Origin of the sequence: Variovorax sp. OV700, from assembly GCF_900099805.1 — a bacterium.
Taxonomy (GTDB): Bacteria; Pseudomonadota; Gammaproteobacteria; order Burkholderiales; family Burkholderiaceae_C; genus Variovorax.
The window spans coordinates 279823-336212 of sequence record NZ_FNDR01000007.1 but is presented as its reverse complement, the minus strand read 5'-3'; the positions used below and the strand labels follow the sequence as shown (position 1 = coordinate 336212).

The following is a 56390-nucleotide window of genomic DNA, read 5'->3' as shown; positions in this document are numbered from 1 at the left end:
GCCTCGAGCGCGCATGGCTGCACATCGAGCGCGCCACCAAGGATGGCAGCGACCGCGAGGCGCGCCTCAACCTCATGAGCGCCTCGATGCAGGGCGCCATGGCCTTCCAAAAGGGCCTGGGTTGCGTGCACTCGCTGAGCCACAGCCTGGGCGGGGTCGATCCGCGCCTGCACCACGGCACGCTCAACGCCCTCTTCCTGCCCGCGGTGATCCACTTCAATGCCGGTGCCGAGTCGGTGCAGAAGGAGCAGCGGCTGCAGCGCATGGCGCAGGCCATGCACCTCGATTCGGCTGGCGATCTTGGCGATGCGATCCGCGACATGAACGCGCGCCTTGGCCTGCCCAAGGGCCTGGCCGAAGTGGGCGTGACGCCCGGCATGTTCGAGCAGATCATCGACGGCGCAATGGCCGACCACTGCCACAAGACCAATCCGCAGCTGGCTTCGCGCGATGACTACAAGGCGATGCTCGAAGCATCGATGTAGGCTGTTCGCTTTCCTGGGTGCCAGGGACGCTGTTGTTCAGGGCGGCGCTCCCGCCGACGGGGTACCTTTCTCCGCGAATGTCCCCCGGCTTCGCCTCCTCCTTTATTTCGCTGCGCAAGGCACCCCATCGACGGGATCGTTGTCTAGATCGGTTATTGATCGAGCGGAACAAGCGCAGCGCCCAGTGGGCGCAGGGCGCCGGGTGCTCCGCGCAGCGAAATAAAGGAGGAGCCGAAGGCGGGGGACATTCGCGGAGGGGAGTACCCGGTGGCCTGTGCACGCGCCCTGAACAACAGCGCCCTGAAAACAGCAGCGCCTCCTCGGCACGTCATGCATATGACATAAGGAATTCCTAGACTGCCATCTGAAGGCTTCGCATCCGAAGAAGCCCCAAGGGCGAGGGAAATTCCGAATGACGCGTACCGTCCAGGTTCACACCGTACTGAACGCCGAGCAGCTCAAGTTCCGCGCGATGCGGGGGCTCGAAGGACTGTCGCAGTTGTTCGAGTTCGAGGTCGACATGGTCAGCACCAGCTTCAACCTCGACCTCAAGAAGCTGCTCGGAACGTCGCTCACACTCGAACTCACAGACGGCGGCGCGCCGCGCTTTCTCAACGGAACCGTGGTGCGCTTCGAACTCGTCGGCCGCGCCAACGAAACCGGCCGCCACTACGTGTACCGCGCCCTGGTCCAGCCCTGGCTTTGGTACCTTACGCGCACCACCGATTGCCGCATCTTCCAGAACAAGAGCGTTCCCGAGGTGCTCGACGAAGTGCTGGGCAAATACGGCTTCGAGTTTGAAAAGCGCCTGACGGGCAATTACCGCCCCTGGGAATACTGCGTGCAATACCAGGAAAGCGACTTCGCTTTCGTGAGCCGCCTCATGGAGCACGAAGGCATCGCCTACCACTTCGAGCACACGAACAATTCGCACCTGCTGGTGCTGGCCGACGACACCGGCGGCTACGGCAAGCTGCCGGGCTTTGCCACCATTGCGTATCGCCCGCGCGATCGCGTGCTCCATGCCATGGAGCCCTGCATCGACCAGTGGCGCATCTCGGAGCAGATCACCTCGGGCCGCGTGATGCTCGACGACTTCGACTTCAAGAAGTCTCGCGCCTCGCTGCAAAGCGTGCGGCAAGACCCCAAGGGCCACGATCATTCGAGTTACGAAGTCTACGAATGGCTGGGCGGCTACAGCGAGCACCAGCAGGGCGACACCTACGCGACGATCCGGCTGCAGGAGCTGCAGTGCGCCCACGAGCTTGCCGCGGGCCACACCAACGTCGTGGGCATGGCGCCGGGCTACCTGTTCGAGATGACGCATTGCCCGCGCGAATCGGACAACCGCGAGTACCTGGTCACCGAAACCCGCTACGACCTGCAGGAGCCCGAATACTCCACCGGCGGCAGCACGGAATCGGTCTGCCAGTTCGACTTCACGGTGTTGCCTTCGAACGTGCCCTACCGGCCCGCCCGCAAGACGCCAAAGCCGCGCACCAATGGCCCGCAAACCGCGACCGTCGTCGGCCCGGAAGAAATCTGGACCGACCGCTTCGGCCGCGTGAAGCTGCAGTTCCGCTGGGACCGCTATGGCCAGTCGGACGAGAACAGCTCGTGCTGGGTGCGCGTGTCCAGCAACTGGGCCGGCGCCAACTACGGCACCATGCACATGCCGCGCGTGGGTCAGGAAGTGATCGTCGATTTCATCGGCGGCGAGCCCGACCGCCCCATCATCACCGGCCGCGTCTACAACAACGACCAGATGCCGCCGTGGGAGCTGCCCGCCAATGCCACGGCGAGCGGTATCCTCACGCGCTCGAGCACGGGCGGCGCGGCCAATCAGGCCAACATGTTGCGCTTCGAGGACCGCACCGGCGCCGAGCAGATCCTGCTGCACGCCGAACGCAACCTCGACGTCGAGGTGGAAGCCGACGAAACGCACACCACCGATGGCACACGCACCACGGTCATCGGCGGGCATGAATCGTCGACCTACAAGAGCGGCGAAACGCGCGACATTACCGCGGGCGCGAAAGAAACCATCAACGGTGGCGACACGCGCGACGTCACCGGCGGCTTCAGCGAAACCGTGGCGGGCGGCGTCACGCAGACCATTTCGGGCGGCAAGACGCGCACGCTCAGCGGCGGGTTGAACGACACGATCACGGGCGGCGTGAAACTGGCGATCACCGGCGGCTTCCACGGCACCATCGACGGGCAGGAGATCCGCTTCGTGAGTGGCGGGCGCAACGACACCATCAACACCTCGAACACCGTGCTGGTCGACGGACCGTCGAACACCACCGTGACGGGCCCGACGGTTCATACCTCGCCGGACGTGACGTTCAACACGACGAACCACATCCACAACACCACGCAGCACGTCATCAATACCAACGTCTACAACACGACGTCCAACACCTACAACAACATCACGAACGACTACACGAACAACTCGAAGACCTACACCAACAACTACGCCAAGAGCAGCGACTGGCGCCTGCACCGCGCCGGCGGCGTGGGATTCCGCTTCTCCGTGGTCGGGATGGCCATGGACCTCTGGGGGCTGCGCCAGCAGAACTACATCCTCAACTCGCAGTTCTCCGGCGTCCGCCTCGATGTCGCAGTGTTCCGGGCGCAAAACGAGGCGACCGAAATCAAGGGAACGGCGCTCAAGGTCGCGAACATCGGCATGAAGATCGCAAGCGGCGGCCTGGCGTTCGCCGCGAAAGCCATGACCGTCAAGGTCTGAACCACTGAAACTCAATGGACATCTGGGAGCAGATTCTGTGGATCGTCTTCGCGGTGATGATGGGCGGCGCGCTGGTGGCCTGCATCTCGGTGGCGGTGGTCGCCACCGGCGAACAGCGCAAGTACACCAAAGAGCAGCGCGTGGGCAAGGCCATGGGCAGCACCGGCGTGCCCGCGCAGGGGACCGTGGTCGAAGTGCGGCGCTCGGAACATCAGCTCACCAGTCCCGGAACCCATGGGCAACGCATGGTGGCGCTCGAACTGGACCTGCAGATGGGGCCCGCGGCCCAGATGCCGACTGTGGTGCTCAGGACGCTGGTTGACGAACTGCTCCTGCCCCGAATCGCCGTGCCCGGCGCAACCATCCATCTCTTGCAAGACCCCGCCAATCCCGCCCTGGTGTCGGTGGACAGGCAGCGGACGCCCCTTGAAGTACCGCCCGCACAGGGTTAGGGCCTACGGACAATGAAAACCGTCAAGCCGCTCAGGCTGAGCGTCATCACGCGCCCCTTTCTGCGCAGCGGGCATCAGCGGCTGGGCGTGACCGTCATCGGCATGGTGTCGATGGGCGAAGCCCCTGTGCTGCTGCCCGAACCGGAGTTCTGGAAGATCGCGGCCGAAGAGCTCGGGCCCACGGGCACCATCGATCTGGGCATACCCAAGGTGTGCGCCGAGTTTCTCGCGACCGGCCATGCCTACACCCATCACCAGAAGGAAAAGACCGCTTGCGCCGTTGCCTTGCGGGTGGGCGGGATCGAGCGGCAGCTGCTCGCCTTCGGCGACCGGTTCTGGCTGGATGGCCGTACCACGGCGCCGCTGGCCTTCGAATCGATGCGCCTGGACTGGACGCGCGCGTATGGTGGCCCCGGCTTTGCCGACAACCCGCTGGGCATCGGCCATGCGCCCGAGATCGTCAACGGCCTCGCGGTCCAGCGCCTGCCGAACATCGAGCACCCGCTGCGTCGGCTCGATCGCCCCGACCGCGAGGCGGAGCCGGCCTCCTTCGGCGCAATCGACCTGAGCTGGCCGCGCCGCATGTGCCTGATCGGCCGGCATTACGACACGCACTGGCGCGAGAACCTGTTCCCCGGCTTTTCCGAGGACATGGACTGGCGCTTCTTCAATGCCGCGCCGCCGGAACAGCGCTGGGCCGACCGCGACAGCATCCCCGGCGGCACGCCCTATGAAGTCTGGAACATGCACCCCACCCTCCCGGTGCAGCGCGGCCGGCTGCCGGATTGGCGCGCGCGCGCCTTCATCGCCCGAAAGACGGCACCGGGCCAGCGCGAACCGGAGCACTTCGACGAAGTGCCCATGCGCCACACCACGGCGTGGTTCTTTCCACACCTTGCGCAGGTGGCACTGATTTACCACGGCGAGATCGGCATCACCGAAGACGATGCCGACGACGTCACCCACGTGATGCCGGCCATCGAGGCCGCGGGCGACCCGCCCCGCCCGCTCGCGCACTACTTCGCGATTCTGCAGCGCCGCTGCCATCCCGAGACGGGTGCGCTGTACGCGGCCCGCGACGACGAACTGCTGCCCGCCGAGGCCATCGGCTCCTGGCTCGACACGCTGGACGACGACGAAGAATCGGCGCTCGTGCGCAACATGCGCGAGCGCGGCGACCGGCTGCGCCAGGACATGATGCAGAAGGCGCGCGAAGCCGGCCACGACCCGCGCCTCTTGCGCGAGCGGCCGCCGCCCGAGCCCTTTCGCAAGGCGCCGACGCTCGCCGAATTGCCCGAATTCATCGAGCGCACGCGGGTCTTCACGCAGGACCAGCGACGCAGGCTCGAGGATGGGCGGCAAGAGCTTGAGCGGCTGGGCCGGCTCAACGCGGTGGAGTCGCGCAAGGTTGGGTTCGACACCGGTGAGCTGGTGGCCGGCGTCGATCGCACCACGGCGAAGGGTCCACCCGCCTTCGACGCGAAGGCCGCGCTGAAAGGCATGCTCGGCATCGCCGAGGCGACGGGTACGCCCGCGCTCCCGGCCGCCCAGCAACGGGAGTTCAAGCAGGTGCTGGAAAAAGGGCAACGCGGCTTGCTCGACATGTACCGCATGGGCGCGCAGCATCAATCCGCGGCCGATGCCATGGCCGGCGTACGCGCGGCCGAGGTGCGCCAGCGCGTGCATGAGGCGATGGCCACCACCCGCGATCTCTCGGCCATGGATCTCACGGGCGCCGACCTGTCGGGCATGGACCTGCGCGGCGCGCGCCTGCACCGCACGCTGCTCGAAAGCGCAAACCTCGAGGGCGCCCGGCTCGACGGCGCCGACGCCACCGAGGCCGTGCTGGTGCGCGCGCGACTGTCGCGCGCTTCCCTGGCCGGCTGCGTGCTGCAACGCGCCAACCTGAGCATGGCGCAATGCGTGCAAACCGCATTCACCGGCGCACATCTGCACGAAACCACGCTCGAAAAAACACGCTTTGACAGGTGCGACTTCTCGCATGCCGTGCTCGAACACCTGACCTTGCTGGGCATGCACTTTGCGCACTGCAGCTTCGACGAGGCCCGCTTTGCCTACGTGACCTTCATCGAACAAAGCTGCCTGCAGGATTGCAGCTTTCGCCGCGCCGTGCTCCACAAGGTGGGACTGATCTCGTGCGTCGTGGCGCGGCTGGACTTCACGCGGGCGCAGCTCGAGGCCTGCGCCTGGGCCCACACGCCGGGAGACGATGGCATCGTGTTTCGCGAGGCAACGCTGCGCACCACCTGCTTCGTCGGTACCAGCAGCCTCCGCAACATGGACTTCGAAGGCGCGACGCTGGTGCAGTGCGGCCTGCGCGACATGCCGCTGGACGGCGCCCGCTTCATGCGCGCGACGCTCGACACCTGCGACTTCTCCGCCTGCAGCTTCACCGGCGCCGACCTGGGCGCGATCGATGCGCCAGAAAGCCTGTTCATCCGGGCGAATTTCACGCATGCCTCGCTGCGCGGCGCCAACCTCATGCATGCCAGCCTGCAGAAGGCACGACTGGTCGGCACCGACCTGCGCGAAGCCAACCTGTTCCGCGCCGATGTGTCGCAGACCCTGATGGACAGCGTGACCGAAACACGCGGCGCCTACATCGAGCAGGCCAAGACCCTCCCGCGCCGCGCCGCGGACCCCGCGCAATGACGCGGGACGAACTGGCAACCAAGATCCGCGGCGGCGAGCACATTCAGGACCAGGACTTCAAGGGCATGAACTTCGACGGACTGGACCTGCGCGGCGGCACCTTCGGCGCCTGCGATTTCTCCGCCGCGAGCCTGCACCGGGCGCAACTGGCCGAATCGGTGTTCGATGCCTGCCGCTTCGACGACGCGGTGCTCGACGCCGCCGACCTGCACCACTGCGCCTTCACCCGCTGCGGCCTGCCGCGCGCGAGCCTGCGCTCGGCCGCGATGATGCATGCGGTCTTCACCGAGACGGACCTGCGGGGCGCTGACTTTGTCGAAGCCCGCCTGGGCCAGGCCACCTTTCACCAGAGCACACTCGACGATGCAAGCTTCGAACGCGCCGACCTCACGAAGTCGGTGTTCGGCGAAAGCAGCCTCGCCGGCACACGCTTCGACAAGGTTGCGCTCAACACCACCGTGTATTACCGCGCCGGGCTGCGCGGCGCGAGCTTCAGCGGCGCAAGCTTTCACAACGTCATCTTCAGCGAGGCTGCGCTCGCGGGCCAGGATTTCTCGGCGCAGTCGTTTCATCTCTGCCAGTTCATCGACGCCGACCTGGCGGCCTGCAACTTTGCCGGTGCGCGGCTGAGCCAGTGCAACTTCAAGGGCGCGAAGCTCGAGCGGGCGGTGCTGACGGGCGTGCACGCGCCCCAATGTCTTTTTCCGGAAGCCGACCTGCGCCATGCCGACGCCCGCGGCGGACATTTCGACCAGAGCCTGTGGGTCGATGCATGGCTGGACGACGCCGACCTCTCCGGCGCAAGGCTCGAGCAGTGCGTATTCCACCGCGCGCACTGCCGGCGCACGTCGTTCGCGCGCAGCCAGCTGGTGTATGCGGATTTCTCGTACGCCGACCTCAGCGGCGCCGACCTGCGCGGCGCCACCTTCCTGCGAACCCAGACGCATCGATCGATACAGGCCGGCAGCCGCTGGAGCGACCGCATCGGCGTGCTCGACAGCGACCCCGCCCTGTTTGAGGCCGAGCACTTTTCGGCGGCGCGCTCGAGCCGGCCGCAACGCGCGGGCCGCGACACCTTCGGACGGCCGCTGCCTCCCGATGCACCGGACACCGCCCCATGAACCATCACCACCACGCCACCCGCGAAGCCACCCCGCCTCCGTCCCACGACGCCGGCATCGACCGCAGCGATCCGCATGCCGCCGAGATGCAAGCCCTGATGGGCAAGCCGCTGCCCTCCGCCGCGGCCGCCATGCCTTCCTGGACCGGCAGCGCCTTGGGCACCGTCGTGCAACAGATGCCGGATGGCGCATTCGCGGTCGAACCCCAGGGCGGCGGCGATCGTTGGCACTGCCCGCGCGCTGCGAGCTGCCTGCTCGAGCCCGGCACGGGCGACGCCGTGCTCGTGGCCGGGCCGCACCGCCAGCGCCTCTACCTGATTGCCGTCGTCACGCAGGCGGACGCCAGCCAGTCGCACATCGTGACCGAGGGCGACCTCACGATCCGCTCGCGCCGCGGCCGCATCGCGCTGAATGCGCCCGCGCTGGCGCTGCAGGCCGCGCGCGCGCAACTAGACATCGCGGACATGGAATACCGGGGTGCCGAAGTGCGCGTGACCACGCTCGTCGCGCGCATCGTGGGCCGCACGCTGGAGACCGTGCTCGACCGCCTGAGCGTGCTCACCCGGTCGAGCTTCCGTCTTACCGAAGAAGTCGAGCAGGTGCGGGCGGGCCAGATCGACATGCAGGCCGCCGAGACCCTGCGCCTGCATGCGAAAAACACCTTCGTCACCAGCAAGGCGCTGGTGAAGGTGGACGCCGAACAGATCCACATGGGTTGATGGAGAAGAGGAACCTTTGCCATGTTTGCAAACGCACAGATGATGGGTATGGACCTTGCCTTTCCGGATGTCTGCAAGACGCCGCCGGCGGTCCCCATTCCCTACCCCAACTTCGCGCTCGGGCCCACGGCCATTCCCAACGCCTGGAACATCCTCTACGGTGGCACGCCGGTCCACAACATGGCCACCACCACGCCCATCACCAACGGCGACAACTCGGGCGTGCTGATGGGCGTGGTGTCGCAGACGGTGATGGGGCCTTCGCGGCACATCACCGGCGCCTTCACCGTGCTGCTGAAGGGCACGCCCTGCACGCGCATGACCAGCCTGTCGGTGCAGAACCGCTGCAACATCGTGGGCATGCGCATCGTGCCCAGCCAGTTCAAGGTGCTGGTGCTCGCGGCCTGAGGCTTTTGTTTTATTCCACCTTCACGCCCGCAGTGCGGATCACCTTCGCCCACTTGGCGGTTTCGGCGGCAATGAAGGCGTCGAATTCTTCGGGCGTGCTGCCCGCGGGGAACGTGCCCATGGCATCGAGCTTGGCGCGCGTCTCGTCGCTCTTGATGATGCGCGCCACCTCTTCGGACATGCGCTTGACGATGTCGCGCGGCGTGCCGGCCGGCGCCAGCATGCCGGCCCAGGTGCTGCCGGTGAAGCCCGCGAAGCCCTGTTCGATGAAGGTAGGCACATCGGGAACGGCGGGCAGGCGCTTGTCGCCCGCCACGCCGATGAGCCGCACCTTGCCGGCCTTGGCCTGGTTGATGAGACCGGTGGGCGCGTCGAAGAACAGCTGGATCTGCCCGCCCATGAGATCGGTCAGCGCAGGCACTGCGCCACGGTAGGGGATGTGGATCATGTAGGTCTGCGTGAGCGACTTCCACAGCTCGGTCGTCAGGTGCGCCGCCGAGCCGTTGCCCGACGAGCCGAAGCTCACCTTGCCGGGGTTCGCGCGTGCGTAGGCGATGAGTTCGCGCGCGGTCTTGAACGGCGCATCGACGTTCACCGCGGCCAGCAGCGGCGACACGCCCATCAACGACACGCCCGTCAAATCCTTGCGTGGGTCGTAGGGCAGCTTGGGGTACAGCGTGGTATTGGCCGCATAAGCCGCAATGACGACGCCGAAGGTCGTGCCATCGGGCGCCGCCTTGGCGATGGCATCGACGCCGATCAAGCTGTTGGCGCCGGGCTTGTTGTCGACGAGCACCGGCTGACCCAGCTTTGTCTGCAGGCCAACTTGCACCAGCCGCGCCATCTGGTCGGTGAACCCGCCCGGCGTATAGGGCACGATGATGCGGATCGGCTTGCTGGGCCAGGCGCTTTGCGCCAGCGTCGGCAGTGGAAGGCTTGCAGCCGCAGCGGCGGCAAGGGTGAATCGGCGGCGTGAAATTCGGGCCTGCGGCATGGGGACGGCTTTCTGGAGAGCAAGAATGACCCGGCCATTCTCGAAGCCGCTGTGCGCGCGCACCCTTGGGGTTTGCCCCGGCGGGGGGTTCAGAGCGGCAGGATGTCCCGCGTGCGACCGGTCCCGAGCCAGCCCTCGAACTCATCCGAAAGCCGCTCCGCCTCGCGCACGGCCTTGCTCCATGCGCCGATGCGCGCCTGCGGATCGTTCGCAAAATGGATGAAGTCCTTGCGGTCGGGCAGCTTGCCGTTGGGCAGCGAGCGCACCCAGTCAAGGTCGGGCGCGAGCACCACCATGCGGTCGAGAAAGCCGGTGGACTTGTGGCGCCAGCGCAAGCCCTTGTCGAGCCAACCCGGCACCACGGCGCGCTGGAAATGCGGGTACAGCACGATGCCCTCGTCGGGCGGCTGGTAGTCGAGGTGCAGGTGGTAGTCCGTAATGCCGCCGTCCCAATACGCACCGCGCGGCGCGCCCGGAATGTCGTGCACCGCGGCAAGCAGGAACGGTATCGAGCACGATGCCTGCAGCACCAGGTTGAAGTTCTCTTCGCTCAGCGCATGCTGGCGCGTGCGGAAGTCTTTCGTGCCGAACGGCAGGGCCGCGCCGGGTGTGGAAAACACGCAGCGTTCGAGCCATGCGCCCAAGCCCTTGCGGTACAGGCTGTTGGTGGCAAAGGCGCCCAGGTAGCCGAAAGGGGTGCGCGCCCTGCCTTCGCGACCGAGGATGTGGCGCCCGCGCGAAGTCACTACATGGAGCTTGTAACGCGCGTGGTTCAGCACCTCGCTGATGCGTCCGCCGTAGAAGTCGTGCAGGCTCTCGGCAAAGCGTGCGCTCAACTGCTTCGGGCTGAGCCGCTTCTGCCCGGGCGGCACATCGAACTGCTGGCGCACATAGTCGTATTCGAAGCGCTCAAAAGCCTTCTGCGGATCGGACAAGCAGGCCGTCGAAAGCCGCCACGCGCCGATCGAGGCGCCCACCAGGTGCACCGGCTGGCTCGACTGCGTGAGCCAGCGTCCGAAGATGAAGCGGTCGAGCGGCCCGAGCACAAGGCCCTTGGGCCCGCCTGCCGCTCCGGGAATGGTGCGCACGTCCTGCGGGCGCAGTCCGTTCGCTTCGATGTGCTTGCGGGCTACGGGGCCGGCGTAGATGCGCAGGGCTTTCATTTATTCATGCCGCACTTGACTCGAACGGGTTGAAGACGTCGATACCGAAACCGGCGAAGTCGCTGACGTTGCGGGTCACGACGGTCAATGCATGCTGCTTTGCCGTGGCGGCAATCATTGCGTCTTCGTACAGCGTGTTGGAACTGCGGTGCATCAGCCTGGCCCACAGCCTGAACGTTTCTGCGTCCATGGGCAGTACGTTGTACGAGGCGGCGACCAGAGCTGCCCATTGCTCGATCTCATCGGCCTTGGCGGCATCCTGCTCGCGCGTGATTTCGATGCCGGCCTGGATTTCGCCGATCGTGACCGCGGAAAGATGCAGGTTGCTGTCGGCGATGGGCGCGAGCCATGCGACGACCGCGCCGTGCGGTCGAGGCCGACGCAGTTCCGAGATGACGTTCGTATCCAGCAGGTACATACCGCCCGCCCCTCAGCGGATTGGCGTGATGCGCCGCCGGCGTGCCGCGCCGCGCTGCGGAACGAGAAACTCGGTGCGTGCCTCGGCCGAGAGCAGCAACTCCTTGAGGGACGGCTTGGCCGTGGCATGCAATCGCCGCCACTCTGCCGCCGGTACCAGCACGGCGGCTTCGGCCCCCCGTTTGGTGACCATTTGCGGCCCGTCTGCGAGACAGGCGTCGAGAAACTCGCTGAAACGCGCCTTGGCGTCCTGCACAGGCCAGGTTTTCATTTGGAGCCGCCTTGTCAGACTAGTGTTCTGACTAGTTTAACAGGCCGACCGAAAATATGCCCGCGCCTATTTGCGCAACCCCTGCAGCTTGGCAAACGCACTCGCCATCTGCCCTGCAGGCTGCGGCGCGTTGTCGCGGCGCGCACCCTGCTGCTGCTGGCCGCGTCCCGCACCTTCGAAGCGGTTGTCGCGCGGGCCATCGCGTCGCGCGGGCGCCGCATCCAGCTTCATCGACAGGCCGATGCGCTTGCGCGCCACGTCCACTTCCATCACCTTGACCTTGACGATGTCGCCGGTCTTGACGACCTCGCGCGCGTCGTTCACGAATTTGTGGCTCAGCTGGCTCACGTGGACCAGGCCGTCCTGGTGCACGCCCAGGTCGATGAAGGCGCCGAACTGGGCCACGTTGCTGACCGTGCCCTCGAGGATCATGCCCTCGACCAGGTCCTTGATGTCGTCCACGCCGTCGTTGAAGCGCGCCACCTTGAAGTCGGGGCGCGGGTCGCGGCCCGGCTTCTCGAGTTCGCCGAGGATGTCCTTCACCGTGATGACGCCGAACTTCTCGTTGGCGAACAGCTCGGCCTTCAGCGTCTTGAGCATTTCGGCGCGGCCCATCAGCTCGGCGATCGGCTTGCCCGTCTTGACGATGATCTGCTCGACCAGCGGATAGGTTTCGGGGTGCACGCCGGTGATGTCCAGCGGGTCGGCGCCGCCGCGAATCCGCAAGAAGCCCGCGCTCTGCTCGAAAGCCTTGGGGCCGAAGCCGGTCACGTCGAGCAACTGCTTGCGGGTGGAGAACGCGCCGTTCGATTCGCGCCAGCGCACCACCGCCTTGGCCACGCTGGCCGACAGGCCCGAAACACGGCTCAAGAGCGGCACGCTCGCGGTGTTGAGGTCCACGCCCACCGAGTTCACGCAGTCTTCCACCACGGCCTGGAGCGTGCGCGCCAGTTCGCTCTGGTTCACGTCGTGCTGGTACTGGCCCACGCCGATGCTCTTGGGGTCGATCTTCACGAGCTCGGCCAGCGGGTCTTGAAGGCGGCGCGCAATGCTGGCGGCGCCGCGCAAGCTCACATCCACGTCGGGCATTTCCTGCGAGGCGAATTCGCTGGCGGAATACACCGAGGCGCCCGCCTCGCTGACCACCACCTTGTCGACCGTCATCTCGGGCGCGCCGGCCTGTGCGGCCATCTTGGCGAGCAGCTTGATGAGGTCGGCCGCCAGTTTGTCGGTCTCGCGGCTCGCGGTGCCGTTGCCGATGGCGATCAGGTTCACGCCGTGCTTGGCGCAGAGCTTTCCAAGCGTGTGCAGCGAACCTTCCCAGTCCTTGCGCGGCTCGTGCGGGAATACCGTGGCGGTTTCGACCAGCTTGCCGGTGGCATCGACCACGGCCACCTTCACGCCGGTGCGGATGCCGGGGTCCAGGCCCATCACGACGCGCGGGCCGGCCGGCGCAGCCAGCAGCAGGTCGCGCAGGTTGTCGGCAAACACCTTGATCGCGACCTTCTCTGCGTCTTCGCGCAGGCGGGTGAACAGGTCGCGCTCGGTGGAGAGCGCCAGCTTCACGCGCCAGGTCCAGGCCACGCACTTGCGGATCAGGTCGTCGCTCGGCCGCCCGGCGTGGCTCCAGCCCAGGTGCAGCGCGATCTTGCCTTCGGCGATGCTGGGCTTGCCAGGCTCGGGTTCGACCGGCAGCACCAGCTTGGCGTCCAGAATTTCGAGCGTGCGGCCGCGAAACACCGCCAGCGCGCGATGCGATGGCACGCGGCCGATCGGCTCGTCATAGTCGAAGTAGTCGCGAAACTTGGCGACATCGGCGTTGTTCTCGTCCTTGCCGGTCATCAGCGTGGACTTGAGCAGGCCTTCGGCCCACAGCCATTCGCGCAGGCGCTGCACCAGCGCCGCGTCTTCGGCCCAGCGCTCGGAAAGAATGTCGCGCACGCCGTCGAGCACGGCCGGCACGGTAGAAAAATCGGGACCCGGCTTGCCATCGTCGAGCGTGGTCGCGGGCTGCAGGAACGCCTTCGCTTCCACCGCAGGGTCGAGCGTCGGGTCGGCCAGCACTTTGTCGGCCAGCGGCTCGATGCCGAACTCGCGCGCAATCTGTCCCTTGGTGCGGCGCTTCTGCTTGAACGGCAGGTACAGGTCTTCGAGTTCCTGCTTGGTCGCCGCGAATTCGATTGCGGCGCGCAATTGAGGCGTGAGCTTGCCCTGCTCGTCGATGCTCTTGAGCACGGCGACGCGGCGGTCTTCGAGTTCGCGCAGGTAGGAAAGGCGTGCTTCCAGTTCGCGCAACTGGATGTCGTCGAGGCCGTCGGTCACCTCTTTGCGATAGCGGGCAATGAACGGAACCGTGGCACCGCCATCGAGCAGTTCGATGGCTGCCTTCACCTGGTGCTCGCCGACCTTGATCTCGGTGGCGAGCTGGCGAATGATTTTTTGCATGTCGGAGGGGATCCCTGGAACTGGCGACGCCGCTCGGACGCCTTGCGGATAAAGCCGGGAAGTTTGCCATAGGGTGCGGCCGCCTCGGCAGCCCATCCGCCGTCCGTAAAACTGCCTCGGCTTAGTGGTAAACCACTATGGGTTGAATTGGTATGCCACGCACAATGTGGTCCAACCACTTTGAAACCGCCATGGCACTCAAGCTCATCCATCCGTCTTCAACTGCGATGTCGAAAATCGGCCAATCTGCTGTGGAAAAGCCGTACCAACGGCTGGCGGCCAATATTTTTGAATTGGTCAAACAGGGTGAGTTTTTGGTTGGCCAGAGGCTTCCGTCCGAAAGAGCATTGGCAGAGCGCTTCGACGTCAGCCGCACCTCGGTACGCGAGGCCATCATTGCGCTGGAGCTCCAGGGCGTGGTCGAGGTGCGCGGCGGCTCGGGCATCTACATCTGCCAGGCGCCGGACTCGGCGACACGGCTGCCGGTGGTCCAGGAAACCGGCGCCGGCCCTTTCGAACTGCTGCGCGCGCGCTGCCTGATCGAGTCCGAGATCGCATCGCTGGCGGCCACCACGCGCAAGGACGCAGACCTGGACAAGATGTTCGGCGCGCTCGCCACCATGCGCGAGCAGATGCACGACAAGGAAGCCAACGAGGCGGCCGACCGCATGTACCACCTGCACATCGCCGAATCCACCGGCAACAGCGTGCTGCTGCAGACGGTGACGAACCTCTGGGATCAAGCCAAGGGCCCGATCTGGACCCAGATCGAGCAGCACTTTCATTCGCCCGACCTGCGCCTGAAGTCGCAGGACGACCACCAGCGCATCTTTGCCGCGATCGTCTCGGGCGACGCCGATGCCGCACGGCTGGCCATGCGGGCGCACCTGGAACGCGTCATCGGCGAATTCGCCCAGAGCTGGCGCTAGGCCCCTGCCCCGCCGCGGCTGCCGCGGCGCTGCACCCCCTGAAAGACGGAGACACAACCATGAAGCCCATCCTCGCCCGCGGCCTGACCGCACTGTTGCTTGCCGGCGCTTTCGGCAGCGTCCACGCGCAGGAGCCGCCCGCGGCCGGCGCAAGCCCGCGCATCGATGCAATCCGCAAGGCCGGCGAGTTGCGCGTCGGCGTGCTGCAGAACGCGCCCTGGCTGATCGAGAACACCACCGGCAACGGCGAGCCCTGGAGCGGCCCGGCGTGGCTGCTGGCCAAGGAGTACGCCCGCCTGCTCGGCGTCAAGCTCAGCACCGTGCCGGTATCGCACGAGACGAAGGTGCCGGTGCTGGCGTCGAACCAGGTGGACATGACCATCAGTCCGCTGGGCGAAACGCCCGAGCGGCTGAAGGTGGTCGACTTCGTCTCGTACTCCACCACCAGCGTGTGCATGTTCTGCCGTGCCGACAACGCCAAGCTGGCCAAGGCCACTTCGGTCGACGACCTCAACCGGCCCGAGGTGACCATCGCCTATTTCACCGGCGGCGCCGAGGAGGGCTGGGTCAAGGAACGCTTCCCCAAGGCCAAGCTGCGCGCGGTGGCCAGTTCCGGCGCCACCGCTCCGGTCGAAGAAATCATGGCGCGCCGCGCCGGCGCGGCACCGATCAACCGCGTGCCGTGGGTCGGGCTGCAGCAGAAGGTCAAGGGCCTGGCCGTTCTGCCCAAGGAAAACAACTGCCAAAGCAGCACCGAGAAGGCCTCGCCGGTCGGCCTGGCCGTCGACAAGAACCAGCCCGCCTACCTCGACTGGCTGCGGCAGGTCGCGAAGGCCCGGAAGGCGCAGCTCGATGCCGACGAGGCCCGCGTCATCGGCGCACTGAAATAAGCAAGTCACACATCGCCCAAAAAGCAGGAGACCCTCATGTCACACATCCCCAGCACCTTCTTCGGCCGCAAGCTGGCCAGCGCAGCAATCGCCGCCGCTTTGGCCGGCGCTTGCGTAGGCGCGTCAGCCCAGACCCCGCCGGCACCCGGCGCGAGTCCGCGCGTGGACGCCATCCGCAAGGCCGGCGTGCTACGCGTGGGCGTGGTCAACAACCCGCCCTGGCTGGCGCAGAACACTGCGGGCGATGGCGAGCCATGGTCCGGCCCGTCGTGGACGCTGGGCAAGGAGTTTGCCAAGCTGCTGGGCGTGAAGATGGAACCCGTGCCGGTGAGCCACGAAACCAAGGTGCCGGCGCTCACGGCCAACCAGATGGACATCATGATCGGGCCGCTGAACGAGACGGCCGAGCGCGCCAAGATCATCGACTTCGTCACCTTCTCCAGCACTGGCGTGTGCATGTTCGGCCGCGCCGACAACCCGAAGTTCACCGGCGCGCGCTCCCTCGAAGACTTCAACAAGCCCGAAATCACCATGGCGTATTTCTCGGGTGCGGGCGAGGAGCCGCTGGTGCGCCAGCAGTTCTCCAAGGCCAAGCTGCGCGGCGTTGCCAACTCCGGCTCGGTCGCCCCGATCGAAGAGGTGTTGGCCGGCCGCTCGGACGTGGCGCCGCTTAACCGCATGCTGTGGCCCAACATCAGCAAGAAGGTGAAGGGCCTGGCCGTGTTCCCCAAGGAAAACGACTGCCAGGACAGCAAGATCTTCCAGATCCAGACCGGCATGGGTGTGGCGAAGGACCAGCAGGTGTACCTCGACTGGCTGCGCGCCGTGGCCCAGCGCATGCAGCCCGCGCTCAGCGAAGAAGAGCGCCGCATGACGCAGAACCTGAAGTAACGCCATGCTGAACTGCGAAATCCACGGCGCGCTCGACCTGCGCCTCGCCGAACGCCCGCCTGAAGCGCTGTCGCCCACCCAGGTGCGCGTGGCCGTCAAGGCGGTGGGCATCTGCGGCTCCGACCTGCACTACTACCGCCACGGCCGCGTCGGCGACTTCGTCATCCGCGCGCCGCTGACGCCAGGGCACGAAGCGTCCGGACAAGTCATCGAAGTAGGCGCGCAGGTCAGCTCGGTGAAGCCGGGCGACCGCGTGGCCCTCAACCCGTCGCGCACCTGCGGCGTCTGCCGCTTCTGCCGCGCGGGCGCCTCCAACCATTGCGAGAACGTGCACTTCTTCGGCAGCGCCAGCCGCTGGCCCCACATGCAGGGCGCGATGCGCGAGCAGGTGGTGGTGGAGGCCACGCAGTGCCTCGCCGTGCCCGACACGCTGTCGTTCGAGCTGGCCGCGTTCGGGGAGCCCCTGGCCGTGGCGCTGCATGCGGTGCAGGAGGCGGGTTCCCTGCTTGGCAAGACGGTGATGGTGGTGGGCGCCGGCCCCATCGGCGCGCTGATCCTCATGGCCGCCAAGCTCGCGGGCGCAAGCCAGCTCATTGCGGCGGACATCGTCGACGAGACACTTGCGGCCTGTACCCGCGTGGGCGCAACGCGCACCATCAATGCGGCCAAGGAACCCGACGCGCTGCAAGCGCTGGCGGCGGGCAAGGGCCAGGTCGATGCGTGCTTCGAGGTCTCGGGCCATTACGACGGGCTGGCCAATTGCATCCTGTCGACGCGCCCGCGCGGCACCATCGTGCAAGTGGGCACGCTCGGCGGCAACAGCGAGAGCTGCCCCTTCAACCAGATCATGGTCAAGAGCCTGCACCTGGTCGGCAGCTTCCGCTTCGTCGACGAATACGCCTGGGCCGTGGACTACCTGAGCCGCGGCGTGCTGGACGTGTCGCCCCTGCTGACCGAAGCGGTGCCGGTGGCGCGCGTGCACGACGCCTTCGCGCTGGCGGCGGACCGGCACCGCGCGATGAAGGTGCTCGTCACGTTCTGACGCGATTGCTTGCCCTTCCCCGCCCTTCTCTCGCGGAGCTTCCATGGAATTCGATTTCTCGCCGATTGCCGACAACTGGCGCTTCTTCGCCAGCGGCCTGGGCGTCACGGTCGCGCTCAGCCTCATCAGTGCCGTCACCAGCATCCTGGCGGGCCTGGTGATTGCGCTGCTGCGGCTGTACGGCCCCGGCTGGCTGCGCCCGTTGCTCGTCTTCTACATCGACTCCATGCGCGCCATTCCGGTGCTGGTGGTGCTGGTGTGGATGTACTTTGCGTTCCCGCTGCTCGTAGGCTTCACTTTCGCGCCGTTCTGGGCCGCGGTGATCGCGCTGACGCTGCACATCGCGGCCTATGCCGCCGAGGTGATCCGCGCCGGCATCGAATCGGTCCGGCCAGGCCAGACGCGTGCCGCCCTGGCGCTGGGCATGTCGCGCGCGCAGCTGCTGCGCAAGGTGCTGCTGCCGCAGGCCACCATCCGCATGCTGCCGGCTTTCGGTTCGATTCTCACCATCGCCATCAAGGACACCGCCATTGCCACCGTGATTGCCGTGCCCGAGCTGATGCACCGCGCCGAGACCGTGGCGGGTCAGAGCTACCGGCCGGTGGAGGTGTTCACCGCGGTGATGGTGGCGTACTTCGTGATCCTGTTCCCGGTCACGCGCGGCATCGACAGGCTGTACCACCGCGTCGCGCATCTGGGGCGGTCATGATGAAAAGGACCACCCAATGACTTTCGACTGGTCCGTGATCTGGACGCACCGCCAGGCCTTGCTCGAAGGCGCGGCGCTCACCGTCGGGCTGACGGTGCTGACCATGCTGCTGGCCGTGCCGGGCGGCATCATGCTGGCGCTAATGCGGCTGTCGTCCAACAAGCTGCTGCAGTCGGCCTCGCTCGGCTTCGTGGAGTTCTTTCGCAACTTGCCGCTGATCCTGGTCATCTACTGGGTCTTCTACGTGATGCCGATGGCGGTCGAGTTGCAGCTCTCGCCGCTCGTCACCGCGCTGGTGGCCCTGGTGCTCAACGTCTCGGCCTACAACGCCGAGACCTTTCGCGCCGGCATCAACTCCATCCGCAAGGGGCAGCTGGAGGCGGCGCTCGCCATGGGCATGTCGCGCCGCCAGGCCATGTTCAAAGTGGTCATCCCGCAGGCGGGGCGCCGCATCCTGCCGGTGATCGCGAGCACATGGGTCTCGCTCTTCAAGGACACCTCGCTGGTGTCGGTCATCGCCGTGAGCGAGCTGGCCTATTCGGCGATGCAGATCCGCGCGCAGACCTTCCGCGTGCTGGAAATGCTCACCGCCATGGCCATCCTTTACTGGCTGATGGGCTATCCGCAAGCCAAGCTGGTGGACTGGATCCACCGCAAATATGGAGTCAAGGAATGATGAACGACATCGCCCGCGCGCCCGCGCGCAAGAACGCCGACCAGCCGCCGGTACTGGTCTACGAGGACGTGCGAAAGCTCTATGGCGACTTCGTGGCGCTCAACGGCGTCTCGCTGCAGGTCCACAAGGGCGAGGTGATGTGCCTGATCGGCCCTTCCGGCTCGGGCAAATCGACCCTGCTGCGTTGTACCAACGCGCTGGAGACGATCAACGGCGGGCGTGTGCTGATCGACGGCGTGCCGCTGCCCGTGCAGGAGTCGGCCGTGCGCAAGGTGCGCCAGCGCATGGGCATGGTGTTCCAGAGCTTCGAACTGTTCCCGCACAAGTCGGCGCTCGACAACGTGGCCATGGGCCCCATCACCGTGCTGGGCATGCGCGAGGCCGAGGCCAAGGCGCGCGCCATGGCGCTGCTGGAGAAGGTCGGCCTGTCCGCCAAGGCGGGCAACTTCCCCGCCAACCTCTCCGGCGGCCAGCAGCAGCGCGTGGCCATCGCCCGCGCGCTGGCCATGGAGCCCGAGGTGATGCTTTTCGACGAGCCCACCTCCGCGCTCGACCCCGAGACCGTGGGCGAAGTGCTCAGCGTGATGCAAAAGCTCGCCCAGGAAGGCATGACCATGATCGTGGTCACGCACGAAATGGGCTTTGCGCGGCGCGTGGCCGACTGGGTGGTGGTGTTCGAGTCCGGCGCCATCATCGAACAGGGCCCGCCGGCGCAGATCTTCGAGCACCCCACCGTGGAGCGCACGCGCGACTTCCTCGGCCATCTCGGCTGGAACGGCTGACGAACGACGAACAAACGCCGCCCGCCATCTCTTTTGCTTCAACCATGAAAATCACCAACGCCCGCGTCATCGTCTGCAGCCCCGGCCGCAACTTCGTCACCCTCAAGATCGAAACCGACGAAGGCCTGACCGGCATCGGCGACGCCACGCTCAACGGGCGCGAACTCTCCGTGGCCGCCTACCTCACCGAGCATGTCATTCCCTGCCTGATCGGCCGCGACGCGCATCAGATCGAGGACATCTGGCAGTACCTTTACAAGGGCGCCTACTGGCGCCGCGGCCCGGTCACCATGACCGCCATCGCCGCCGTGGACACGGCGCTGTGGGACATCAAGGCCAAGGCCGCGGGCCTGCCGCTGTATCAGCTTTTGGGCGGCAAGAGCCGCACCGGCGTGATGGTCTACGGCCATGCCAACGGCAGCGACATCGAGCACACGGTGGACGAGGTACTGCGCTATGCGGACGCCGGCTACAAGGCCATCCGCGCGCAGAGCGGCGTGCCGGGGCTGGAAAAAGTCTATGGCGTTGGCAAAGGCACGCTGTTCTACGAACCTGCCGATGCCGACCTGCCCTCCGAGCACGACTGGTCCACCGAGAAGTACCTGCGACACACGCCCAAGCTGTTCGAACGCATCCGCGAAAAGCTCGGCTTCGAGCACCACTTGCTGCACGACGTGCACCACCGCCTCACGCCCATCGAGGCGGGACGTTTGGGCAAGTCGCTGGAACCCTTCAACCTCTTCTGGATGGAGGACGCAACGCCGGCCGAGAACCAGGACGCTTTCCGCCTGATCCGCCAGCACACCACCACGCCGCTGGCGGTGGGCGAGATATTCAACTCCATCTGGGATTGCAAGGAGCTGATCGAGAACCAGCTGATCGATTACGTGCGCGCCACGGTGGTTCATGCCGGCGGCATCACGCACCTGCGCCGCATCGCCGACCTGGCCTCGCTCTACCAGGTGCGCACCGGCTGCCACGGCGCCACCGATCTGTCGCCGGTGTGCATGGGCGCGGCGCTGCATTTCGACCTGTGGGTGCCCAACTTCGGCATCCAGGAGTACATGCGCCACACCGAGGAGACCGATGCGGTGTTCCCGCATGCCTACACCTTCGACCAGGGCATGCTTTACCCCGGCGACGTGCCCGGCCATGGCGTGGAGATCGACGAAGCGCTGGCCGCCAAGTACCCCTACAAGCGCGCCTACCTGCCGGTGAACCGCCAGCAGCACGACGGCACGCTGTGGAACTGGTGAGCGCCATGCAGAGGCTACACCCCGACGCGCTCGCCGCACTGCCGCCCGCGGTGGCACGCCCCGCCTATGACCGCGCCGCGCTCGAGGCCGGCATCGTCCACCTGGGCGTCGGCGCGTTCCAGCGCGGGCACCTGGCCGCCGTCAATGAAGCGGCGCTGCATGCCAGCGGCGACCTCAGCTGGGGCATTGCCGGCGTGTCGCTGCGCAGCACCGAAACACGCGATGCGCTCGCGCCGCAGGACGGCCTCTACACGCTCGCGCTGCGCGACGTGGACGAGGCCGGTGCGCCGCGCGCGTCGCTGCAGGTCATCGGCTGCCTCATCGGCGTGCAGGTCGCACCCGAAGACCCGGCGGCGGTGCTTGCGCGCATCGCCCATCCCTCGACCCGCATTGTCAGCCTCACCGTCACGGAAAAAGGCTACTGCCACGATCCGGCCACGGGTGCGCTGCGCGCCGACCATCCCGACGTGCGGCACGATCTGGCGCGCCCCGATGCGCCGCGCGGCACGCTCGGCTTCCTGGTCTCGGGCCTGCGCCTGCGCCAGCTGCGCGGGCTGGCGCCGGTGACCTTGCTGTCGCTCGACAACCTGCCCTCCAACGGCCACCTGCTGCGCGGCCTGGTGCTGGACTTCGCGCAGCTCGTCGATCCTCAGCTTGCCCGCTGGATCGCCGAACACTGCAGCTTTCCCTGCTCGATGGTGGACCGCATCGTGCCGCGCACCACCGAGGACGACCGTGCACAGGTGAAAACCGCGATCGGGCTGGAAGATGCCTGGCCGGTGGTCGGCGAACGCTTTCTCGAATGGGTGGTGGAGGATGATTTCGCAGCCGGCCGTCCGGCCTGGGATGCGGGCGGCGCCCGCTTCGTGGCCGATGCACGCCCCTTCGAAACGCTGAAACTGCGCATGGTCAACGGGGCGCACTCGGCCCTCGCGTACCTGGGCGCGATGGCCGGTCTCGATACGGTCGACCGCGCTGTCGCGACGCCGGCCCTGCACCGCTACCTGGATCGGCTCATGCGCGAAGAGATTGGGCCCACGCTTCCGGCGCTGCACGGATTGGATGTCGATGCCTACCGCCGACGCCTGCTCGAGCGCTTCGCCAACCCGGCGCTCGCGCACCGCACGGCGCAGATCGCGATGGACGGCTCGCAGAAACTGCCGCAGCGCTTGCTCGGAACGGTGCGCGACCGGCTGGCCGCGGGCGCCCCGATCGACCGCCTGGCCCTCGCCGTCGCGGCTTGGCTGCACTACCTGCGCGGCGTGGACGAACTGGGCCGCCGCCACGAGATCCAGGACCCGCTGGCCGATGCATTGGCCGAACGTTGCGCGGCGGCCGAACGCGCCGCGGGAAAGGCCGAACCGGCGCAAGCCGACGAAGCGCGCGTGGCCGCGCTCGCGGCTTTCGCGCCGGTGTTCGGCAACGACCTCGGAAGCAACCCACGCTTCGTCAGTGCCGTGGCCACGCAACTGCGTGCGCTGCGCGAACTGGGCGTGGTCAAGACGCTGGCGACCCTGGCCTGAGCGAGCGGCCTGGGTAAGCGGGACGCGGCCCGCAGTCACAATGCCCTGGCCATGCGCATCTTCACCCGACTCCTGCGCGCCCTTGCCGCGACGCTGCTCGTGCCCATTCTTCTGTTCGAGGAATGGGGCTGGGAGCCGCTCGCCGCGCTGGTCCGCCGCCTGGCCCGCCTGCCGCTGTGGGCACGCGCCGAGGACTGGCTTCGCAAGCTGCCGCCCTGGGGCGCTCTGCTGGCTTTCCTGCTGCCGGTGCTCCTGCTGCTGCCTGTCAAGGTGCTGGCGCTTTTCCTCTTCGGCCGGGGCCACGCGGCCAGCGGCGTGACGGTATTGATCGTTGCCAAGCTGATCGGCACCGCCTTCGTGGCGCGCATCTTCCAGTTGGTCGAAGGCGCGCTCATGCGCATTCCCCTCTTTGCTCGCTGGTACCCGCGCTGGAAAGCCTGGAAGGACCGCATGTTGACGCTGGTTCGCGAGAGCCGCCCGTGGCGCGTGGTCCGCGCGTTCAATCGGCGGATATACCGCCTCTGGCGCCGGCTGCGCGGCCAGGCGCTTCAGTAGATAATTTTATCCGGGTAGATTGTGTTCTTCGTTTTACCCGGATAAAATAAGCCACATGAACACCTCCACGCTGGCACCAATAACGCCAACAGCCTCGGCCTCCTCTACCCTCACCGCTTTTTCCGGCTTCCAGCGCGTGGCCGGCGGCACGCGGACCGAAGTGCTCGCGCAGTTGCGCCAACGCGCCGATGCCGCCTCGGTGCTGCTGTTCGACGATGCGACCGGCGCGCAAGTCGATCTCGACATGCGCGAAGACGCAGCTCCCTCGGAGCCTGAGGCCCACGACGAAGTGCCGCGCGGCGTGGGGCGCCCCAAGCTCGGCGTAGTGGCGCGCGAAGTCACCCTTCTGCCCCGGCACTGGGACTGGCTCGGCCGCCAGCCCGGCGGTGCCTCGGTCGCGCTGCGACGCCTCGTCGACGAGGCGCGCCGCGTGAACGCGGACCGCGACACCGAGCGCGCAGCGCGCGAAGCCGCCTACCGATTCATGACGGCCATTGCGGGCAACCTGCCCGGTTTCGAGGAAGCCACGCGCGCGCTGTTCGCGGGCGAGCGTGAGCGCTTCAACGCGCTGGTCGCGCCCTGGCCTGAAGACATCGAGGCGCATCTGCAAAAGCTTTCCGCAGCCGGCTGGAGCGCCGCATGAGCGCGACGCCAGGCTCCGTGACCCAAGTCTCCGCCGACGACGCCGGCCTGCGCGGCACGCCGGTCGCACCCGTCGGCGCGCCGCGCGCGCTGTGGAAGACCTTCCTGTTCTTTCTCGCGCCGATGCTGCTCAGCAACATCCTGCAGTCGCTCTCCGGCACCATCAACAACATCTACATCGGGCAGATGATCGGCGTCGGCGCGCTGGCGGCCGTGTCGAGCTTCTTTCCGGTGATGTTCTTCTTCATCGCCTTCGTCATCGGACTGGGTGCCGGCGCCTCGGTGCTGATCGGCCAGGCGTGGGGCGCGCGCGATACTGCCAAGGCCAAGGCGATCGCCGGCACCACGCTGTCGGTCGGCATCCTGCTGGGGCTGGCGGTGGCCCTGTTCGGCGGCGCCTTCACCACGCCGCTGCTCGCCTTCCTGGGCACGCCGCCCGACGTGCTGGCCGACTCCACGCGCTATGCCCGCATCATGCTGATCGCGATGCCCGGGCTGTTCGTGTTCCTGCTGTCCACCGCCATGCTGCGCGGGGTCGGCGACACGGTCACGCCGCTGCTCACGCTGCTCTTTTCCACGGCGGCCGGCCTCATCGTCACGCCGGCGCTCATCCGCGGCTGGGGCGGCCTGCCGCAATTGGGCGTCGCGAGCGGCGCCTGGGCAACGGTGGTGGGCTTCGTGGCCTCGACGCTGTGGCTGGGATGGCGCCTGCGCCGCCGCGGCAGCCCGCTTGCGCCCGATGCGGAATTCATCCGCCACCTGCGCATCGATCCCAAGCTTTTGAAGGCGGTGCTCAAGGTGGGCGTGCCCACGGGTGTGCAGATGATCGTGGTCGCGCTGGCCGAGGTGGCACTGCTCTCGCTGGTCAACAGCTACGGCTCCAGCGCCACCGCGGCGTATGGCGCGGTGAACCAGGTGGTGGCCTATGTGCAGTTTCCGGCGATCTCGATCGCCATCACGGCATCGATCCTTGGCGCGCAGGCCATCGGCGCGGGCCGTGCGGACCGGCTGGGCGCCATCGCCAAGACGGCGCTGCTGATGAATCTGGTACTGACCGGCGGACTGGTGCTGCTGGGCTACCTGTTCTCGCGTCACCTGATGGGCTTTTTCATCACCAGCGCGCCGGTGATCGAGATCGCGCAGACGCTGCTGCACATCATGCTGTGGAGCCTGGTCATCTTCGGCATGGCCTCGGCCATCTCGGGGATCATGCGGGCCAGCGGATCGGTGCTGGTGCCCACGGCCATCTCTATTCTTTGCCTGATCGGCATCGAGGTGCCCGTGGCCTGGTTCATGAGCCACCGCATCGGGCTCAACGGCATCTGGTATGCCTACCCCGTGACCTTCGGGGCGATGCTGCTGCTGCAGACCGCCTACTACCGCCTGGTGTGGCGCAAGAAGGCGATCCGGCGGATGGTGTAGCGGCCGCGGCTGCGGGTCACTCGCCGTCGAAGGCTTTCTTCACCCCGGCGATGTCGAGCTTGACCATCTTCATCATCGCCTGCATGGCGCGGGCGGCCTTGGCCGGGTCCTTGTCCTGGAACATCCGGATCACGGGCATAGGCACGACCTGCCACGACACGCCGAAGCGATCGGTGAGCCAGCCGCATTGCACCGGCTGGCCGCCGCCTTCGAGCAGCTTGTCCCAGTAATTGTCGACCTCGGCCTGAGTCTCGCATTTCACGCACATCGAGATGGCCGGCGTGAACTTGTACTGCGGCCCACCGTTGAGCACCATGAACTCCTGCCCTTCGAGCTCGAAAGTCGCGGTGAGCAGCGAGCCCTTCAGGCTGGGATTCTCATCGCCCCAGAACTGCTTGGCGGTCACGCGCGAGTTAGGGAAGATGGCGGTGTAGAACTTCATCGCGTCTTCGCCGTTGCCGTCGAACCAGAGGCAAGAGTAGATCTTCTGCATGGGAATCTCCTGTGTCTTATCTATTCGATGATGAACCTCAGGGTTCAATATCCAGGCCGCGGGAGGTACTTGTCAACCCTCGGACACCACCGGCAGCACGACGCGGAAAGCCACCCCCTCGTTCGACAGGCCTTCGGTCATTTCGACCCTGCCTTCCATCCGGGCGACGGCCTGCCGGACGATCGAAAGGCCGAGGCCCGAGCCGCTCGCCTCATGGCCCGCCCCGCGATAGAAGCGTTCGAACACCTGCTCGCGCTCGGCGGCCGGTATTCCGGGGCCGTCGTCGGCCACCGTGAGCACCAATCCTTCGTCCTCCGCGCGCAGCGCCACGGCCACCTGGCCGCGGTCGTGCACGTAGCGGATCGCGTTGTTCAGCAGGTTCTCCAGGATCGACTGGAACGCCGGCACGTCGATGGACGCGTCCAGGCTGTCGGTCGCATCGAACGTCAGCTCGATGCCGCGCGCCATGGCCCGCGGCGCCGCCTGCGCGAGGATCTCCCGTGCCAGCCGCGCAACGTCGATGCGCCTTGGCGCGGCCGGCTGGGCATCGTCGAGCAGCGCGAGGTCGAGCAGTTGCTGCGTCAGGTGCGAGGCCCGCGCAATCGCCTGTTCCAGATGGGCCTGCGCGCGCGACCGGTCTTCGCCCGTGCCCGCGCCCGCCAGCGCATGCGCCTGGGCGGAAATGACGGCCATCGGCGTTCGCAGCTCGTGGGCCGCGTCGTGCACGAAGGCGCGCTCGCGCTGCACCTTGTCGCGCAGCTGCTGCAGCATGCGTTCGAGCGCCGAGGTCAACGGCCTGAGCTCGGCATAGGGCGGGTCCACGCCCAGGGGTGAAAGGTCGGTGGCCCTGCGATGGCCGATGCCGTCGGCCAACCGACGCAATGGCCGAAGCCCGTGCTTCACCGCGAGCCAGACCGGCAGCAGCACGATCGGAAACGCGAGCAGCAGATAGGGCAGCATGTTGCGCGTGTTGTTGTGCAGTACCCTGGCAAAAGTGCGCTCGGGCTCTGCGAGGCGCAGCGACCAGCGCGGCGTTTCATCCTGGTAGACCCAGTACGGTTCGCCGCCGATGTCTCGGGTGGTCACCTGCCGCAGCGGCCCCGCAAGAAGCTCGCCCCGCATCCCGGGTGACGAATAGATCAGCTTGCCGCCGCGGTCCCAGAGCTGGAATCTCAGCGTTCCCGCGGGGTTGCCGCTGATGCGCAGGGTCTTGTGGATCGTCTCGGTCGCCACGACGACCGCGCGCACGCTGGCCTCGTCGTCGAGTTGCGAAATTGCTTGCGTGAGCGACCGACCGAGCCTGCTCAAGCCCTGGTCGACGGCCAGCGACTGCCGGAAGTTGACGTACATGTACGCCTGCAGTGCCAGCAGCACGAAAACGAAGGCCAGCAGCACGGCCAGAAAGACACGCTGCACGAGCGTGGGGCGCCACAGCCTGCTGCTCATCATGAGGCGAGCATGTAGCCCACTCCGCGCACCGTGTGCACCAGCGCGCTGCCGATCTTGCGCCGCAAGTTCGACACATGCACTTCCACCGCGGCAAAGTCCAAGGGCTCGCCCAGCGGCTCCAGCTTTTGCGCGAGCGCACCCTTGGCCACCACGGCGCCCGGTTCGCGCGCCAGTTCGAGCAGAAGCCGAAATTCGCGCGGCGAAAGCTCCAGCGGCTCACCGTTCAGCGAGGCCATGTGGCGGCGCGGCTCGATGGTCAGCGCGCCCAGGGTCCACACCTCGCTGGCCTGCCGCGCCGAGCGGCGCAGCACGGCGCGGATGCGGGAAATGAGCTCGGCGGTGGCAAAGGGCTTGATGACGAAATCATCCGCACCGCCATCGAGTCCTGCCAGCCGGTCTTCCACCGCCGAACGCGCGGTGATCACGATGACCGGAAGGCTGCTGCCCTCGCGCCGCCAGCGCGCGAGCAGGTCCAGGCCGCTGCCGTCGGGCAGCGAGAGGTCGAGCAGCACGCAATCGAAAACGGTGGCGTCCAGCGCGCGTGGCGCGTCGGCCGCACGCCGGCGCCATTCGCTGCTGAGACCCTCGACCTTGAGCGCGGCCTGCAAGGCGCGGCCAAGGTCGAGGTCGTCTTCGATCAGCAGGATGTGCACCCGGCCATTGTGCGCGAGCCAACCTTTGGCAAAGCCAAAGGTTGCCACCGGCAGAATCCATGCGCGGACAAGACCGCGCATCAAGACATCCAAGAGGGACGAGGAACATGAGATACAGCAGAAACCCCAGCCGCTGGCGCATCGCTCTTGCGGCCGCCTGCGGCACGCTCGCGCTTCTTTCCGGCTGCGCCACCGGGCCCACGCACCCGTCGCTGGTTGCCGCGCGGCAGGACAACACGCTGCCGCCGCTCGTCCCCATGCGCCGCTTCGTCGCCAACGTCGACGCGGTCAACGGCCATGTGCTCTCGCCCGACGGGCTGCAGCTGGTGTGGGTGCAGACCGTCGGCACCGACGTGGGCCTGGGCGTGCGCAAGACCGCCGACGCTGCCACGGTCAGTAGCGCCAGCACCCGCACCTTCGCGACCGGCACGCTGGCGCGGCCTTTCGTGTCCGGGCCCACCTACTCGTGGCTGCCCGACAGCCGCCACCTGGCCTACCTCAAGGACTTCACTGGCGACGAGAACACGCAGATCTTCGTGCTCGACACCGAGGCGCCGGGTGCCAAGCCCTGGGCCGTGACGCCCTGGCCCGGCGTGCGCTCGGCCATGCTGGGATGGGGCGCGCCTGGCAGCGCCACCTTCTACTTCGCGAACAACCAGCGCGACCGCTCCAGCATGGACCTTTTCGAAGGCGATGCCCGCACGCGCACCGTGCGCGAGATTGCGCGCAGCGAACCCGACAGCCGCGTGATCTCGTGGTTCATCGACACCCGGCGCGAACTCGCGGGCCGCATGCGGCAGCTTGGTAGCGCCGACGGCTCCGACCGGCTGCTGGAACTGCGCCAGCCCGACGGCGGCTGGCGCGCCTTCAGAACGGTGAAGGCTTTCGATTCCTTCTGGCCCCAGCGCATCGACCTCGCCGCCGGGCGGCTCTGGACGTTGACGAATGTTGGCCGCGACAAGCTCGCCATGGTCGAAGTCGACCTGGCCACCGGCGCGGAGCGGCTGCTGGCGGAAGATGCGGCGGTCGATCTCGACTACGGCGTGTTCCCGCCGCAGCAGGGAGCGCCGCTCGCGTATGTCTCGGAACCCGGTCGCCCGCGCATCGCCTATCTCGATGCCGCGCTGGGCAACGAAGTGGCCGGTGCCGTGAAGACGGCCCGGGAGCGCGGCTGGCTGAACGCCGAACCCGTCATCACGCGCCCCGGGGGCATGGCCAACGACCAGCGCCGCATGGTGCTGCGTTCGACCACCGAGAACGAAACCGTGGAGCTGCTGCTCGACCGCGCAAGCGGGCAACTCACGCGGCTCACGCCGCCGCGCGAGCCGACCGCCGACCTCTTCTCGCCCATGGAGCCCTTCTCGTTCAAGGCGTCCGACGGTCTCGAGGTCCATGGCTATCTCGTGCGGCCGCGCGGCGTGCAAGGGCCCGCGCCGCTCGTGGTGAACATTCACGGCGGCCCCTGGACCCGCGACTCGTGGCAAGCCGCGAGCTTGACTCCCACGCAGATGCTGGCGAACCGGGGCTATGCGGTCCTCAACGTGAACTACCGCGGGTCCGCTGGCTACGGGCGCGCCTTCATGATGGCCGGCGCGCACGAGACCAGCGGCCGGCTTCAGCGCGACATTGCCGAAGCCGTGCAGTGGGCCATCGACCAGGGCGTGGCCGACCCGAAGCGCATGGCCGTGCTCGGCGCGAGCTTTGGCGGTTTCTCCGTGCTGACCCAGCTCATCCAGAAGCCACATGACTACCGCTGCGGCATCGACCTGGTGGGCGTTGCCAACTGGCCCCGCGTGATCGAGAACTGGCCGCCGTTCTGGCGCAACCGCCACTACTTCGCGGCTTTCTACGGCGACGTCGGCAAGCCGGAGGAACGCGAACGCATGCTGCAGGATTCGCCCATCTCGCAGATCGACCGCATCACGGCGCCACTGCTCGTGATCCACGGCGCCAACGACGTGCGCGTGCTGCGGCAGGATTCTGACGAGGTGGTGGCCACGCTCCAGAAGCTTGGCCGGCCGGTCGAGTACATGAGCTTTCCCGACGAGGGCCACAGCGTGCGCAAATGGCGCAACCGGCTGGCGCAATGGCGCAAGATCGAAGACACGCTGGCGGTGTGCCTCGGCGGCCGCAGCAACGGGTTCGACTTCTACGAGCTGATGCCGCGGCAGTAGCTACCGGGCTTTCTTCTCAGTCGCCGCCCTTGCGCTCGGTGGCAGGCCCGCTGCCGATCATCAGCCAGGCGCTCAGTGCACTGAGCACGGCCAGCCCGGCGCTCAGCAGCATCACCCAGCGAAAGCCGGCCACGAAGGATTCGGCCACGGCGCGCTTCAAGGCCGCGGCGGTGGCCGCATCCACGCCCGGCGGCAGCGCGGCGCCGGCCAGCTTGTTGCGCTCGCCTTCGAGAAACGACGACACCTGTGCGGAGGCCCCCATCCCGCGCAGGCTCTCCGTCAAGGCCCCGTCGAAGGCCCAGGCCATGACCGCGCCGAACACCGCGATGGCCAGTACCGCGGCCGCGCGAGACACCGCGTTGTTGACGCCCGAGGCCACGCCCGCCTGCTCGGGCCCCACCGCATTCATCACGGTGGTGGTGAGCGGTGCCACCGTCACGGTCATGCCGAAGCCCAGCACCACTACTGCGGGAAAGAAGCCGCTCCAGTAGCTCGCGCCGACACCGGGCACCGCGAACAGTGCAAAGCCCACCGCGGCAATCGCGGGGCCGATGACCAGCGGCAGACGCGGTCCGAAGCGGTCGACCAGCTGGCCGGCCCAGCGCGAGAGCGCGAACATGATGAGGATGAACGGCAGCAGCGCGGCGCCAGCCGCCGTGGCCGAGTAGCCTTGCACCTGGATCAGGTTGAGCGGGAAGAAGTACAACCCGCCACCCAGCGCCGCGTAGAGCAACAAGGTCAGCAGGTTGGCACCGCTGAAGTTGCCGATGCGCAGCAGGGCCAGCGGCAGCATCGGCGTGCGTGCCTTGCGTTCCGCGGCAATGAAGGCCGCGCTGCCCACGATGCCGATGGCCAGTGCCGCCAGCACCGCGGGCGAATTCCAGTGCTGCGTGGGCGCCTCGATGAACGCATAGACGATGCCGCCGAGCCCGGCGGTGGCCAGCAGCGCGCCGAAAAAGTCGAGCCCGCCGCTGGCCGAGGAGCCATGGCTTTCGGGCACGTGGCGCCACACGATCCACATCACGAGCAGCGCCATCGGCACGTTGATGAGAAAGGCCCAGGCCCACGAGAAATGATCGACCAGGAAGCCGCCAAGCACCGGCCCCGCGGCCGCCGTGATGCCGCTGAAGCCCGACCAGGTGCCGATGGCCTTGCCGCGCTCCTTCTCCGGAAATGCGGCGCTGATGAGCGCGAGGCTGCCGGGCACCAGCAAGGCGCCGCCGATGCCCTGCGCCGCGCGCGCGGCAATCAGTTGCTGCACGTTGCCCGAAAGCCCGCAGGCCACCGAGGCGATGGCGAAGATCCCCACGCCGATCGCGAAGATGCGGCGCCGGCCGAAATGGTCGCCGAGCGCGCCGCCTACCAGCAGCAGCGCCGCGAGAAGCAAGGCATAACTCTCGACCACCCATTGCGCCTGGAACGCCGTGGCGCGCAGGTCGGCCTGGATGGCCGGCAGCGCCACGTTGACGACCGTGCCGTCGATGAAGGCCATGCTCGAGCCCACGATGGCCGCGGCCAGCACCCAGGGCTTGGAGGCATCGGGGCAGGCGCCCTCCTGTGACCCGGTGCCATGCAGGATCAGCGTGTCGTCGCAGGGCGCCTTTCCGATCTGTGCCATGGTGATCTCCGATTTATGCAATTGCGGTCTTGCTCCTTCCCCCTTTGGGGGAAGGTTGGGATGGGGGCTGCTACCAATTGGTCGCCCATGCTTGCAACGACCGCCGCCGTGCCCCCACCCCTGCCCTCCCCCAGAGGGGGAGGGAGAAAGAAATCAGGGCATGCATGCGGTCGCTGCCGCGTTCGTTCGCGCCGCGCTCACGCTGCGGGCAATGGCCGCCGCCGCTGCCGCGGTCACGCGCTGCGCGCCTTGCGCCACCGCATCGATACCGCTTGCAACCGGCTCACCCACGTTCAGCTGGCACACCATCGTGCGGGTCTCGTCGGAGCGCCGCAGCGTCCAGTTGAAGCCCGCCTCCACGCGGCCGCCGTCGATCGCATCGAACTGGCGCACCTGCACCGCGATGCGCCACACAGGCTGCGACACTTGCCGGCCGCCTTTCGTGACGTCGAGCGCACCAAGCCGCGCCGCAATGCCGCTGGCAAGCGCGTCCTGCAGTTCGTTCTCGAACGACGCGGCCCAGCGGTGCTGCTCGAGCACGTCGACCTGCACGCCGCCATTCGGTCGGCCCACCACCATCTGCGGCCTTGCGAGCCGCTCGGGCACGGCCACCGGTGCCAGCTCGATGTAGAGGGGCGCGGCGCTGCCGATGGTCGAAGGCGCCGCCTCCGCAGCCGGCACCGTGCTTGCCAGCGTGTAGTAGTTGTCGGGCTTGCTCGCGCAGCCTGCCAGAACGATCAGCACTGCTGCTGCAGCAGCAAGCAGGAACGGTTTTTTCTTCTTCATTTCTTGTCGTCCGGTTTGCCGCGCAGAAGCGACTCGGGATGGCGTTCGAGATAGTCCGTCAACACGCGCACCGAACCCGCGGCACGGGTCAGCTCGCGCAGCGTCTGGCGCATGTCCTGCTGCAGCGGAGAATCGTCGGCCAGCGTGCGCTCGGCGTTGTTGACGGTCTTGCGCACGTCCTTCATGGCGGCGGTGAGCTCGGGCGTCACGTCGGTGTTGATGCGGGTTACCGCCTGCTCCGTGCTGGCCAGCGTCTTGTTGAGGGCGGCGAGCGTGGTGCGCAGGTCGCCCGCAATCTGCTCGTAAGGCACCTTGTTGAGCTTGCTCGCAATTTCCTGCACCTGCGACTGGATTTCGTCGAGGCTGTTGGCAATGGTGGGCAGCTCGATCGGGCTCTTCTCGAGGTTGATCTTCGCCGGCGGCGCCTTCGGGAAGAAGTCGAGCGCAACGTAGACCGAGCCGGTCAGCAGATTGCCGTTGCGCAGCTGGGCTCGCAGCCCCTTCTCGGTCAGGAACCGCAGGCGCTCCTGTTGCGTGGCACGCGACTCCTCCCCGGTTTCGCCCGCGCGGCGGCGCAGCCGGTCGGGGTACACCTGCACCAGCACCGGCATGCGGAACTCGCGCTCGGCGCGGTCGAACTCCACGCCGATCGACTTGACCTCGCCGATCACAACGCCGCGGAAGTCGACCGGTGCGCCCGGCGAGAGGCCGCGCAGCGATTGGTTGAAGTACATCAGCAGCGTTTGCGGCGGACCATCGGGCTCCTTCATGGCCGTGGTCTCGTCTTCCGCGAGCGTGAAGGCCGTGTTCTCCTTGGCCAGCGGCCCCATGGCGTCGTCCGGCGCCTTGAAGGCGATGCCGCCGAGCAGGATGGTGGCCAGCGATTGCGTGCGCAGCGTGAAGCCGCTGGCGCTCAGCTGCGCATCGATGCCGCTGGCCTGCCAGAAGCGCGTGTTGACGCCCACGAACTTGTCGTACGGCGCGTTGACGAAGACGCGCAGCGTCACGCCCCGGCCGTCGCCGTCGAGCTGGTAGGCCGCCACCTGGCCGACCTTGATGCGCCGGAAATACACCGGCGATCCCACGTCGAGCGAGCCGATGTCGGTGGCGCGCAGCAAGAACTGCTGGCCCGAGGCATCGCGCGTGACGATGGGCGGCACCTCCAACCCCTTGAACTCGCTCGCGGTCTCCTTCGACACGCCGGCATCGGCGCCGATGTAGGCGCCCGACAGCAAGGTGCCCAGGCCGGAAATGCCGGAGGTGTCGAGCCGGGGCCGCACCACCCAGAAGCGCGAGTCTTCGGCGGTGAAGCCTTCGGCTTCCTTGTTGAGCTGCACCTGCACGCGCACGTGCGAGCGGTCGCGCGCAAGCCGCAGGCTCTGCACCGTGCCGATCTGCACGTCCTTGTACTTGACGGCCGTCTTGTTGGCCTCCAGCCCCTCCGCGGTCTCGAAGGTGAGCACGATCTCGGGCCCGCGCTCCATCAGGATCTTGACGATCAGCATCACGCCGACCAGCGCGGCGACGATGGGAATCAGCCAGATCAGCGAGGGCAGCCATTCGCGCCGTCGCACCACGCGCGGCGGAGGGAGGCCCGTCGGGGCCGGTTTGTGATTGGGTCTGGCTTCTTCGTCACTCATGCTGGCTTTTCTTCCCTGTTGTCGCGTAGCGGTTGCTCGGGTTCATGTTCTCGCTCGGCTTCCTGCTGCTTCCTGCTGTCCCACGATAGCCGCGGATCGAAGCTCAGCGAGGCCAGCATGGTCAGCACCACCACCGACCCGAATGCCGCAATGCCCACGCCTGCGTTGATGACCGCAAAACCCTGGATCTGCACCAGCCCGGTGAGGAGCGACACCACGAACACGTCGAGCATCGACCAGCGGCCGATGACTTCGATGATGTGATAGAGCTTGGCCCGCTCGGGCCGCCGCCAGCCGCTTGCGCGCTGCGCCAGCAAGGCAAGCAGGATCAACACCGTGAGCTTGAACAGCGGCACCAGGAAGCTCGCGATGAAGATGATGGCCGCGAGCCCGTAGGCGCCCGACACCCAGAAATAGATCACGCCGCTCAGGATGGTGTCGTACTGCGCGCCGAACAGCGTGCGCGTGATCATCACCGGCAGCAGGTTGGCCGGTATGTACATGATGCAGGCCGCGATCAGGAAGGCCCAGGTGCGGTTCAGGCTGTAGGGCTTGCGCGTGTACAGATGCGTGCCGCAGCGGCCGCAGGGCTCACCCTCCCGGGCATCGCGCCAGACGGCATCGCAATGCGGACAGGCCAGGAGGCCAAGCGAGGCGGCCGTTGCCACCGGCGCTTCGTCCTGGTCATCTTCAACCGGGCGGAAGGGGCCGATCACGCCGCCTCCTCCTCGGGCTCGCCGGGCGGCCGGAAAGTCATTTCCCAGAAGGCATTGGGATTGAACGAGAGCACGGCGGTCAGCATGACCGTCAATGCCATGAAGGCCCAGAGCGCCGGTCCGGCCACCACCGTGGCCATGCTCGACAGCTTCACGATGGCCACCAGCACGCCGAGCAGGAACACTTCGATCATTCCCCAGGGCCGCAGCATCTGCATGGCGCGCACCAGAATGGCAAAGCCCGCCGGCCGGTGTTCGCGCTGGAGCGGAATCAGCAGGTAGGCCAGGATGCACAGCTGCAGCAACGGAAAAAGAAGCGTTGTCGCCAGCACCAGCAGCGCAACCAGCGACATGCCCTCCGTGCTCAAAACCATCACGGCGCCGGCCAGCGTGGTCTGGCTGCGCAGGCCCTGGAGCTCGATCTCGACGATCGGAAACAGGTTGGCAATGGCGAACATGATCAGGCACGCCACGGTGAGCGGCAGGATGCGGCGGTGCTGGTCGCCCGGATGGCGGTAGAGCTCGGTGCCGCAGCGGGCGCAGCGCGACACCTCGCGCGGCTGCAGGGGCGCACGGCTGAAGACCGCATCGCAGCCCGGGCAAACCACGGTTTCAGGTACTTCCGTCATGGGGCCGTACCCTAACCTATTCAGCGATGGGGCCCCGTCGTCTTCAGCCGCAGGCTGCTGAAAACCGCCGCCACGCCCGCACAACAGGCTGCCAGCACCAGCGCTACCACCGGCCCGCGCCCGCCGTGCGGGGTCCAGACGCTGAACACGCCCGCCAGCACCACTGCGCCCAGCGTCTGCCCCGTGAGCCGCGCGGTGCCGAGCATGCCGCTGGCCGCGCCGCTGCGGTGCGCCGGCGGCGAAGTCACGATGGTGTGGTTGTTGGGCGACTGGAACAGCCCGAATCCGAGGCCGCACAGCGCCATGCGCCAGGCGATGTCTGCATTGCCCGGTTGCGCCGGCAGCGCGGCCAGCAACCCCAGGCCGACAGCCAGCAGGCCGAGTCCGATGCCGCCGAGCAGCCCGTCCGGGTAGCGTCCGATCAGCCGGCCCGCAATGGGCGCCATGGCCACGATGGCCAGCGGCCAGGCGGTGATGAGCAGCCCGGCCTCGATGTGGCTGCGGCCATACACCTCGAGCAGCAGAAAAGGCAGCGCGATATAGGCCAGCATCTGCGCGCAGAAAGCGGCCACCGAGGTGCCCATCGACAGCGCGAACACCGGAATGCGCAGCAGGTCGATCGGAAAGAGCGGCACAGCCAGGCTGCGTTGCCGCCGGATATAGATAAAGCACACGGCCACGCCGGCCAGCAGGATCACCCACGCGGACGACGACGGCGCACCGCCCTCGCGCACGCCGAGCCGGTCGACGCCCAGGAACACCAGCGAGAACATCAGCACGTTCAGCGCCACGTCGAGCGGCGAAAAGCGCAGCCCCGCCGCCGGCGCCACGCGGTTGAACGGCAGCGCCTTCATGCCCAGCGTGAAGACCAGCAGCCCGAGCGGCACGTTGATCGCGAAGAGCCAAGGCCACGAAGCCACCGAGAGGATGGCCGCCGCCACCGAGGGGCCCGCCACGGACGACGTGGCCACCACCATCGAGTTGATCGCCATGCCGCGCCCCAGCAGCGCCGAGGGAAAGGTCAGCCGAACCAGCGCCGCGTTCACGCTCATGATGCCGGCCGCGCCCAGGCCCTGGAAGGTGCGCGCGACGATCAGCGTGCCGAGCGAATCGGCAAAAGTGGCGCCAAGCGAGGACACGGTAAACACCGCCATGCCTACCAGGTAAACGCGCCGGTAGCCCACGAGGTCGCCCAGCGACGCGAGCGGCAGCAGCATGACCAGGGTGGCGATCTGGTAGGCGTTGACCACCCAGATCGCATGCGACGGACTGGCCTGCAGCTCGCGCGCGATGCCCGGCAGCGCCAGGTTCACGATGGTGCCATCGAGCACGGCCACCATGATGCCCAGGATGATGACCAGCATTGCACGGCGGCGCGCGGTCGGCTCGAGCCCGTCGACCGGCTGCTTGACGGTGGAGTCTTCGGACGCGGCGGCTTCAGCGCCCGGCAAATGGGCTTCCTTGAAGGTCGGAAAAGAACGCATTGGACCGATTGTCGCGAAGGGCGGCACCCGGTGCAGGCGTGGGGTCGCCTGACGGCCGTTGCTAATTCTGCACAAAGACTACGACCTTGGTATTCACGCCGTTCGCGCGAGCGCCAACAGCCATTCGCAAGCATGCAAACGGTCGCTACGCTATCGCCTTCCCGGACAGTTTCACACAACGAATCACAACAACCGCTTCCAGGAGGAGCACCCCATGGCCATTGCTCGAACAATCCATGCCGATCTTTTTCGCGTGTTTCTTTTAACCCTGGTGTCGCTCTTCGCCATTCCGGCGGCGACGCTGGTTTTTACGGAGTACGTGCTGCGCACGGAAGACGCTGACTTTCTTCAGGCGATCGAAAAACGCATTGCTTCCGACACCCGCCTCTCGGCCGAGGACAAGGCGCAGACCACCGCGTTCTACCGCAGCCACCCGCTCTCCAAGGCCTGCGAAGCCACCGCCGAGGAAGACAGGGAGTTTCACGACAAGGTGTGCCGTCCCAACTCGATGTACTGGCATTTCCACTGGGCCGACCGTGCCGCCCTCTGGACGCTGGCGCTCGGCGCGGCACTGCTCGCGGCGGCCCTGGTGTTGGGCGCCCTGGCCTTCGCCAACCGCGGCTTGCGCTATGCCAGCTTCGTCGCAGGCTGGCGGCTCATGACGGTATCGAGCGCGGTCGAGGTCGTGCTGCAGAGCGCGATGCTGGTGTGGCTGTCATTCTGGCTCACGGCCTACTTCTGGCAGAGCTACTACGTCAAGCTCATTGCCATTGCGGGCATCGCGGCCGCGGCGGCCGTGTTCTATGCGATCTACACGCTGTTCAAGAAGCTGCCGTCGAGCAACGAGATCGAAGGCGAAGTGGTCGCCGAAGCCGATGCGCCGCGCCTCTGGGAGCGCATCCGCCAGCTCGCCACCCGCGTGAAGACCGCGCCGCCCGACCAGATCGTTGCCGGCATCGACACCAACTTCTTCGTGACCGAGGCGCCCTGCCAGGTGGGCGGACGCACACTGGACGGCCGCACGTTGTTCGTCAGCATTCCGCTGCTGCGCGTGCTCGACCAATCCGAAGCCGATGCGGTGCTGGCGCACGAGCTGGCCCACCTGGGCGGCGGCGACACTCGCAGCAGCGCCGCGCTCGGCCCCAAGCTGCAGCAGTTCGACCAGTACACCTGGAAGATGCGCGGCGGCGGCCTGACCATCGTCGCGCACTACCTGCTGCGCCTGTACCGCATGATCTTTGCCTTTGCGCTGGCGCGCGACAGCCGCGAGCGCGAATACAAGGCCGACCGTGTCTCCGCGGGCCTTACCGCGCCCGGCGCCATCGTGCAGTCGCTCATCAAGATCTCGGCGTACGCGAGCTATCGCAACGACGTCGAGCGAAAGCTCTTCGAGCAGAACCGCCAGCACGACGGTGCGCTGGGCATTGCCGGCTTCGTGGCGGCCGGCCTGCCGCCCTATGCCAACTCGGAGGCCTTCATCGAGACCATGAAGACCGCCGATGTGCCGCACCCCTACGACACCCATCCGCCGCTGCTCGAACGCATGCGCAACGTGGGCCACCACGTGCCCGAAAGCGCGTATGGCGCCATCGTCGCGACCGCGCCGGAGGCCTCGTGGGCCGACGACATCGAGACCGCCGCCGCCATCGAGCAGCGGCTGTGGAGCGACTACGAACAGCGCTTCGTCCAGAACCACGAGCTGAGCCTTGCCTATCGCTACGAGCCGGCCACTGACGAAGAGCGTGCCGTGGTGCTGCGCCACTTTCCGCCGGTCGCGTTTGCGCTGAAGAACGACCAGAGCGTCGAAGTGACCCATGCGGGCCTACACCAGAGCGTCGACGGCGGATCGACCATCGGGTGGGACGAAGTCAAGGACCTGACCTACCAGGACAACACCTTCGGCGACATCCTGGTCGTCACGCACCACGACAAGGGAATGCTGGGCGCGCGAACCACCAAGGTGAAGGTGGGCGGCATCGGCAAGCAGAAGGAGAACTTCAAGGCTGTGGTCGGCCGCTATTGGCACCGGCACCAGATCATGAGAGCGCAGCAAAAGCACGAGCAAGAACAAGCGTCGTCATAGCCATGCCTGATTCCGAAGACGTTCCAACGCTCTACCAATGGCTTGGCGGCAGCGAGGCGCTGCTTCGCCTGACGACGCGCTTCTATGAAAACGTCAGGGCCGATCTCTTGCTGGCGCCGGTCTTCGCCCACATGGACGCCGATCATCCGGCCCACGTGACTGCATTCCTGGCCGAAGTGCTGGGCGGCCCGGCCGACTATTCGAAGCATCACGGCGGGCACCCTCACATGATCCGGCAGCACCTGAACCGCCACCTGCAGCAGGAACAGCGGCGCCGCTGGGTCGGGCTGCTGCTGGAAACGGCCGACGAACTCGCGATGCCGGACGATCCCGAGTTTCGTTCGGCGCTGGTCGGTTATCTCGAATGGGGATCGCGGCTCGCGGTCATCAACTCGCAGCCTGGCGCGGCGGTGGACGCAGATGCACCCATGCCGCGATGGGGCTGGGGCGAAGTCAAGGGGCCGTATTCAGGCTGAGCGCGCCTCGCTCAATACAGGGTAGCCCGCTGCCGCGCCGGCAACTCGCGGTCATAGGTTGCGCCGTCGAAGGCGGCATCGGTCAGCGCCGACAGGATGGCGCCGGCCGTGGGCACCTCGCGCCTCGCGTCCGCAGGCAGCGGCGCCCAGAGCTGCGAGCGCTGGATCGCGCGGGCGCACTGGAAGAAAACGGTCTCGACCCGGATCTCGATCACGCACTGCGGCAGCTTGCCATCGACCGCGAAGCGCGCCAACAGTTCGGGCGCGACCGTGATGCGCGCGGTTCCGTTCACGCGCAAGGTCTCGCCCACCCCGGGAATCAGGAACAGCAGCGCCACGCGCGGATCGGCCACGATGTTGCGCAGGCTGTCGATGCGGTTGTTGCCGCGACGCTCCGGCAGCAGCAACGTCTTCTCGTCCTGCACCGCCACGAACCCTGGCGGATCGCCGCGCGGCGATGCGTCGAGCCCGTCCGGTCCGGTGGTGGCGAGCACCGCGAATGGCGATGCGGCAATCAACGCCTGGTAGCTCGGGTGCAGGTAAGGCACTTCTTTTTTAAGCGAGGCTTCGCCGGCCTGGCCGAACAGCGCTTCGAGTTGATCGATGGTTTCGATGGCATGGGTCATGGGACAGCTCATGGTTCCTTTAGAAAAGCGAAGCCATCCCGTTCGGCCGGGCGCCTTCGATGTCGAGCATGCGCAGTTTCGTCAGCGCGCCGCCGCCGGCCGAAAAGCCGCCGGGCTTGTTGCCCGCGGCCAGCACGCGGTGGCATGGCACCACAGGCGCGAAGGGGTTGTGGCCCATGGCCTGGCCCACCGCGCGCGACAAGCCCTTGTCGCCAAGCTCCGCCGCGATATCACCATAGGTGCGCGTCTGGCCGGGCGGAATGCGCCGTGCAATCGCATAGATGCGCTGGTGGAATTCCGACACGCGGCTCATGTCGAGCACGATGTGGTTCAGGTCGTCGGACGCGCCGTTCAGCAGGCCCTGGATGGCCGCGATCGCCTGCCGTGCGCTCTCGGGCGGCGCCGACTCGGGCAGGTCTGCGAAGCGGCGCCGCATGCGGGCGCGCGTGGCGGCCTCGCCGTTGTCCTCGGGCAGTTGCACGCCGATGAGCCCGCGCGGACCCCAGGCCAAGGCGCAGGTGCCGATTGCGGTGTCGAACAGCGCGAAGCCGGATTCCTCCGTGGTTGCTGCATTCATCGCGCCATTGTGTGCCAGCCGCTAAATCTCCTCGGCCGGCGGGGTCGGCGGCGCGAGGTGTCGCTCGAGCAGCACGGCCACGTGCACCGCCTCGCGCTGCGCGCCGTCTCCGATCTGGTGGCGGCAGCTGGTGCCGTCGGCCACCACGATGGCATCGGGCCTGGCGCGTATCGCCGGCAGCAGGCTGGCCTCGGCCATCTGCATCGAGACGTCGATGTGGCGCGCCTCGTAGCCGAAGCTCCCGGCCATGCCGCAGCAGGAGCTTTTGATCAGCTCGGGCTCGGCACCGGGAATGAGCCGCAGCACGTCCAGCACCGGGCTGACGGCGCCAAAGGCTTTCTGGTGGCAATGGCCGTGCAGCAGGATCGGCGCCGTTGCCGGCGTGAGCGCGAGCTTGAAGCGGCCGGCTTTCATCTCGCGCGCAATGAACTCCTCGAACAGCAAGGCCTGCCTGGCCACCGTCTCGGCCTTCTTGCCGAAGCCCATCACCAGGGTCTCGTCGCGCAGCGTGAGCAGGCACGAGGGCTCGAGCCCGACGATGGGAACGCCGGCCTCGGCCAGCGGCCTGAGCGCATCGATCAACGCCTCGGCGCGGCGCTTGGCCTCGTCCACCATGCCGCTGGCCAGGAAGGTGCGGCCGCAGCAGTGGTGCCCTCCGCTCTTCTCGACCGTGTGCAGCGTGTAGCCCGCGGCCTTGAGCACACGGGCCGCAGCCAGCGCGTTCTCGCTTTCGAAGGTGCCATTGAAGGTGTCGACGAAAAGCACGGCGGCCTTGCCGCCGCTGGCCTGCACCGACAGCACCCCCTCGCGGCTTGCGAACATGCCGTGCAGATCGCACTTGGCACGCCAGAAAGTGTCGGAGCGCCATTCGGGCAGTGACCGTCGTGCGGAAAACCCCAGCAGCTTTTCGCCCAGCCAGGCCGCCCCGGGCAAGGTGTTGCGCAGGTTCATGAGCCACGGCAGCCGGCTCGCCCTGTGTGCATAGTCGGGCATGTAGGCCACCAGCTTGTCCTTCAGCGTGTGGCCGTGGCGCTTCTTGTAGTGGTCGAGAAACTCGATCTTCATCTTCGCCATGTCGACGCCGGTCGGGCAGTCTCGCTTGCAGCCCTTGCAGCCGACGCACAGATCCATGGTCTCGTGCATCTCTTCGCTGGTGAAGGCATCGGCGCCCAGCTGACCTGACAGCGCGAGCCGCAGCGTGTTGGCGCGCCCGCGCGTCAGGTGCTTCTCGTCGCGCGTGACGCGGTAGCTCGGGCACATGGTGCCGGCGTCGAATTTGCGGCAGTGGCCATTGTTGTTGCACATCTCCACGGCTTTGGCGAGGCCGCCGGTGCTGTCACCGCCGGTGCCCGGGGCGGTGGTCTTCTCTGTGACGGGGTCGGCGTTGACGTTCCAGGCCGACCAGTCGAGCACGGGCTTGAGTTCGATGCGCCGGTAGGGCCTGGGCGCCGTGGGCGGCGCGAAGCGGAACAGCGACGCGTCGTCCATGCGCGGCGTATCGACGATCTTGCCGGGGTTGAACAGGTTGACCGGATCGAGCTTCTGCTTGATGGCGCGAAACGCCTCGTTGATGGCCGGGCCGAACTGCCATTCGATCCATTCGCCGCGGCACAGGCCGTCGCCGTGCTCGCCGCTGAAGGCGCCCTTGTACTTGCGCACCAACGCGGCGGCCTCCTCGGCGATGGCGCGCATCTTGGCGCCGCCGTCCGTGCGCATGTCGAGAATCGGCCGAACATGCAGCGTGCCGACCGAGGCATGCGCATACCAGGTGCCGCGGCTGCCGTACCTGGCGAACACTTCGGTCAGCGCATCGGTGTACTCGGCCAGGTGCTCGAGCGGCACGGCGCAGTCCTCGATGAAGCTCACCGGCTTGCCGTCGCCCTTCAGGCTCATCATGATGTTGAGGCCTGCCTTGCGCACTTCCCACAGGTTTTTCTGGCGGGCGTCGTCGGGCATCTCGACCACGCTGCCGGGCAGTCCGAGATCGCCCATCAGCTCGACCAGCTGCTTGAGGCGTGGCAGCAGCGCGGCCTTGTCGGCGCCGGCAAACTCGACCAGCAGTATGGCCGCCGGCTTGTCGATCAACGCCGTTTCCACCGTCGGCTTGAACGCAGGGTTGGCAAGGCTCAGCTCGATCATCGTGCGGTCGACCAGTTCCACCGCCGTGGGGCCGAGCTTCACGATGTGCTGCGCCGCGTCCATGGCCGAATGGAAGGTCGGAAAGTTCACGATGCCCAGCACCTTGGCGCGCGGCAGCGGAGCGAGCTTGAGCGTGAGGCTCCGGGTGTAGGCCAGCGTGCCTTCGGCTCCGACCAGGAGGTGCGCGAGGTTCACGCTGCCGTCGGCGGTGTAGGGCTTTTCGCTCTGGTTGTCGAAGATGTCGAGGTTGTAGCCGGCCACGCGGCGCAGCACCTTGGGCCAGTGGGCGTGGATCTGCTCGCGGTGCTCTACTGCGAGCCCGTGCACGAACTTCGCGATGTCCGCTGCACGCGCGTCCAGCGTGGCCTCCGGACCAAACTTCACCAGCTCGCCGCTCGAGAGCCAGGCGCTCGCGCCCAGCACGTTGTGCACCATGTTGCCGTAGGCGATGGAGCGCGAGCCGCAGGAGTTGTTGCCCGCCATGCCGCCCAGCGTGGCCTGCGCGCTGGTCGACACGTCGACCGGAAACCAGAGGCCGTGCGGCTTGAGTTGCGCGTTCAGGTGGTCGAGCACCAGGCCGGGTTCGACGGTGGCAGTGCCCTCCTCCACGTTCACGTCGAGCAAGCGGCGGAAGTGCTTGCTGTTGTCGATCACCAGCGCGGCGCCCGTGGTCTGGCCGCACTGGCTGGTGCCGCCGCCGCGCGCGAGCACCGGCACCTTCAGGTCGCGCGCAATGTCGATGGCGGTGGCAATGTCGCTGTCGTTGGTGGGCACGAAAGCACCGACCGGCGTGATCTGGTAGATCGACGCATCGGTGGCGTAGCGCCCGCGCGAGCCGTCGTCGAACAGCACCTCGCCTTGCGTTTCTGCTCGCAGCCGCCGCGCCAGCGCCTCGCAGGTGTCGTTGGGCGGAAGAACGGTTCCGGCGGGCTGGATGTGGCTGGCGGGATCGACGCGCATGGTGTGTGTGGGCTCAGCTCGCCTCGTGGGCTTGGGGATAGATTTCGCCGGCGCGCAGCAGCGCCAGCACGGTGTCCCGCTTGCGTATCAGGTGCGCAACCAGCACCTTGCGCATGGCCGGCGCGTCGCGCGCGGCCAGCGCCTGGATCATCTGTTCGTGCTCTTCGACCGCGTGCTTCCACTTGGCCTCGTCCTGGTTGGTGCGAAAACGCAGCGACTGCACGCGCGCGTTGATCGAGCGGTAGGTGTTGGCCAGCACCGGGTTGCCGGCGGCCTCGTTGATGGCGGTGTGGATGCGCGCGTTGAGGCGGTAGTAGCCCGAGAGATCGCGCCGCGTGAAGCAGGCCATCATTTCGTAGTGCATCGCGCGCACCTCGGCCAGCTGTTCGTCGGTGATGCGCTTGGCCGCCAGTTCGCCCGACATGCCTTCGAGCATGGCCAGCACCTCGAAAGTGTCGACCACGTCGTTCTCAGTGAGCTTTACGGCCACCGCGCCGCGGTTGGGCAGCAAGTCGACCAGCCCTTCGGCCGCAAGCAGCTTGATGGCCTCGCGCAGCGGCGTGCGCGACACGCGCAGCTGAAGGCACAGCTCGCGCTCGTTGAGCTTGGCGCCGGGGGCAATGTGCCCCTCGACCAGCATCGTGCGCAGGCGCGCGGCCACCTGGTCGTGCAGCGCCAGGCGCGAGATTTCGATGATTTCTGCAGTCATGCTGTTTTCCTTGAATGCATTTTGAATGCAAAAAACGGCACCAACAATCCCTATGAATGAGGGTAAACCATCATGCTTAATTAAGTTTTGAATGCAAAACTTAAAGCAAAAGGACAGTCCATGCTTCAACTCGACATCCATCCCACCGGCCGCCACTTCCTCCAAATCCCCGGCCCGAGCCCGGTGCCCGACCGCATCCTGCGGGCCATGAGTCTGCCGACCATCGACCACCGCGGGCCTGAATTCGGCACGCTGGGCCTCAAGGTGCTCGGCGGCATCAAGCAGATCTTCAAGACCAAGCATCCGGTCGTTATCTACCCCGCCTCCGGCACCGGTGCCTGGGAGGCCGCGCTCGCCAATACGCTGAGCCCGGGGGACCACGTGCTGATGTACGAGACCGGCCACTTCGCATCGCTGTGGCAGAAGATGGCCACGCGCCTGGGCCTGTCCACCGAATTTCTCGTCTGGTCCGGCAAGGACGAGCAACTGCCCGCCGCGCCCAGCTGGCGCCGCGGCGTGCAGGCCGACCTCATCGAGGCGCGCCTGCGCAAGGACACCGAAAAGAAGATCAAGGCCGTGTGCGTGGTGCACAACGAAACCTCCACCGGCGTCACCTCCGACATCGCCTCGGTGCGCAAGGCCATCGATGCGGCGGGCCACCCTGCGCTGCTGATGGTCGACAGCATCTCGGGTCTGGCGAGCGCCGATTTCCGGCACGACGAATGGGGTGTCGACGTCACCATCAGCGGTTCGCAGAAGGGCCTGATGCTGCCGCCCGGCATCAGCTTCAACGCGCTCTCGCCGCGCGCACTCGAAGCCTCGAAGAGCGCGAAGCTGCCGCGCGCGTTCTGGGCCTGGGACGAGATCGTGGAGATGAACAAGGACGGCTACTGGCCCTACACGCCCAACACCAACCTGCTCTACGGCCTGTCCGAGTCGCTCGACATGCTGCTCGGCGAAGGGCTGGACAACGTCTTTGCGCGCCACCTGCGCTGGGCGGCCGGCGTGCGCGCCGCGGTCAATGCCTGGGGCCTGCCGATCCAGTGCGCCGACCCTGCCGTGTATTCGCCCGTGCTCACCGGCGTGATCACGCCCGAAGGCCTCGATGCCGATGCGCTGCGCCGGCTCATCCACCAGCGCTTCGACCTGTCGCTGGGCACGGGCCTCGGCAAGCTCAAGGGCCGCATGTTCCGAATGGGCCACCTGGGCGACAGCAACGACCTGACGCTGGTGGCCATGGTCGCGGGCGTCGAAATGGGCATGAAGCTCGCAGGCATCAAGCTGGCGGGCAGCGGCGTGCACGCCGCAATGGACCATTTCGCGAACCACGCGGCGGCGCCTGCCGGCCTGCAGAAAAAAGCCGCATAGTCGCCAACACCGGCACGCATCGGACCCACCACAACATGGAGACAAAGATGATGCAAAGACGTTCGCTGATCCAGGCCGCGGGTGCCGCGGCCGCCACGCTGGGCGTTCCCCGGCTCTTCGCGCAGGAGTGGCCTTCGGGGCCGGTGCGCATCGTGGTGGGCTTTCCGCCGGGCGGGGGCACCGATGCGCTCGCGCGCGTGGTCGCGCAAAAGCTCACGACGATGTGGAACCAGCAGGTCATCGTCGAGAACAAGGCCGGCGTGGCCGGCGTGCTGGCGGCCGAATACGTCGCCCAGCAGCCCAGCGACGGGAGCACGCTGCTCATGGCGCACATCAACAGCCATGCGCTCGCACCCAGCCTGCAGCCCAAGCTGCGCTACAGCGTGGAGCGCGACTTTGTGCCGATCGTGCTGGTGGGCGTCACGCCCAACCTCTTGATCGCCAGTCCAACGCAAAAGGCAGTCACGGTGAAAGATATCGTGGCGGCCTGCAAGGCCGCGCCCGGCACGGTGAGCTTCGGCTCCGCGGGCGCGGGCTCGGCGCAGCACCTGGCGCTGGAAATGTTCAAGCTGCAGGCCGGCGTCGATGCGATGCACGTGCCCTACAAGGGCAGCGGCCCGCTCCTGGCCGACCTGATGGGCGGCCAGATCCAGTACAGCTTCGAGACCATGACGGCGGCCACACCGCACGTGAAGAGCGGCCGCGTGCTGGCCGTGGCGCAAACGCGCACCAAACGCGCCAAGGGCCACCCCACCGTGCCCACGATGCAGGAACAGGGTTTCGCGGGCTTTGAGGCCACCACTTGGTACGGCCTTGCGGGGCCGGGCAAGCTCCCGGCGAGCATTGCCGAGAAGGTGAACCGCGACGTCAACGCTGTGCTTGCGATGCCCGACGTGCAGGAGCGCCTGGACACTTATGGGGCCGAGGATGGCGGGGGTTCGCAGGACAAATTCAAGCAGTTCATCTCGACTGAAATTGCCAAGTGGGCGAAGGTGGTGAAGGACGGCAAAGTGCACGTTGAAACTTGACGGGGCCCTGGGTCATTCAGGGCGGCGCTCCCGTTGATCAGCGGCACACCGGCAGCGTGCCCTGTGCACACGCCCTGAAAAAGCAAACAGCTGACAAAATCAAAACAATGAACCCATCCATGACTGCCCTCGCTGAAGCGCTGATCGCTGCGCGCCGCAGCAACACCACCCTCGACGCCACACCCTGGACCGACACGCTGCAAGACGCAACCCAAGCGTATGAAGTGCAGGACGCCGTCGCCTCCGCGCTCGGCTGGTTCGAGGCAGGCACAGTGCCGGGTTGCTGGAAATCCGGCGGTGGGTCGCGAACCGCAACGCTCACGCACGCGCCATTGCCCCCACATGGCGTGCGCGCGAGCCCGGCAGAATTCGCTGACTTGGCGTTCTACACGCCCGGCATCGAGGCTGAAATTGCGCTGCGACTCGGCAAGGACGTCACCCCCGCCGTGGCCGCGAAGCTCGACCACAACGATGCGGCTTCGCTGATCGACGCGATGGCAGTCTCGGTGGAGATCGTCGACTCGCGCTGGCAAGACCTGGCCGCCACACCCGCATTACTTCGACTTGCCGATTCGCAGGTGCACGGCGCGCTCGTGCTGGGCGAATGGCAGCCCTTTGCGGCCGTCGACTGGGCCTCGCAGCGCTGCGAAACGAAAGTCGGTAGTTCGGAAACCGTGGTGCGCGAAGGCACCCATCCGCTGGCCGACCCGACATGGTTGCTGCCCAACTGGCTGCGCCACGTTACGCGCCACGGCCAGACCGCGCCGGCCGGCACGGTCGTGACCACCGGCTCGTGGGTGGGCGTGCTGCCCTGCCGCCGCGGCGATCAGGTGACCGCGGAATTCGCCGGCATTGGCGCGGTGCGCTTGATCGTGTAGCGCCCTCCTCCCACGCCCGAGCACGCCACCAGGAAGTCGAGCACAGCACGTACGCGCGCCGGCAAGGTACCGGCCTTGCCGATGTATACGGCATGGATCGGCTCCACCTCGCCGGGGTTGAATTCTTCGAGCAGCGGCACGAGCCGCCCCGCATCGATGTCGTGCTGGATGTGATACAGCGACAGCCGCGCCACGCCCGCACCCGCAATGGCCAGCTGCCGCAGGGTTTCACCGTCGGCCGCGCGCACCGGCCCGGCCACGGGCAACGAGATCATTCGTCCGTCGACGCTCAGCGGCCAGTCGGGCGTGCTGCGCCGGTAGCTCCAGCCCAGGCGGTTGTGCGCCTCCAGTTCCTGCGGCGTGTGCGGGGTGCCGTACCTGGCAAGGTAGTCGGGCGAGGCCACGATGGCCTGGCTGGTTTCGCCCAGGCGCCGTGCCACCAGGTCGGACGATGGCAGTTGGCCCCACCGGATGGCGATGTCGGCGCGCTCGTCCATCAGATCGACGACGCGGTCGGTCAGCGCAATGTCGAGCGTGATCTGCGGGTGCAGCTCCAGGAGGCGCGGCACCAGCGGCACCAGTTTGTGATGCCCGAAGGACACGCTCGCATTGATGCTCACGCGCCCGCGGGGCGCTGCCCCCGCGGCGGCGCAGCGCTCGGCCTCGTCCATGTCGGCCAGCACGCGCGTGCTGCGTTCGTAGAAGTGCAGGCCCTCGGGCGTGAGCTGCAGCTTGCGCGTGGAGCGGTGCACCAGCTGAATGCCCAGCCGCAACTCGAGGCGTGCGACCAGCTTGCTTACCGCCGAAGGCGTCATGTCGAGCAGGCGCGCCGCGGCGGAAAAGCCGCCGGACTCGACCACCTGCACAAAGGCTTCCATTTCGCCGGAGCGGTTGACGTCGATGCGTGGCATGCCGATTCCTTGCGCCTTTATTGTGAATTCAACTCACAAGTCTATGTATTGGTGGCATTCTAGTCATTCAATGAAATGGCCGGCAAAGTAGCGCCATCATGCCAATTGCTCTACTTGCCCTCACCGCCGGTGCCTTCGGAATAGGCACCACCGAATTCGTCATCATGGGCCTGCTGATGCAGGTCTCGATGGATCTCAAGGTCTCCATCACGGCGGCCGGCCTGCTGATCTCGGGCTATGCGCTCGGGGTCGCGGTCGGCGCGCCGCTGCTCACCATCGCCACCCGCAAGCTGCCGCGCAAGACTGTGCTGCTCGCGCTGATGGCGATCTTCACGCTCGGCAACCTGGCCTGCGCACTCGCGCCCAACTACGAGCTGCTGATGGCCGCGCGGGTGGTCACCTCGCTCGCGCACGGCACCTTCTTCGGCGTGGGTTCGGTCGTGGCTACGGGCCTCGTGGCGCCGGAGCGCCGCGCGTCGGCCATCGCGATCATGTTCACCGGGCTCACCGTCGCCACGCTGCTGGGCGTGCCGGCCGGTGCGTGGCTCGGACTGCAGTACGGATGGCGGGCCACCTTCTGGGCGGTGACGCTGATCGGCGTACTGGCCTTTGCGGTGCTCGCGCTGTTCGTGCCGCGCGTCCGGGCCGAGGCCAAGGCCGCGCCATTGCGCGACGAACTCGCGGTGCTCGCACGGCCGCAAGTGCTGCTTGGCCTGGCGATGACGGTGCTCGGCTTTGCAGGCGTGTTCGTGGTGTTCACCTACATCCAGCCGCTGCTGACGCAAGTCACCGGCTTGCCGGAGTCGGCCGTGTCGCCGATCCTGCTGGTGTTCGGCGGCGGCCTGGCCGTCGGCAACATTCTTGGCGGCAGGCTGGCCGACAAATCGACCATGCCCGCGGTGCTCGGCACGCTGGTGGCGCTCGCCGCCGTGCTTGGCGCGATGCAGTTCACCATCGGAACGCCGTTCACTGCCGTGGTGTTCGTCGGCCTGCTCGGCATCGCGTCTTTCGCGACCGTGGCACCGATGCAGCTGCGCGTGCTGGAGAAGGCTTCGGGCGCGGGCCAGAACCTGGCGTCGAGCCTCAACATCGCGGCCTTCAACCTCGGCAATGCGCTCGGTGCGTGGGCGGGCGGCGTGGTCATCGACCATGGGCCGGGGCTCCGCGCACTCGGCTGGGTGGCCGCGCTGCTCACGCTCGCAGGGCTGGCCATCGCGCTGTGGAGCCGTTCGCTCGACCGGCGCGAAGGCCGCGCCTCCCCGGCCGATTGCGCCTCGGTGCAAGCCTGACGCGCACCATTTTTTCTACGACAAGGACAACATCATGGAACAACGCTTTCTCGGCCGCTCCGGCTTCAAGGTCCCCGCCCTCGGCTTCGGCGCCGGCACCTTCGGCGGACAGGGGCCGCTCTTCAGTGCCTGGGGCAACACCGACGTCGAAGGTGCGCGCAGCATCGTCGACATGGCGCTGGATGCCGGCGTGACCCTGTTCGATACGGCCGACGTGTATTCGAACGGCGCTTCGGAATCGATCCTCGGCGCCGCGCTCAAGGGCCGGCGCGACAAGGCCATCATTTCGACCAAGCTGGCGCTGCGCGCGGGCGACGGGCCGAACGACGTCGGCGCCTCGCGCCATCACCTGATCGCCGCGACCGACGCCGCGCTGAAGCGCCTGGGCACCGACTACATCGACATCCTGCAGCTGCATGCCTTCGATGCGATGACGCCGGTCGAGATGGTGCTCGACACGCTCGACGATCTGGTGCGCGCCGGCAAGGTGCGGCTCATCGGCGCGTCCAACTTCTCGGGCTGGCAACTGATGAAGTCGCTCGCGGCCTCCGACCGGCTCGGCCTGCAGCGCTTCGTGGCCAACCAGACGTACTACTCGCTGATCGGCCGCGACTATGAATACGAACTCATGCCGCTGGGCATGGACCAAGGCGTGGGCGCCATCGTGTGGAGCCCGCTGGGCTGGGGCCGCCTGACCGGCAAGGTGCGCCGCGGCCAGCCGCTGCCCGCCGGAAGCCGCCTGCATGAGACCGCCGGCTTCGCACCACCCGTGGACGACGAGCGCCTGTACCGCGTGGTCGATGCCATGGACGAGGTGGCCGAGGAAACCGGCAAGACGCTGCCGCAGATCGCGCTCAACTGGCTGCTGCAGCGGCCCACCGTGTCGAGCGTACTGATCGGCGCGCGCAACGAAGAGCAGCTGAAGCAGAACCTGGGCGCACTCGGCTGGCAGCTCAGCGCCGACCAGATCAAGCGGCTCGATGCGGCCAGCGCCGTGACGCCGCCCTACCCTTACTACCCCTACTGGAACGGTCAGTTTGCCGAGCGCAGCCCGGTGGCGGTGCTGCCTTAGCTCTCGTTGAGCACGCCGAAGTCGCTGTCCCCCTGCTGCACCGCGTTGACGAGCTGGACGCGGTTGCGCGCGGCAAAGCGGCGGCGCAGCTGGCGCATGTGGTAGTCCACGGTGTGGGCAGACATGTCGAGGCGGTTGGCGATCTCCTTGTCGCTGCGCCCCTGCAGCAGGTGCTGGAGGATGTACTGCTGCGTGGGCGAGATCTCGATGCGCGCCGCCGCGCTCGCTTCGCTCGGCATGCGCGAATGGCGCAGCAGGTATTCGTGAACGCTCAAGCCCAGCGTCAAGGCCTGTCCGACGACCTCGTCGGTGATCCAGCGGCGGCCCGGCTCGCTCGACTGCAGGCTGATGACGGTGTACTGGTTCACCTGCGTCGACGACGCGAGGCGGAACATCAACCCGCTGCGAATACCGCTGGCGCGCAGGTCGTCGACAAAGCGCTGCCGCCGTCCCTCCGCGTCCTCGGTCACGGATGTAGCTGCGGACAATGGCGAGGCTTCGATCTGCTCGATGTCCCACACCAGCGGGAGACTGGAAGCCGGTACGCCCGGCTGCCGCAAATCGATTTCGTAGAGGCGATGCGAAAAGTAGCGCTGCGTCCACTCGGGGTTTGCGTGCGCGGTGAAGAAGCTCAAGGGCCACCAGCGGCCGCGCAGGAAAGTGATCGTGCCGTAGCCAAGCCAATCGAAGCCCAGCGCATTCAACATCGCCTGGACAAGATCGCGGCACTCCTTGGTGCCTGAAGCATTCAGCAGATCGCCGACGATGCCTGGCACGCCGTCCGCACGCAGGTCTGCCGATTGCGGCAGATAGAGCTGTTCCTCCGAATAGAGCTGTGGAAAGGGGCCGTCGAGCGGCAGCTCGGCCAGATCGCCCGGCGGCGGCGCCGGGTCGGGGTCGCGCGCGTCCGACAGCAATGCCGCCGCGGCGGGTTGCACCAAAGTACCAAGAATCATGAGAGGCCTGATGGAAGTGCCGCATGCATCGGTAGACGCTGCGGGCTTGGAGCCAAACTACCAAAGGGCGGTTATGCCGCCTTGTAAATTCTTAGCTTCGAGCACACTCGCGGGGGCGAAAGCGAGCCGTGGCACTCCTCACCGAACCACAACTGAATACCTTCGCATGAACATCCGCGAAAGCAAGGCATGCACTGGCATGTCGATTGCTTTTTCTCAACACAACCACGACGTCCGAGGAGCCCTGCTTTTCGATGGAACTCCTGGCTTCCCACTATTGGCGAGACGCTGACCTCACGGGTCTTCAGTTGACTGCCAACACGCTGCTGCATCGCGAGATCCGGCCACACAGGCACGTCGGGTACACGCTCTCGGTGTCGGACACCGAACTCCACGTGCGCACCGGCACCCGCGTGACGATCGTGCCCCCGGGCACGCTGCTGCGCGTTGCGCCGCAGGTCTGGCATGCCGTGCAGGCGCGCGGCGCGCCGTGGCGCGAGGACGCGATGTACTGCAGCGGCGCCGTTGCGCGCTGCATCAGTGCAGCGCACGAGAGCACCCCGCTGGCCCGCGTGGAAGACGATGCCGGCGTCTCGGTTTTTCTCGATCCCTCCGAAGCTTCCGGATTCATGGAATGCCATCGCCTGCTGCGCGAGCCCACGAGCACCGGCAACGACGAAGACAGCGCAGCGGGCCGCGCCCTGCTGCGCCAACGCCTGGCCCGCTGGATTCCCTTGCGGGCACAGCCCACGCGCGTTGTCGACAGCGGCGACGAACGCATGAACAGGCTGTATGAACTGATCGCGTCCGGCTTTCATCAGCGCATGACGCTCGACAGCCTGGCCGACGCGGCGGGCCTGCACCCGGTGCACGTGCAGCGGCGCTTCAAGGGTGCCATGGGATTCACGCCGCACGAGATGCTGGTGGGCCACCGTATCGAGTACGCGCGCGACCTCATCGCCGGCGGCGCCCGCGTCACCTATGCGGCGCATGCCGCCGGTTTCACCGATCAAAGCCATTTGCACAAGACCTTTCTGGGCACCTATGCGGTGTTGCCCGGGGACTACCGCAGGCTTTCGGCGCTCGATGCGCTGCAGCCGGCATCGGCCCGCAACGGCATCGCTGGCTAGGAGCGCTAGGCCGAGAACCGCTAGGGCTGCCAGTCCGCCGCCGCGCTCACCAGCTGCACCCTGTTGCGCACGCCGAAGCGGCGCCGGAGCTGGCGCATGTGATAGTCCACCGCATGGCTCGACAAGCCCAGCGCGTAGGCAATTTCCTTGTCGCCGAGTCCCCGCAGCAAGGCTTCGAGAATCGATTGCTGCGTCGGCGAGATAGGCGATTTCGCATGCAGCGGCTCGTCCTGCTCTCGCGCCGCAACGGGCTTGCGTACGTGGCGCGACACATGTTCGTGCAGGCTCAATCCGAGCATGAGCGCGCGGCCCACGACAGCACCGAGAATCCAGCGGCGCCCGGGTGTGCCCGACATCAGGTCGATGAAGGTGTATTCATGCATTTGCCCCGGCGTGGCCAGGCGGAAAGAGATACCGCTGCGGATGCCGCTGGCTTCCAGCTCGTCCAGCAGCATGCGTTGCCGCGCAGCGATGTCCCGGGCTTCGGCCTCGGGCCGCAAGGGTTGCCTGCATTGCGATTGGGCGAGCGACTCCAGATCCCACACCAACGGAAGGCCGGACACCGGCGCATCGTGAGGGCGCGTATCGACCTCGTGATAGCGCTGCGAGAAGTAGCGCCGTCCCCAGGTCTCGTGGGCATAGCTCGTGAGAAAACTCAGCGGCCGCAGGACTCCGCGCTGGTCTTCGATCGTTCCGTAGCCGAGCCATTCGAATCCGATCGATCGCAGCCGTCCCTTCATGAGCGCCTGGCGCGCCGCGTGATCGGGCGCGTCACTCAGCTCGGCGACCAGGCCGGTGGCATGGCGCTGGCGATGACCCGCGGGAGGCATCGACGGCTTGTCGTCCGCATGGAAAAGCGGGAGTGCGACTGTCCCATCGCCGTGGCGCGGGAGGGACAAGGCCGCGCCCCTGGACGCCATGGCCGATGGCGCGTCACCGCGGCGCTGCGCGAACAACGAAGGACGGATGATCGCCGCTGGGGCGGGGCCGATCAGGGTCGCGAATGCGTTCATTGCGCCCAGTCTAGAAGTGCCCGCAGAGCGGCACCAATGGCAATTGCGGCATGCGCCATAACGCAAATGCATGGCCGTGCCGCCGAAAGAAGCCCGGCACGGCCATGCAGCACCGGGGCGGCGCCGGCGCTACATCTTTCGGCTCACATGCCGGACTCCGGACGAATCACACGCGCAGGTTCCAGGCCTCTCGCGCGTAGTTTTCCAGGCCCTCGATGCTCTGCGGCAGCACCGTCGATTTCGAAGTCACGGTGCCCCCGCGCGTAGGCATCTCCCGGACCACGATCTGCCCGGCCTGTGCCGAGTTCGGATCGTCCGCCGGAAAGCTGCCGTCGTTGTCGTTCATCTTGCGATCGGTGAGCCCGTGCATGACGCGGGTCCACTCGGAGGCGGGAATGCCCTGCGGGCCGTCCTTCGCCAGCCGGTCGCGCAGCAGCTGCATGCCCTCGTCCACCGTCTTGCCCTCCGACTTCATCAGGGCGTTCCAGGCCACCATCGGAGATACGCCTTCGTGCGTGCAGTCGAGCATGGCACGGGTCTGCGCGTCGGAGAAGCCCCGGTCCTTGAGCACGTTGCGCAGCGCCGGGTCGCGCTGCATCTCGCGAGCGTCGACCTGGTCGTAGTGATGGGCGACGTTGTAGAACTGCTTGATGCCGGTAAACACAGCCACCGCCAGCCCGCCGATGGTCGCAACCTCGGCCGGAATGGCCAGCAGCGCGCCCAGCTCGACCGCACCCGCGCGCGCCAGTGCCTTGCCCGTGACGTTCACCAGCCCGACACCACCGTCCACCAGGCCGCCAACGCCCATGCCCACGTTGGTGTACGTTACCCAGGCCGGCACCGTGTCCTTCTGGCCGAAGGCCAGCGACAGATCGGCCGCACCCACGCCGGCCGTGCCTAGGCCGAAGACGTACTTCCAGGCCATCTTGCCCTCGATGTCCGCTGCCGCGCCGTCGATCACGCGATTGCCCGCGAGCGAGCGCTCGGCCATCAGCGTGGTGTAGGGCTTGGCCATGAAGAAGGCCTGCGTCGGCGCATAGATGCGGTGGTACCACTGCGTGTAGTCCTGAACCCCGTCGGCCATCGGGCGGAGGTTCGTTATCTCGGTGCTGACGTTGTGCGTGACGAAGCCCGCGTTGGCCACCCAGCGCAGCGCCTGCCCGAAAGCGGTGTTTGCGTTGGTGACGTTGTTGACGGTCTTTGCACCCACACCCAGCAGCTTCTGCAGTTCGCCGTCGAGCTCGCCGCCCAAGCGCGCATACGCGTTGATGCGCGCCGGATCGGACAAGCCCGAGTCCACCTTCGTGACCGCGTCCATGTACTTGTCCACCAGCGCGGTGCCCTGGCGCACCTCGTCCGCGTTCAGGCCCAGCACGTTGGCCATGCGCTCCGTCTTCAGCTTGAAGGCGTTCCAGCGCGTGGCATAGCTCGTGGGGTCGTTCACCATGCCGTTGAACTGCGCGTCGGCCAGCATCGACCACACCATGCGGGTGGTCCCCGAGACGTGGCGCGTCACGAACATCACCGGGTTGATGAGGTACTCGGTCATGGTGCGCGGATCGGGCACGCCCTGCGTGGAGCGGCTGAGCAGCTCCTGGCGAACCTGCGGGCTCTGGCTGATGGCCAGCTTCACGTCGTCGCTGTCGTACACCTTGACCACCGTGCCCTCCAGGCCCCGCTCGGCCTCGCTGCCCTTGGCGCCGACGCGCAGGCCGTTCAGGCTCTCCTGGGTCTGGTGCAGCGTGCGGCCCCAGTCGCCGATCACGCGGGTGGCATCGTCGACCTTGCCCGCCACCTCCGGATTCACGCGCCGGTACTGTGCGATGGCGTTGGCAACACCCTGGGGCGTGCCGTCGGAAAAATTTGCCACGTAGAAGGCCATCGAAGCACCCGTGGCGTTGTAGCCGGCGGTGCCTCGCAGGTTGCCGATGGCCTCGCCCAGGTGCTTGTTCTGCGCCTGCAAGCCATTGTCGATGCCCGCGAGCACGCTGTCACGCATGTCGCCGCGGCCCTGCTTTTCCAGCGCATTCGCCAGCTCGACCGGCAGCTTCGCGCCGCCCTGCTCCACCGCGCGCTCCACGCCGCGCTGCAACGTGACGACGAACTCCGGCCGGTCGGCAAAACGCCCCTTCATCAGCTCGGCGGCAAAGCGTTCGGAGAAGGCCGAGGTAGGCGTGCGCGCGTCGGCCGCCTCGGCCATGATCGACAGGCCTTCGACGAGATGGTCGAACTGCGACATGCTGGACAGGTCGTCACTCGGGCGCGGCAGGTTCTTCTGCAGCAGTTCGAGCATGCCCTGCGCCATCGGCTGTG

50 protein-coding genes (2 of these 50 only partly in view) are annotated in these 56390 nt (G+C 67.1%); 28 read left to right on the top strand and 22 right to left on the bottom strand.

Features of this window, described 5'->3' with window-relative positions; translation table 11 throughout:
- The 7 genes from BLR24_RS18670 to BLR24_RS18640 all read left to right on the top strand — a co-directional run.
- Window positions 1-485: the end of an iron-containing alcohol dehydrogenase gene (locus BLR24_RS18670; protein ID WP_093019546.1), read on the top strand. Its footprint begins 652 nt before the window's first position; only the last 485 of its 1137 coding nucleotides appear in the window; its start codon lies beyond the left edge, outside the window; its stop codon occupies window positions 483-485.
- A gap of 412 nt (window positions 486-897) precedes the next feature.
- Window positions 898-3240 carry a type VI secretion system Vgr family protein gene (gene tssI, locus BLR24_RS18665; RefSeq protein WP_093019544.1) on the top strand — a complete coding sequence of 781 codons (2343 nt, stop codon included), beginning with the start codon at window positions 898-900 and terminating at the stop codon, window positions 3238-3240.
- 14 nt (window positions 3241-3254) lie between these two features.
- On the top strand, window positions 3255-3692 hold the full coding sequence (locus BLR24_RS18660) for a hypothetical protein (protein ID WP_093019542.1): 438 nt from the start codon (window positions 3255-3257) through the stop codon (window positions 3690-3692).
- A gap of 12 nt (window positions 3693-3704) precedes the next feature.
- The gene (locus BLR24_RS18655) at window positions 3705-6365 is read left to right on the top strand and encodes a DUF2169 family type VI secretion system accessory protein (RefSeq protein ID WP_093019540.1); all 2661 of its coding nucleotides are present in this window, start codon (window positions 3705-3707) and stop codon (window positions 6363-6365) included.
- Complete coding sequence (locus BLR24_RS18650) at window positions 6362-7486, top strand: pentapeptide repeat-containing protein (protein WP_093019538.1); 1125 nt, start codon at window positions 6362-6364, stop codon at window positions 7484-7486. Before BLR24_RS18655 ends, BLR24_RS18650 begins: the two co-directional genes overlap by 4 nt.
- Window positions 7483-8205 (top strand): DUF3540 domain-containing protein, encoded by a 723-nt coding sequence (locus BLR24_RS18645; protein ID WP_093019536.1) that lies wholly within the window; start codon window positions 7483-7485, stop codon window positions 8203-8205. Before BLR24_RS18650 ends, BLR24_RS18645 begins: the two co-directional genes overlap by 4 nt.
- 21 nt (window positions 8206-8226) lie before the next feature.
- Entirely contained in the window at window positions 8227-8613 is a 387-nt protein-coding gene (locus BLR24_RS18640; protein ID WP_093019534.1) for a DUF4150 domain-containing protein, read from the top strand.
- A 10-nt stretch (window positions 8614-8623) separates the two neighbouring features.
- Here the strand turns inward: BLR24_RS18640 and BLR24_RS18635 are convergent, their stop codons facing one another.
- The 5 genes from BLR24_RS18635 to BLR24_RS18615 all read right to left on the bottom strand — a co-directional run bounded on the left by BLR24_RS18635 (window position 8624) and on the right by BLR24_RS18615 (window position 13903).
- Window positions 8624-9607 (bottom strand): tripartite tricarboxylate transporter substrate binding protein, encoded by a 984-nt coding sequence (locus BLR24_RS18635; RefSeq protein ID WP_093019532.1) that lies wholly within the window; start codon window positions 9605-9607, stop codon window positions 8624-8626.
- Window positions 9608-9696: 89 nt separating this feature from the next.
- Window positions 9697-10770, bottom strand: coding sequence for a patatin-like phospholipase family protein (locus tag BLR24_RS18630; RefSeq protein WP_093019530.1), 1074 nt, complete (start codon window positions 10768-10770; stop codon window positions 9697-9699).
- A gap of 4 nt (window positions 10771-10774) precedes the next feature.
- Window positions 10775-11188 carry a type II toxin-antitoxin system VapC family toxin gene (locus BLR24_RS18625; RefSeq protein WP_093019528.1) on the bottom strand — a complete coding sequence of 138 codons (414 nt, stop codon included), beginning with the start codon at window positions 11186-11188 and terminating at the stop codon, window positions 10775-10777.
- Window positions 11189-11200: 12 nt separating this feature from the next.
- Window positions 11201-11458 (bottom strand): type II toxin-antitoxin system Phd/YefM family antitoxin, encoded by a 258-nt coding sequence (locus BLR24_RS18620; protein ID WP_093019526.1) that lies wholly within the window; start codon window positions 11456-11458, stop codon window positions 11201-11203.
- A gap of 66 nt (window positions 11459-11524) precedes the next feature.
- Window positions 11525-13903: a Tex family protein gene (locus BLR24_RS18615; RefSeq protein WP_093019524.1), complete on the bottom strand. Its 2379-nt coding sequence runs from the start codon at window positions 13901-13903 to the stop codon at window positions 11525-11527.
- A gap of 191 nt (window positions 13904-14094) precedes the next feature.
- Between BLR24_RS18615 and BLR24_RS18610 the strand changes: the two genes are divergently transcribed.
- From BLR24_RS18610 to BLR24_RS18555, 12 genes are all read left to right on the top strand, one after another.
- Window positions 14095-14832: a FadR/GntR family transcriptional regulator gene (locus tag BLR24_RS18610; protein WP_093019614.1), complete on the top strand. Its 738-nt coding sequence runs from the start codon at window positions 14095-14097 to the stop codon at window positions 14830-14832.
- A gap of 59 nt (window positions 14833-14891) precedes the next feature.
- The gene (locus BLR24_RS18605) at window positions 14892-15722 is read left to right on the top strand and encodes a substrate-binding periplasmic protein (RefSeq protein ID WP_093019522.1); all 831 of its coding nucleotides are present in this window, start codon (window positions 14892-14894) and stop codon (window positions 15720-15722) included.
- Between the two features lie 36 nt (window positions 15723-15758).
- The gene (locus tag BLR24_RS18600; RefSeq protein ID WP_093019520.1) at window positions 15759-16613 is read left to right on the top strand and encodes a substrate-binding periplasmic protein; all 855 of its coding nucleotides are present in this window, start codon (window positions 15759-15761) and stop codon (window positions 16611-16613) included.
- Between the two features lie 4 nt (window positions 16614-16617).
- Window positions 16618-17655 carry an L-idonate 5-dehydrogenase gene (locus BLR24_RS18595; RefSeq protein ID WP_093019518.1) on the top strand — a complete coding sequence of 346 codons (1038 nt, stop codon included), beginning with the start codon at window positions 16618-16620 and terminating at the stop codon, window positions 17653-17655.
- Window positions 17656-17698: 43 nt separating this feature from the next.
- Window positions 17699-18364 carry an amino acid ABC transporter permease gene (locus tag BLR24_RS18590; protein WP_093019516.1) on the top strand — a complete coding sequence of 222 codons (666 nt, stop codon included), beginning with the start codon at window positions 17699-17701 and terminating at the stop codon, window positions 18362-18364.
- A gap of 16 nt (window positions 18365-18380) precedes the next feature.
- Complete coding sequence (locus BLR24_RS18585) at window positions 18381-19040, top strand: amino acid ABC transporter permease (RefSeq protein WP_093019514.1); 660 nt, start codon at window positions 18381-18383, stop codon at window positions 19038-19040.
- Window positions 19037-19822 (top strand): amino acid ABC transporter ATP-binding protein, encoded by a 786-nt coding sequence (locus BLR24_RS18580; RefSeq protein ID WP_093019513.1) that lies wholly within the window; start codon window positions 19037-19039, stop codon window positions 19820-19822. The genes BLR24_RS18585 and BLR24_RS18580 overlap by 4 nt, the downstream gene beginning before the upstream one ends.
- Before the next feature lie 44 nt (window positions 19823-19866).
- The gene (gene manD / locus BLR24_RS18575; protein ID WP_093019511.1) at window positions 19867-21078 is read left to right on the top strand and encodes a D-mannonate dehydratase ManD; all 1212 of its coding nucleotides are present in this window, start codon (window positions 19867-19869) and stop codon (window positions 21076-21078) included.
- 5 nt (window positions 21079-21083) lie between these two features.
- Window positions 21084-22601: a mannitol dehydrogenase family protein gene (locus tag BLR24_RS18570; RefSeq protein WP_093019612.1), complete on the top strand. Its 1518-nt coding sequence runs from the start codon at window positions 21084-21086 to the stop codon at window positions 22599-22601.
- Window positions 22602-22652: 51 nt separating this feature from the next.
- Window positions 22653-23156, top strand: a complete 504-nt coding sequence (locus tag BLR24_RS18565; RefSeq protein ID WP_093019509.1) for a hypothetical protein — start codon at window positions 22653-22655, stop codon at window positions 23154-23156.
- A gap of 55 nt (window positions 23157-23211) precedes the next feature.
- A complete protein-coding gene (locus tag BLR24_RS18560; protein WP_093019507.1) occupies window positions 23212-23799 on the top strand; it encodes a DUF2239 family protein in 588 nt (195 codons plus the stop codon).
- 122 nt (window positions 23800-23921) lie between these two features.
- The gene (locus BLR24_RS18555; RefSeq protein WP_175543302.1) at window positions 23922-25220 is read left to right on the top strand and encodes an MATE family efflux transporter; all 1299 of its coding nucleotides are present in this window, start codon (window positions 23922-23924) and stop codon (window positions 25218-25220) included.
- 16 nt (window positions 25221-25236) lie between these two features.
- Here the strand turns inward: BLR24_RS18555 and BLR24_RS18550 are convergent, their stop codons facing one another.
- The 3 genes from BLR24_RS18550 to BLR24_RS18540 form a co-directional block, all read right to left on the bottom strand.
- Window positions 25237-25713 (bottom strand): VOC family protein, encoded by a 477-nt coding sequence (locus BLR24_RS18550; protein WP_093019503.1) that lies wholly within the window; start codon window positions 25711-25713, stop codon window positions 25237-25239.
- 72 nt (window positions 25714-25785) lie between these two features.
- Complete coding sequence (locus BLR24_RS18545; protein ID WP_093019501.1) at window positions 25786-27162, bottom strand: sensor histidine kinase; 1377 nt, start codon at window positions 27160-27162, stop codon at window positions 25786-25788.
- Entirely contained in the window at window positions 27159-27815 is a 657-nt protein-coding gene (locus BLR24_RS18540) for a response regulator (protein ID WP_093019610.1), read from the bottom strand. The genes BLR24_RS18545 and BLR24_RS18540 overlap by 4 nt, the downstream gene beginning before the upstream one ends.
- Window positions 27816-27922: 107 nt before the next feature.
- Between BLR24_RS18540 and BLR24_RS18535 the strand changes: the two genes are divergently transcribed.
- Entirely contained in the window at window positions 27923-29989 is a 2067-nt protein-coding gene (locus tag BLR24_RS18535; protein WP_175543299.1) for a S9 family peptidase, read from the top strand.
- A 16-nt stretch (window positions 29990-30005) separates the two neighbouring features.
- Here the strand turns inward: BLR24_RS18535 and BLR24_RS18530 are convergent, their stop codons facing one another.
- From BLR24_RS18530 to BLR24_RS18505, 6 genes are all read right to left on the bottom strand, one after another.
- Window positions 30006-31607, bottom strand: coding sequence for an MFS transporter (locus BLR24_RS18530; protein WP_093019608.1), 1602 nt, complete (start codon window positions 31605-31607; stop codon window positions 30006-30008).
- A gap of 153 nt (window positions 31608-31760) precedes the next feature.
- Window positions 31761-32393: a PqiC family protein gene (locus BLR24_RS18525; protein ID WP_093019497.1), complete on the bottom strand. Its 633-nt coding sequence runs from the start codon at window positions 32391-32393 to the stop codon at window positions 31761-31763.
- Window positions 32390-34033, bottom strand: a complete 1644-nt coding sequence (locus BLR24_RS18520; RefSeq protein ID WP_093019495.1) for a PqiB family protein — start codon at window positions 34031-34033, stop codon at window positions 32390-32392. The genes BLR24_RS18525 and BLR24_RS18520 overlap by 4 nt, the downstream gene beginning before the upstream one ends.
- The gene (locus BLR24_RS18515) at window positions 34030-34746 is read right to left on the bottom strand and encodes a paraquat-inducible protein A (protein ID WP_093019606.1); all 717 of its coding nucleotides are present in this window, start codon (window positions 34744-34746) and stop codon (window positions 34030-34032) included. The genes BLR24_RS18520 and BLR24_RS18515 overlap by 4 nt, the downstream gene beginning before the upstream one ends.
- Window positions 34746-35378, bottom strand: coding sequence for a paraquat-inducible protein A (locus BLR24_RS18510; RefSeq protein ID WP_093019493.1), 633 nt, complete (start codon window positions 35376-35378; stop codon window positions 34746-34748). Before BLR24_RS18510 ends, BLR24_RS18515 begins: the two co-directional genes overlap by 1 nt.
- Before the next feature lie 20 nt (window positions 35379-35398).
- Entirely contained in the window at window positions 35399-36742 is a 1344-nt protein-coding gene (locus tag BLR24_RS18505) for an MFS transporter (RefSeq protein ID WP_254787425.1), read from the bottom strand.
- Between the two features lie 334 nt (window positions 36743-37076).
- On the opposite strand from BLR24_RS18505, the gene BLR24_RS18500 reads away from it, so the two are divergent.
- Together BLR24_RS18500 and BLR24_RS18495 are read left to right on the top strand one after the other, a co-directional pair.
- A complete protein-coding gene (locus BLR24_RS18500) occupies window positions 37077-38945 on the top strand; it encodes a M48 family metallopeptidase (RefSeq protein WP_093019489.1) in 1869 nt (622 codons plus the stop codon).
- A gap of 2 nt (window positions 38946-38947) precedes the next feature.
- Entirely contained in the window at window positions 38948-39421 is a 474-nt protein-coding gene (locus BLR24_RS18495) for a group II truncated hemoglobin (protein ID WP_093019487.1), read from the top strand.
- Window positions 39422-39432: 11 nt separating this feature from the next.
- Here the strand turns inward: BLR24_RS18495 and BLR24_RS18490 are convergent, their stop codons facing one another.
- The 4 genes from BLR24_RS18490 to BLR24_RS18475 are packed head-to-tail and all read right to left on the bottom strand — an operon-like array spanning window position 39433 to window position 44432.
- Window positions 39433-40047, bottom strand: coding sequence for a pyridoxamine 5'-phosphate oxidase family protein (locus tag BLR24_RS18490; RefSeq protein ID WP_093019485.1), 615 nt, complete (start codon window positions 40045-40047; stop codon window positions 39433-39435).
- Between the two features lie 19 nt (window positions 40048-40066).
- Window positions 40067-40624, bottom strand: coding sequence for a methylated-DNA--[protein]-cysteine S-methyltransferase (locus tag BLR24_RS18485; protein WP_093019483.1), 558 nt, complete (start codon window positions 40622-40624; stop codon window positions 40067-40069).
- 21 nt (window positions 40625-40645) lie between these two features.
- Window positions 40646-43723, bottom strand: a complete 3078-nt coding sequence (locus BLR24_RS18480; protein WP_093019481.1) for an FAD-binding and (Fe-S)-binding domain-containing protein — start codon at window positions 43721-43723, stop codon at window positions 40646-40648.
- A gap of 13 nt (window positions 43724-43736) precedes the next feature.
- On the bottom strand, window positions 43737-44432 hold the full coding sequence (locus tag BLR24_RS18475) for a GntR family transcriptional regulator (protein WP_093019479.1): 696 nt from the start codon (window positions 44430-44432) through the stop codon (window positions 43737-43739).
- Window positions 44433-44552: 120 nt separating this feature from the next.
- On the opposite strand from BLR24_RS18475, the gene BLR24_RS18470 reads away from it, so the two are divergent.
- The 3 genes from BLR24_RS18470 (at window position 44553) to BLR24_RS18460 (ending at window position 47706) form a co-directional block, all read left to right on the top strand.
- Window positions 44553-45800: a pyridoxal-phosphate-dependent aminotransferase family protein gene (locus tag BLR24_RS18470; RefSeq protein ID WP_093019477.1), complete on the top strand. Its 1248-nt coding sequence runs from the start codon at window positions 44553-44555 to the stop codon at window positions 45798-45800.
- A gap of 50 nt (window positions 45801-45850) precedes the next feature.
- Window positions 45851-46828 carry a Bug family tripartite tricarboxylate transporter substrate binding protein gene (locus BLR24_RS18465; protein WP_175543301.1) on the top strand — a complete coding sequence of 326 codons (978 nt, stop codon included), beginning with the start codon at window positions 45851-45853 and terminating at the stop codon, window positions 46826-46828.
- A 119-nt stretch (window positions 46829-46947) separates the two neighbouring features.
- A complete protein-coding gene (locus BLR24_RS18460; protein WP_175543298.1) occupies window positions 46948-47706 on the top strand; it encodes a fumarylacetoacetate hydrolase family protein in 759 nt (252 codons plus the stop codon).
- Here BLR24_RS18460 and BLR24_RS18455 read toward each other — a convergent pair.
- Window positions 47655-48617 (bottom strand): LysR family transcriptional regulator, encoded by a 963-nt coding sequence (locus BLR24_RS18455; RefSeq protein WP_093019473.1) that lies wholly within the window; start codon window positions 48615-48617, stop codon window positions 47655-47657. The two genes, BLR24_RS18460 and BLR24_RS18455, sit on opposite strands and share 52 nt — an antisense overlap.
- A 98-nt stretch (window positions 48618-48715) precedes the next feature.
- Here BLR24_RS18455 and BLR24_RS18450 point away from each other — a divergent pair, with 98 nt between their 5' ends.
- Window positions 48716-49906, top strand: a complete 1191-nt coding sequence (locus BLR24_RS18450; protein ID WP_093019471.1) for an MFS transporter — start codon at window positions 48716-48718, stop codon at window positions 49904-49906.
- A gap of 34 nt (window positions 49907-49940) precedes the next feature.
- Window positions 49941-50978: an aldo/keto reductase gene (locus tag BLR24_RS18445; RefSeq protein ID WP_093019469.1), complete on the top strand. Its 1038-nt coding sequence runs from the start codon at window positions 49941-49943 to the stop codon at window positions 50976-50978.
- Here BLR24_RS18445 and BLR24_RS18440 read toward each other — a convergent pair.
- A complete protein-coding gene (locus tag BLR24_RS18440) occupies window positions 50975-51934 on the bottom strand; it encodes a helix-turn-helix transcriptional regulator (protein WP_093019467.1) in 960 nt (319 codons plus the stop codon). The genes BLR24_RS18445 and BLR24_RS18440 overlap by 4 nt on opposite strands.
- A 254-nt stretch (window positions 51935-52188) precedes the next feature.
- Between BLR24_RS18440 and BLR24_RS18435 the strand changes: the two genes are divergently transcribed.
- Window positions 52189-53064, top strand: coding sequence for a helix-turn-helix domain-containing protein (locus BLR24_RS18435; RefSeq protein WP_093019465.1), 876 nt, complete (start codon window positions 52189-52191; stop codon window positions 53062-53064).
- A gap of 20 nt (window positions 53065-53084) precedes the next feature.
- On the opposite strand, the gene BLR24_RS18430 is transcribed toward BLR24_RS18435, so the two are convergent.
- Together BLR24_RS18430 and BLR24_RS18425 are read right to left on the bottom strand one after the other, a co-directional pair.
- Entirely contained in the window at window positions 53085-54077 is a 993-nt protein-coding gene (locus BLR24_RS18430; protein WP_175543297.1) for a helix-turn-helix transcriptional regulator, read from the bottom strand.
- Between the two features lie 166 nt (window positions 54078-54243).
- A protein-coding gene (locus tag BLR24_RS18425; protein ID WP_093019461.1) for a glutamate cyclase domain-containing protein crosses the window boundary here: on the bottom strand, window positions 54244-56390 show its 3' end. The gene runs 11518 nt beyond the window's last position; 2147 of the gene's 13665 nt are visible here — the last part of the coding sequence; the start codon falls outside the window, past its right edge; the stop codon is at window positions 54244-54246.

What these genes read in the sequence shown, in the direction of transcription:
- BLR24_RS18650 (WP_093019538.1), top strand. Translation starts at nt 6,362, where the DNA reads ATGACGCGGGACGAACTGGCAACCAAGATCCGCGGCGGCGAGCACATT.
- BLR24_RS18585 (WP_093019514.1), top strand. Translation starts at nt 18,381, where the DNA reads ATGACTTTCGACTGGTCCGTGATCTGGACGCACCGCCAGGCCTTGCTC.
- BLR24_RS18450 (WP_093019471.1), top strand. Translation starts at nt 48,716, where the DNA reads ATGCCAATTGCTCTACTTGCCCTCACCGCCGGTGCCTTCGGAATAGGC.
- BLR24_RS18565 (WP_093019509.1), top strand. Translation starts at nt 22,653, where the DNA reads ATGCGCATCTTCACCCGACTCCTGCGCGCCCTTGCCGCGACGCTGCTC.
- BLR24_RS18550 (WP_093019503.1), bottom strand. Translation starts at nt 25,713, where the DNA reads ATGCAGAAGATCTACTCTTGCCTCTGGTTCGACGGCAACGGCGAAGAC.
- BLR24_RS18535 (WP_175543299.1), top strand. Translation starts at nt 27,923, where the DNA reads ATGAGATACAGCAGAAACCCCAGCCGCTGGCGCATCGCTCTTGCGGCC.
- BLR24_RS18470 (WP_093019477.1), top strand. Translation starts at nt 44,553, where the DNA reads ATGCTTCAACTCGACATCCATCCCACCGGCCGCCACTTCCTCCAAATC.
- BLR24_RS18635 (WP_093019532.1), bottom strand. Translation starts at nt 9,607, where the DNA reads ATGCCGCAGGCCCGAATTTCACGCCGCCGATTCACCCTTGCCGCCGCT.
- BLR24_RS18510 (WP_093019493.1), bottom strand. Translation starts at nt 35,378, where the DNA reads ATGACGGAAGTACCTGAAACCGTGGTTTGCCCGGGCTGCGATGCGGTC.
- BLR24_RS18485 (WP_093019483.1), bottom strand. Translation starts at nt 40,624, where the DNA reads ATGAATGCAGCAACCACGGAGGAATCCGGCTTCGCGCTGTTCGACACC.
- BLR24_RS18660 (WP_093019542.1), top strand. Translation starts at nt 3,255, where the DNA reads ATGGACATCTGGGAGCAGATTCTGTGGATCGTCTTCGCGGTGATGATG.
- BLR24_RS18555 (WP_175543302.1), top strand. Translation starts at nt 23,922, where the DNA reads ATGCTGCTCAGCAACATCCTGCAGTCGCTCTCCGGCACCATCAACAAC.
- BLR24_RS18460 (WP_175543298.1), top strand. Translation starts at nt 46,948, where the DNA reads ATGACTGCCCTCGCTGAAGCGCTGATCGCTGCGCGCCGCAGCAACACC.
- BLR24_RS18520 (WP_093019495.1), bottom strand. Translation starts at nt 34,033, where the DNA reads ATGAGTGACGAAGAAGCCAGACCCAATCACAAACCGGCCCCGACGGGC.
- BLR24_RS18525 (WP_093019497.1), bottom strand. Translation starts at nt 32,393, where the DNA reads ATGAAGAAGAAAAAACCGTTCCTGCTTGCTGCTGCAGCAGCAGTGCTG.
- BLR24_RS18465 (WP_175543301.1), top strand. Translation starts at nt 45,851, where the DNA reads ATGCAAAGACGTTCGCTGATCCAGGCCGCGGGTGCCGCGGCCGCCACG.
- BLR24_RS18445 (WP_093019469.1), top strand. Translation starts at nt 49,941, where the DNA reads ATGGAACAACGCTTTCTCGGCCGCTCCGGCTTCAAGGTCCCCGCCCTC.
- BLR24_RS18560 (WP_093019507.1), top strand. Translation starts at nt 23,212, where the DNA reads ATGAACACCTCCACGCTGGCACCAATAACGCCAACAGCCTCGGCCTCC.
- BLR24_RS18480 (WP_093019481.1), bottom strand. Translation starts at nt 43,723, where the DNA reads ATGCGCGTCGATCCCGCCAGCCACATCCAGCCCGCCGGAACCGTTCTT.
- manD (WP_093019511.1), top strand. Translation starts at nt 19,867, where the DNA reads ATGAAAATCACCAACGCCCGCGTCATCGTCTGCAGCCCCGGCCGCAAC.
- BLR24_RS18455 (WP_093019473.1), bottom strand. Translation starts at nt 48,617, where the DNA reads ATGCCACGCATCGACGTCAACCGCTCCGGCGAAATGGAAGCCTTTGTG.
- BLR24_RS18610 (WP_093019614.1), top strand. Translation starts at nt 14,095, where the DNA reads ATGGCACTCAAGCTCATCCATCCGTCTTCAACTGCGATGTCGAAAATC.
- BLR24_RS18545 (WP_093019501.1), bottom strand. Translation starts at nt 27,162, where the DNA reads ATGATGAGCAGCAGGCTGTGGCGCCCCACGCTCGTGCAGCGTGTCTTT.
- BLR24_RS18505 (WP_254787425.1), bottom strand. Translation starts at nt 36,742, where the DNA reads ATGCTGGTCATCATCCTGGGCATCATGGTGGCCGTGCTCGATGGCACC.
- BLR24_RS18620 (WP_093019526.1), bottom strand. Translation starts at nt 11,458, where the DNA reads ATGAAAACCTGGCCTGTGCAGGACGCCAAGGCGCGTTTCAGCGAGTTT.
- BLR24_RS18600 (WP_093019520.1), top strand. Translation starts at nt 15,759, where the DNA reads ATGTCACACATCCCCAGCACCTTCTTCGGCCGCAAGCTGGCCAGCGCA.
- BLR24_RS18490 (WP_093019485.1), bottom strand. Translation starts at nt 40,047, where the DNA reads ATGACCCATGCCATCGAAACCATCGATCAACTCGAAGCGCTGTTCGGC.
- BLR24_RS18645 (WP_093019536.1), top strand. Translation starts at nt 7,483, where the DNA reads ATGAACCATCACCACCACGCCACCCGCGAAGCCACCCCGCCTCCGTCC.
- BLR24_RS18605 (WP_093019522.1), top strand. Translation starts at nt 14,892, where the DNA reads ATGAAGCCCATCCTCGCCCGCGGCCTGACCGCACTGTTGCTTGCCGGC.
- BLR24_RS18655 (WP_093019540.1), top strand. Translation starts at nt 3,705, where the DNA reads ATGAAAACCGTCAAGCCGCTCAGGCTGAGCGTCATCACGCGCCCCTTT.
- BLR24_RS18630 (WP_093019530.1), bottom strand. Translation starts at nt 10,770, where the DNA reads ATGAAAGCCCTGCGCATCTACGCCGGCCCCGTAGCCCGCAAGCACATC.
- BLR24_RS18580 (WP_093019513.1), top strand. Translation starts at nt 19,037, where the DNA reads ATGATGAACGACATCGCCCGCGCGCCCGCGCGCAAGAACGCCGACCAG.
- BLR24_RS18435 (WP_093019465.1), top strand. Translation starts at nt 52,189, where the DNA reads ATGGAACTCCTGGCTTCCCACTATTGGCGAGACGCTGACCTCACGGGT.
- BLR24_RS18495 (WP_093019487.1), top strand. Translation starts at nt 38,948, where the DNA reads ATGCCTGATTCCGAAGACGTTCCAACGCTCTACCAATGGCTTGGCGGC.
- BLR24_RS18615 (WP_093019524.1), bottom strand. Translation starts at nt 13,903, where the DNA reads ATGCAAAAAATCATTCGCCAGCTCGCCACCGAGATCAAGGTCGGCGAG.
- BLR24_RS18595 (WP_093019518.1), top strand. Translation starts at nt 16,618, where the DNA reads ATGCTGAACTGCGAAATCCACGGCGCGCTCGACCTGCGCCTCGCCGAA.
- BLR24_RS18570 (WP_093019612.1), top strand. Translation starts at nt 21,084, where the DNA reads ATGCAGAGGCTACACCCCGACGCGCTCGCCGCACTGCCGCCCGCGGTG.
- BLR24_RS18475 (WP_093019479.1), bottom strand. Translation starts at nt 44,432, where the DNA reads ATGACTGCAGAAATCATCGAAATCTCGCGCCTGGCGCTGCACGACCAG.
- BLR24_RS18530 (WP_093019608.1), bottom strand. Translation starts at nt 31,607, where the DNA reads ATGGCACAGATCGGAAAGGCGCCCTGCGACGACACGCTGATCCTGCAT.
- BLR24_RS18625 (WP_093019528.1), bottom strand. Translation starts at nt 11,188, where the DNA reads ATGTACCTGCTGGATACGAACGTCATCTCGGAACTGCGTCGGCCTCGA.
- tssI (WP_093019544.1), top strand. Translation starts at nt 898, where the DNA reads ATGACGCGTACCGTCCAGGTTCACACCGTACTGAACGCCGAGCAGCTC.
- BLR24_RS18590 (WP_093019516.1), top strand. Translation starts at nt 17,699, where the DNA reads ATGGAATTCGATTTCTCGCCGATTGCCGACAACTGGCGCTTCTTCGCC.
- BLR24_RS18500 (WP_093019489.1), top strand. Translation starts at nt 37,077, where the DNA reads ATGGCCATTGCTCGAACAATCCATGCCGATCTTTTTCGCGTGTTTCTT.
- BLR24_RS18440 (WP_093019467.1), bottom strand. Translation starts at nt 51,934, where the DNA reads ATGATTCTTGGTACTTTGGTGCAACCCGCCGCGGCGGCATTGCTGTCG.
- BLR24_RS18430 (WP_175543297.1), bottom strand. Translation starts at nt 54,077, where the DNA reads ATGAACGCATTCGCGACCCTGATCGGCCCCGCCCCAGCGGCGATCATC.
- BLR24_RS18640 (WP_093019534.1), top strand. Translation starts at nt 8,227, where the DNA reads ATGTTTGCAAACGCACAGATGATGGGTATGGACCTTGCCTTTCCGGAT.